The organism is Myroides sp. LJL116, from assembly GCF_054871685.1.
Genome location: NZ_JBTXLR010000001.1, coordinates 230685 through 288355 on the forward strand (window position 1 = coordinate 230685; position 57671 = coordinate 288355).

48 protein-coding genes and 3 tRNA genes (1 of these 51 only partly in view) are annotated in these 57671 nt (G+C 32.9%); 23 read left to right on the top strand and 28 right to left on the bottom strand.

Features of this window, described 5'->3' with window-relative positions; genetic code table 11:
- The 3 genes in view from ACYSNM_RS01095 to ACYSNM_RS01105 are tightly spaced (at most 8 nt apart) and all read right to left on the bottom strand, a layout consistent with a single transcriptional unit that may run on beyond the window.
- Positions 1-928: the 5' portion of a glutathionylspermidine synthase family protein gene (locus ACYSNM_RS01095; RefSeq protein WP_461755271.1), read on the bottom strand. It extends 212 nt beyond the left edge of the window; the window shows 928 of its 1140 coding nt (coding positions 1-928); the start codon lies at positions 926-928; its stop codon lies off the left edge, out of view.
- Positions 929-936: 8 nt separating this feature from the next.
- Positions 937-1314 (bottom strand): hypothetical protein, encoded by a 378-nt coding sequence (locus tag ACYSNM_RS01100; protein ID WP_461755272.1) that lies wholly within the window; start codon positions 1312-1314, stop codon positions 937-939.
- A 6-nt stretch (positions 1315-1320) separates the two neighbouring features.
- Positions 1321-1620 carry a hypothetical protein gene (locus tag ACYSNM_RS01105; protein WP_461755273.1) on the bottom strand — a complete coding sequence of 100 codons (300 nt, stop codon included), beginning with the start codon at positions 1618-1620 and terminating at the stop codon, positions 1321-1323.
- Between the two features lie 125 nt (positions 1621-1745).
- Here ACYSNM_RS01105 and ACYSNM_RS01110 point away from each other — a divergent pair, with 125 nt between their 5' ends.
- A complete protein-coding gene (locus ACYSNM_RS01110) occupies positions 1746-2621 on the top strand; it encodes a helix-turn-helix domain-containing protein (RefSeq protein ID WP_461755274.1) in 876 nt (291 codons plus the stop codon).
- A gap of 40 nt (positions 2622-2661) precedes the next feature.
- Here ACYSNM_RS01110 and ACYSNM_RS01115 read toward each other — a convergent pair.
- The 6 genes from ACYSNM_RS01115 to mce form a co-directional block, all read right to left on the bottom strand.
- A tRNA-Trp gene (locus tag ACYSNM_RS01115) sits at positions 2662-2732 on the bottom strand.
- A gap of 58 nt (positions 2733-2790) precedes the next feature.
- Positions 2791-3159: a DUF983 domain-containing protein gene (locus ACYSNM_RS01120; RefSeq protein WP_461755275.1), complete on the bottom strand. Its 369-nt coding sequence runs from the start codon at positions 3157-3159 to the stop codon at positions 2791-2793.
- A gap of 134 nt (positions 3160-3293) precedes the next feature.
- Positions 3294-4130: a hypothetical protein gene (locus tag ACYSNM_RS01125; protein ID WP_461755276.1), complete on the bottom strand. Its 837-nt coding sequence runs from the start codon at positions 4128-4130 to the stop codon at positions 3294-3296.
- A 579-nt stretch (positions 4131-4709) separates the two neighbouring features.
- Positions 4710-4783: transfer RNA gene (locus ACYSNM_RS01130), tRNA-Ile, on the bottom strand.
- Between the two features lie 23 nt (positions 4784-4806).
- Positions 4807-4883, bottom strand: a tRNA-Ile gene (locus ACYSNM_RS01135).
- 71 nt (positions 4884-4954) lie between these two features.
- Complete coding sequence (gene mce / locus ACYSNM_RS01140; RefSeq protein ID WP_461755432.1) at positions 4955-5356, bottom strand: methylmalonyl-CoA epimerase; 402 nt, start codon at positions 5354-5356, stop codon at positions 4955-4957.
- A 67-nt stretch (positions 5357-5423) separates the two neighbouring features.
- Here mce and rbfA point away from each other — a divergent pair, with 67 nt between their 5' ends.
- From rbfA to ACYSNM_RS01175, 7 genes are all read left to right on the top strand, one after another.
- Positions 5424-5816, top strand: a complete 393-nt coding sequence (rbfA, locus tag ACYSNM_RS01145; RefSeq protein WP_461755277.1) for a 30S ribosome-binding factor RbfA — start codon at positions 5424-5426, stop codon at positions 5814-5816.
- Complete coding sequence (locus ACYSNM_RS01150; protein WP_461755278.1) at positions 5817-7025, top strand: ABC transporter permease; 1209 nt, start codon at positions 5817-5819, stop codon at positions 7023-7025.
- 110 nt (positions 7026-7135) lie between these two features.
- On the top strand, positions 7136-9649 hold the full coding sequence (locus tag ACYSNM_RS01155) for a tetratricopeptide repeat protein (protein WP_461755279.1): 2514 nt from the start codon (positions 7136-7138) through the stop codon (positions 9647-9649).
- A 4-nt stretch (positions 9650-9653) separates the two neighbouring features.
- Positions 9654-11429, top strand: a complete 1776-nt coding sequence (locus ACYSNM_RS01160; RefSeq protein ID WP_461755280.1) for an HSP90 family protein — start codon at positions 9654-9656, stop codon at positions 11427-11429.
- Positions 11430-11435: 6 nt separating this feature from the next.
- The gene (locus tag ACYSNM_RS01165) at positions 11436-12503 is read left to right on the top strand and encodes a hypothetical protein (protein ID WP_461755281.1); all 1068 of its coding nucleotides are present in this window, start codon (positions 11436-11438) and stop codon (positions 12501-12503) included.
- A gap of 12 nt (positions 12504-12515) precedes the next feature.
- Positions 12516-13577: a hypothetical protein gene (locus ACYSNM_RS01170; RefSeq protein WP_461755282.1), complete on the top strand. Its 1062-nt coding sequence runs from the start codon at positions 12516-12518 to the stop codon at positions 13575-13577.
- A gap of 45 nt (positions 13578-13622) precedes the next feature.
- Entirely contained in the window at positions 13623-14690 is a 1068-nt protein-coding gene (locus ACYSNM_RS01175) for a hypothetical protein (protein WP_461755283.1), read from the top strand.
- On the opposite strand, the gene ACYSNM_RS01180 is transcribed toward ACYSNM_RS01175, so the two are convergent.
- Positions 14682-15752, bottom strand: a complete 1071-nt coding sequence (locus tag ACYSNM_RS01180) for a hypothetical protein (RefSeq protein WP_461755284.1) — start codon at positions 15750-15752, stop codon at positions 14682-14684. The two genes, ACYSNM_RS01175 and ACYSNM_RS01180, sit on opposite strands and share 9 nt — an antisense overlap.
- 1049 nt (positions 15753-16801) lie before the next feature.
- Between ACYSNM_RS01180 and ACYSNM_RS01185 the strand changes: the two genes are divergently transcribed.
- The gene (locus ACYSNM_RS01185) at positions 16802-17086 is read left to right on the top strand and encodes a helix-turn-helix domain-containing protein (protein ID WP_461755285.1); all 285 of its coding nucleotides are present in this window, start codon (positions 16802-16804) and stop codon (positions 17084-17086) included.
- Positions 17087-17257: 171 nt separating this feature from the next.
- Here ACYSNM_RS01185 and ACYSNM_RS01190 read toward each other — a convergent pair whose 3' ends face one another.
- From ACYSNM_RS01190 to ACYSNM_RS01200, 3 genes are all read right to left on the bottom strand, one after another.
- Positions 17258-18247 (bottom strand): beta-ketoacyl-ACP synthase III, encoded by a 990-nt coding sequence (locus ACYSNM_RS01190; protein ID WP_461755286.1) that lies wholly within the window; start codon positions 18245-18247, stop codon positions 17258-17260.
- A gap of 164 nt (positions 18248-18411) precedes the next feature.
- On the bottom strand, positions 18412-19245 hold the full coding sequence (locus tag ACYSNM_RS01195) for a helix-turn-helix domain-containing protein (RefSeq protein WP_461755287.1): 834 nt from the start codon (positions 19243-19245) through the stop codon (positions 18412-18414).
- Between the two features lie 142 nt (positions 19246-19387).
- Complete coding sequence (locus ACYSNM_RS01200; RefSeq protein WP_461755288.1) at positions 19388-19993, bottom strand: TetR/AcrR family transcriptional regulator; 606 nt, start codon at positions 19991-19993, stop codon at positions 19388-19390.
- Positions 19994-20192: 199 nt separating this feature from the next.
- On the opposite strand from ACYSNM_RS01200, the gene ACYSNM_RS01205 reads away from it, so the two are divergent.
- Positions 20193-21167, top strand: coding sequence for a polyprenyl synthetase family protein (locus ACYSNM_RS01205; protein WP_461755289.1), 975 nt, complete (start codon positions 20193-20195; stop codon positions 21165-21167).
- An 8-nt stretch (positions 21168-21175) separates the two neighbouring features.
- Entirely contained in the window at positions 21176-21523 is a 348-nt protein-coding gene (locus ACYSNM_RS01210) for a hypothetical protein (protein ID WP_461755290.1), read from the top strand.
- 106 nt (positions 21524-21629) lie between these two features.
- On the opposite strand, the gene ACYSNM_RS01215 is transcribed toward ACYSNM_RS01210, so the two are convergent.
- Positions 21630-22190, bottom strand: a complete 561-nt coding sequence (locus ACYSNM_RS01215) for a hypothetical protein (protein ID WP_461755291.1) — start codon at positions 22188-22190, stop codon at positions 21630-21632.
- Between the two features lie 129 nt (positions 22191-22319).
- On the opposite strand from ACYSNM_RS01215, the gene ACYSNM_RS01220 reads away from it, so the two are divergent.
- The 4 genes from ACYSNM_RS01220 to dgt all read left to right on the top strand — a co-directional run bounded on the left by ACYSNM_RS01220 (position 22320) and on the right by dgt (position 28946).
- Positions 22320-25091, top strand: a complete 2772-nt coding sequence (locus ACYSNM_RS01220) for a 2-oxoglutarate dehydrogenase E1 component (RefSeq protein WP_461755292.1) — start codon at positions 22320-22322, stop codon at positions 25089-25091.
- Between the two features lie 50 nt (positions 25092-25141).
- Positions 25142-26362: a 2-oxoglutarate dehydrogenase complex dihydrolipoyllysine-residue succinyltransferase gene (gene odhB, locus ACYSNM_RS01225; RefSeq protein WP_461755293.1), complete on the top strand. Its 1221-nt coding sequence runs from the start codon at positions 25142-25144 to the stop codon at positions 26360-26362.
- A gap of 510 nt (positions 26363-26872) precedes the next feature.
- Entirely contained in the window at positions 26873-27586 is a 714-nt protein-coding gene (locus tag ACYSNM_RS01230; RefSeq protein WP_461755294.1) for an AAA family ATPase, read from the top strand.
- A 16-nt stretch (positions 27587-27602) separates the two neighbouring features.
- Complete coding sequence (dgt, locus tag ACYSNM_RS01235; RefSeq protein ID WP_461755295.1) at positions 27603-28946, top strand: dGTP triphosphohydrolase; 1344 nt, start codon at positions 27603-27605, stop codon at positions 28944-28946.
- Between the two features lie 67 nt (positions 28947-29013).
- Here dgt and ACYSNM_RS01240 read toward each other — a convergent pair whose 3' ends face one another.
- The 3 genes from ACYSNM_RS01240 to rplU form a co-directional block, all read right to left on the bottom strand.
- Complete coding sequence (locus ACYSNM_RS01240) at positions 29014-29862, bottom strand: hypothetical protein (protein WP_461755296.1); 849 nt, start codon at positions 29860-29862, stop codon at positions 29014-29016.
- A gap of 187 nt (positions 29863-30049) precedes the next feature.
- A complete protein-coding gene (rpmA, locus tag ACYSNM_RS01245) occupies positions 30050-30310 on the bottom strand; it encodes a 50S ribosomal protein L27 (RefSeq protein ID WP_317631911.1) in 261 nt (86 codons plus the stop codon).
- 54 nt (positions 30311-30364) lie between these two features.
- On the bottom strand, positions 30365-30679 hold the full coding sequence (gene rplU / locus ACYSNM_RS01250) for a 50S ribosomal protein L21 (RefSeq protein ID WP_461752909.1): 315 nt from the start codon (positions 30677-30679) through the stop codon (positions 30365-30367).
- Positions 30680-31059: 380 nt separating this feature from the next.
- Here rplU and ACYSNM_RS01255 point away from each other — a divergent pair, with 380 nt between their 5' ends.
- The 3 genes from ACYSNM_RS01255 to ACYSNM_RS01265 all read left to right on the top strand — a co-directional run bounded on the left by ACYSNM_RS01255 (position 31060) and on the right by ACYSNM_RS01265 (position 34953).
- Positions 31060-32379, top strand: a complete 1320-nt coding sequence (locus ACYSNM_RS01255; RefSeq protein ID WP_461755297.1) for a M16 family metallopeptidase — start codon at positions 31060-31062, stop codon at positions 32377-32379.
- 21 nt (positions 32380-32400) lie between these two features.
- Positions 32401-34452, top strand: a complete 2052-nt coding sequence (locus ACYSNM_RS01260) for a M16 family metallopeptidase (protein WP_461755298.1) — start codon at positions 32401-32403, stop codon at positions 34450-34452.
- A 105-nt stretch (positions 34453-34557) separates the two neighbouring features.
- A complete protein-coding gene (locus tag ACYSNM_RS01265; RefSeq protein WP_461755299.1) occupies positions 34558-34953 on the top strand; it encodes a heavy-metal-associated domain-containing protein in 396 nt (131 codons plus the stop codon).
- Positions 34954-35012: 59 nt separating this feature from the next.
- On the opposite strand, the gene gldD is transcribed toward ACYSNM_RS01265, so the two are convergent.
- The 3 genes from gldD to mutY are packed head-to-tail and all read right to left on the bottom strand — an operon-like array spanning position 35013 to position 37090.
- Complete coding sequence (gene gldD, locus ACYSNM_RS01270) at positions 35013-35579, bottom strand: gliding motility lipoprotein GldD (RefSeq protein ID WP_461755300.1); 567 nt, start codon at positions 35577-35579, stop codon at positions 35013-35015.
- A gap of 17 nt (positions 35580-35596) precedes the next feature.
- Positions 35597-36040: a single-stranded DNA-binding protein gene (locus ACYSNM_RS01275; protein ID WP_461752914.1), complete on the bottom strand. Its 444-nt coding sequence runs from the start codon at positions 36038-36040 to the stop codon at positions 35597-35599.
- A 12-nt stretch (positions 36041-36052) separates the two neighbouring features.
- A complete protein-coding gene (gene mutY, locus ACYSNM_RS01280) occupies positions 36053-37090 on the bottom strand; it encodes an A/G-specific adenine glycosylase (RefSeq protein WP_461755301.1) in 1038 nt (345 codons plus the stop codon).
- A 138-nt stretch (positions 37091-37228) separates the two neighbouring features.
- On the opposite strand from mutY, the gene ACYSNM_RS01285 reads away from it, so the two are divergent.
- Both ACYSNM_RS01285 and ACYSNM_RS01290 read left to right on the top strand, forming a co-directional pair.
- On the top strand, positions 37229-37525 hold the full coding sequence (locus ACYSNM_RS01285) for an HU family DNA-binding protein (protein ID WP_155034606.1): 297 nt from the start codon (positions 37229-37231) through the stop codon (positions 37523-37525).
- 289 nt (positions 37526-37814) lie between these two features.
- Positions 37815-39371 carry an Rne/Rng family ribonuclease gene (locus tag ACYSNM_RS01290; protein WP_461755302.1) on the top strand — a complete coding sequence of 519 codons (1557 nt, stop codon included), beginning with the start codon at positions 37815-37817 and terminating at the stop codon, positions 39369-39371.
- Positions 39372-39407: 36 nt separating this feature from the next.
- Here the strand turns inward: ACYSNM_RS01290 and pbpC are convergent, their stop codons facing one another.
- Genes pbpC through ACYSNM_RS01305 form a run of 3 tightly spaced genes read right to left on the bottom strand, consistent with a single transcriptional unit; the run spans position 39408 to position 47856 of the window.
- Complete coding sequence (gene pbpC / locus ACYSNM_RS01295) at positions 39408-41771, bottom strand: penicillin-binding protein 1C (protein ID WP_461755303.1); 2364 nt, start codon at positions 41769-41771, stop codon at positions 39408-39410.
- A 48-nt stretch (positions 41772-41819) separates the two neighbouring features.
- Complete coding sequence (locus tag ACYSNM_RS01300; RefSeq protein ID WP_461755304.1) at positions 41820-47354, bottom strand: alpha-2-macroglobulin family protein; 5535 nt, start codon at positions 47352-47354, stop codon at positions 41820-41822.
- 58 nt (positions 47355-47412) lie between these two features.
- On the bottom strand, positions 47413-47856 hold the full coding sequence (locus ACYSNM_RS01305; RefSeq protein WP_461755305.1) for a nucleoside deaminase: 444 nt from the start codon (positions 47854-47856) through the stop codon (positions 47413-47415).
- Positions 47857-47930: 74 nt separating this feature from the next.
- On the opposite strand from ACYSNM_RS01305, the gene ACYSNM_RS01310 reads away from it, so the two are divergent.
- The 3 genes from ACYSNM_RS01310 to ACYSNM_RS01320 all read left to right on the top strand — a co-directional run bounded on the left by ACYSNM_RS01310 (position 47931) and on the right by ACYSNM_RS01320 (position 51633).
- The gene (locus ACYSNM_RS01310; RefSeq protein ID WP_461755306.1) at positions 47931-49706 is read left to right on the top strand and encodes a 1-deoxy-D-xylulose-5-phosphate synthase; all 1776 of its coding nucleotides are present in this window, start codon (positions 47931-47933) and stop codon (positions 49704-49706) included.
- Positions 49703-50917 carry a DUF3078 domain-containing protein gene (locus ACYSNM_RS01315; RefSeq protein WP_461755307.1) on the top strand — a complete coding sequence of 405 codons (1215 nt, stop codon included), beginning with the start codon at positions 49703-49705 and terminating at the stop codon, positions 50915-50917. The genes ACYSNM_RS01310 and ACYSNM_RS01315 overlap by 4 nt, the downstream gene beginning before the upstream one ends.
- Positions 50918-50982: 65 nt before the next feature.
- Positions 50983-51633 (top strand): porin family protein, encoded by a 651-nt coding sequence (locus ACYSNM_RS01320; protein ID WP_461755308.1) that lies wholly within the window; start codon positions 50983-50985, stop codon positions 51631-51633.
- 585 nt (positions 51634-52218) lie between these two features.
- On the opposite strand, the gene rpoN is transcribed toward ACYSNM_RS01320, so the two are convergent.
- The 5 genes from rpoN to ACYSNM_RS01345 all read right to left on the bottom strand — a co-directional run bounded on the left by rpoN (position 52219) and on the right by ACYSNM_RS01345 (position 57658).
- Complete coding sequence (gene rpoN, locus ACYSNM_RS01325; RefSeq protein ID WP_461755309.1) at positions 52219-53676, bottom strand: RNA polymerase factor sigma-54; 1458 nt, start codon at positions 53674-53676, stop codon at positions 52219-52221.
- A 106-nt stretch (positions 53677-53782) separates the two neighbouring features.
- Positions 53783-55216 carry an asparagine--tRNA ligase gene (gene asnS, locus ACYSNM_RS01330; protein WP_461755310.1) on the bottom strand — a complete coding sequence of 478 codons (1434 nt, stop codon included), beginning with the start codon at positions 55214-55216 and terminating at the stop codon, positions 53783-53785.
- A gap of 310 nt (positions 55217-55526) precedes the next feature.
- Positions 55527-56090: a ribosome recycling factor gene (gene frr / locus ACYSNM_RS01335; protein WP_461755311.1), complete on the bottom strand. Its 564-nt coding sequence runs from the start codon at positions 56088-56090 to the stop codon at positions 55527-55529.
- A 7-nt stretch (positions 56091-56097) separates the two neighbouring features.
- Positions 56098-56817 carry a UMP kinase gene (gene pyrH / locus ACYSNM_RS01340; protein WP_461752926.1) on the bottom strand — a complete coding sequence of 240 codons (720 nt, stop codon included), beginning with the start codon at positions 56815-56817 and terminating at the stop codon, positions 56098-56100.
- Between the two features lie 46 nt (positions 56818-56863).
- The gene (locus ACYSNM_RS01345) at positions 56864-57658 is read right to left on the bottom strand and encodes a patatin-like phospholipase family protein (RefSeq protein ID WP_461755312.1); all 795 of its coding nucleotides are present in this window, start codon (positions 57656-57658) and stop codon (positions 56864-56866) included.
- Between the last annotated feature and the right edge of the window lie 13 nt (positions 57659-57671).

Below are 57671 nucleotides of genomic sequence, written 5' to 3' on the forward strand. Positions count from 1 at the left end.
TATATATCGTTATATTGGCTCCTTCTCTCGATAGTAAAGGTTTTTTTACAAAATCTTTCATATGGGATTTGGGTTCAAAATATGCTTCAAGTAATAGAGGATGATTTGGAAATAATTTCCATAAAACAGGCAAAATAGCCTTGTTAGAAAGTATCATCTTCCACGAGGGTTCAATCCAATTTGCCTGTTGAGAGTCTGTTGGAATATGTACAGAGAAGGGCTCATACACTAACCATTCCCATGGGTAAAGTTTAAAAATGTCGGTGATGACTTGATCTTCCAAGTCTACGAAGTTTTCGCCATCCCATCCAATATCATCTACATAGATTAATTTGGTGTTTATTCCTGCTTGCATTGCACAATCTCTTAAATACTCTACATTAGTTAAATCCTCTAAGGTTTGTTTTAGACAACTAAAGTGTAGGGTATTTCCTTTAAGAAAGGGCTTGATCTGGCTCCATGTTTGGATTAATTGTTCGTGAACTGAATTGAATTGATCTACATCTTCTTTAAAGTATTTTTGCATCCAATGCCATTGTACTACAGCTGTTTCAAATAAAGATGTAGGTGTATCTGCATTGAATTCTAATACTTTTAATTCTTGGGTGCTTGGATCATATGCAAAGTCAAACCTTCCATAAATGCTAGGAGTTTCATTTTCCCAGCTTTGCTTTATATGATCTACTATATAACGTGGTATTTTAAAATCTTCAAATAGATTGTTGTCTATTACATATTGTACAGCTTCTAGACACATTTCCCATACTTGAGCAGTAGCCTGGTATACTTTATCAGCAAACTCCTCTTGTATGCTAAAATAGTAGTCCTCTACCCAATAGGTTAACTCGTTATCGGTGTGATAACCAAAACCTAATGTTTCTAGTTGGGTTTTCCACTGAGGATCTGGTGTAAGTTGTTTTATTTTCATAAGTGGTTTTAAGATGCCGCTGTTTTTTCATTAGCTGTATTACCAAAACCTCCACGTTGTACTGTCTTTGCAACTTGGCCTTTTTGGTTGTTATTTCCAATATTGCTTGCCGAAGATAATCCTGAGGATGTATATCCCATAGCTCGGCCTCCTTGAGACATCAAAGGGCGAAATGCCATATACCATAATAATGCGCTACCCATTGAACCTGTACCATAGGAACGTCCCTGTTGGTATTGCTCGGTTACTTCTTGATAAGGTGCACTTTGATCTGCGCGCATATAAACGCGTTGTACTTGGCTTTGTTCAGGTTCTTTTGTAGAACAAGAAGCTAAGGTGGCAGTAATTAAAATTAGAGATACAGTCTTACTACTTTTTCTTTTCATATTAGATTATTGCACGGTTACGAAAATTGGTAGGTTTACTAAAGAAGTAGGTTTATTAGCATTCCAATCTGATATTTCCTTTAATGTTTTTATAGTGTCTGATTTAGTCAAAATAACTTGGTCATTTGCCCAAATGGTTTGAGAAGTAATATGGTAGATACTATCTCCTTTAACCACTGTACTTAAACTAACCTCTCTTGCTGAGGTTTTATCCAAATGTGCTAAGTTATTTTGTTGTTTTGGATTACTACAAGCTCCTAATAGAGAGAAGGCACCTACTAGGAAAAAATATTTTAGTTTCATCATTTCTAATAAGAGATATTACATCTGTTAAAGGTACTACTTTTAATAATACGATGATAGTTTCTGTATTTGTAAAGTTTATTCGATTTTAAAGTTGCTATATTTACTCTCATAATTTTTATACACATATGGGGCATATTAAAGTTTTTAAATTAGATGACTTAGCGAAAAATTCCTTGGATCAAGGTTTTTATGTAGATACAATTGTCAACCATCTTGCTAATAACCATGCGCATCTGCAAAAGCCACATAGGCATAACTTTTATGTATGCTTGTTTTTTACCCAAGGCAGTGGAACCCATACTATAGATTTTACCACCTATGATATAACGCCAGGAAGTGTTTTTATGTTAGGTCCTGGTCAAATGCATAGTTGGGACTTATCTAAGGACATTGATGGATATGTTTTGTTTCATACCCAAGATTTCTTAGATGTGTATTTTGTTAGAAATAGCGTGAGAGAATATCCTGTTTTCAGTTCTTTATACTGTTCTTATGGATTTGTAAGTCAAGAAGAGCAAATGAAAGAGCTTAAAATGTTGTTTCAAAATATGATAAAAGAATTTTCTTTAGGTTTATGGAAGGACCATCTAATGCTTGTGAATTGGATCAGTATTTTTTACATCAGTTGTAATCGAACCATTTTGCAGGGGAAACAGTATAAGGAAAGTTCTAACAATGTATATTATACTCATTTTATAGAATTTGAAAATATGGTGGAAATTTATTTCCGTGAAGATAAGTTTGCCCAACAATATGCACAGCGATTAAATATGACTCAAAAACATTTGAATAGGATTTGCAGAACATTAATCAATAAGACTACTACTCAGATTATCTTAGAACGTTTAATATTAGAGGCAAAAAGAGAACTAATCTATAGTGAGAAAAGTTTAGCAACTATAGCTTTAGATTTGGGTTACGAAGATTATTCCTATTTCTCAAAAGTGTTTAAAAAACAAGAGGGAATAACACCTAGGGAATTTCAGAAAAAATACGAATAAAAAAAAAGGCTTTCCGATTTGGAAAGCCTTTTTTACTTTGCACGGGTGGAGGGATTCGAACCCCCATCAACGGTTTTGGAGACCGCTATTCTACCCTTGAACTACACCCGTATTCCGTTGTAATGCGGTGCAAATATAAAGAACTTTTATTTAATAAACCTAACAGAATCTATTCTTTTTTATAAAAAATATTTAACCATATTGTTCTTGAAATTCTATAGTTAAAAGTCCATAAAATAAACAAAACAGCTACGATTGCTATAAAGGCTTGAAGCATAGATATGTTAAGGTCGAAAAAATAATTTAAAAGGAACCTTAAAACCATAATTGCAACCATTTCTGCCACTGTAATGGCATAGCTCACATACATAGCTCCAAAGTAAAAACCAGTTTCTCTATGGAAATTGTATCCACAATTCTTACAGTTTTTAGTCATCTTTGGCATGCGGAAGGTGATAGGATTCCCTTTGTCGTAAAATAATTTCTCTTTTTGGCAATTAGGACAAGAGCCAGATAAAACTTGTTTTAAGAAAGACATAATGTTATAATTTGATGCAAATGTCGCTAAAATATTACTTTAATAATAGGGGTAATCTACTTGTTTTTTTGTCTTATTCGGACATTTTGCTCTTAAGTATATTTCTAGTGCTATAAGGACATAAAAAAAGGAGATTAAAAATCTCCTTCTTCATTGTATTGTTGGTTTCCTGGAATTTCATCCGGATAAACATCTAGATATTCTTCATTAGCTGGGTACTCTTCTTTTATTTCTAAAAAGTCTAATGGATTACTTTGTTTTTCTTGAGAGTAGTAATCATCATATGCTTTATAGATATTTGAGATTTCTTCTAAAGTCATTACGTAGTTGTCTTGTTCATCTCCTTGGTCTTTACCTAAGTTTTGGAAGAACTCTATAGTAGTTACTCTATTGAACTCGTGTCTTTTTTTAGCAAGGTTTCTTTGTGCATAATACACAGACTTGTTGCCTTTGTACTTTCGTTGGATTTCCTTTACTTCTTCTTTGTAGTTTTTGTCAATTTCACGTAATGCTACACGAAGACTGTTTTTATCATATTCAGGAGCAACAGCGTTTTCTGCTTGTAAGATTTTTAGCTCTTTTTGTTGGTCTGCTTTTAAAATCTTTTGAATGAATAGATCATAAGAGATAGATAAGTCTCTTAATATTATTTCTTTCTCACTTAAAGGCATTAAAGCATTTGCATTAAGTTTTTGCAAATCCCTTTTGATGTACTCATTTTTTATGTTTAAAGCAGAAACTTGGTAGCTAGTAAGTTTTAAGTTATTAGCATTGTCTAATATTTCCTGTATATTTAAATACTCTAGCTTTGGAGCAACTTTTTGTTTGTCTTGCTTAACTTTCTTTTCTTTCTTTTTTCCACCTTGCTCAACTTCCTGTAAGTCGTTGTTCTGGTCTATGCTATTTTGGTCTTGTGCTTTAGCAGTAACTACAGATGCTAACATCAAACACAACATTATAATTTTTTTCATTTCGATTTCTTTTAAATTCTTGTTTTATAGCTGCAAGTTCTAAGGAAGATTACACCTTTTGATTTCACGATAAATAGAAAATTATTTTAAGTGCAATAATCACTAGCAAAAATAGGTATATTTATCGTATTTATATCTACTTGTATAACGTTTTCTATATTTATTTAGTATGCAATTATTGAATTAAAATCAATTCAATAATACTAGAGTTTTTTATTCAATAGACCTGCCGATTGTTTTGAAGCTTTGTTTGCTGCAATATATGTGCCAAAGCTTGGAAAACAAAGGTATTTTCAAACTATTTCTTGATATAACTACAATGCAAAGCTTTTAAGTAAAAAAAAAGGGTAGTTTAAAAACTTTAGAGCAAAATAAAAGTAAATCTTATTTTCTAAAGTTAAGCTAGAAAAAGGAAAAAGAGTAAGTCTATATCGAAGAATAAAAGGAACAATTTCTTTATTAATAAGTATTCTAATATCGATATTGCCGATTGTACTTGATAGGAAGTAATTCTGTTTTTTGTCTTGAATAATAGTAAAAAAAAATCCCTCTAACACATCGTGTTGAGGGATTTACTAGTGGTCCAACCTGGGCTCGAACCAGGGACTTGCTGATTATGAGTCAGCTACTCTAACCAGCTGAGTTATTGGACCGGTCTTTATTGCATTTTGTGTTTTGGTGGTCTAACCTGGGCTCGAACCAGGGACTTGCTGATTATGAGTCAGCTACTCTAACCAGCTGAGTTATTAGACCCGCTATAAAGACGTTTTAACGAGTGCAATATTAGTGCCTTTAATCGGTTTATGCAAATGTTTTTATTAAAATTATTTAATTTCTTGACACAGTTCTATTAAAACTCCATTAGTGGTTTTAGGGTGTAAGAAAGCAACTAATTTATTATCAGCACCTTTTTGAGGGATTTCGTTTAAAATGGTAAAACCTTCAAGGGATAATCTTTTTATTTCTTTTTCAATATCCTCTACATCAAAAGCGATATGGTGGATTCCTTCTCCCTTTTTCTCAATAAATTTAGCAATTGGACTATCTGGATTTGTTGCTTGAAGCAATTCAATTTTATTAGGACCACTAAGGAAAAAAGAAGTTTCAACTCCTTGGGATTCTACTAATTCTTGTTTGTATGGTGCACAGTTTAATAATTTTTCAAATAATAAATTGGATTCTTGCAGGCTTTTTACCGCAATTCCAATATGTTCAATCTTTTTCATCATAATTTTTTAGTTAATCTCACAAATATAAAAAAGTTTAGTTGGTAAAAAATTGTATTTTTGCAATATGGAAACAAACAGACAAAAAAAAATGGGTGCACTTTTGCAAAATGATATCGTAGATATTTTGCAAGGTCAAGTGCGTGCAAACGGAATAACTAACCTAGTTATTTCAGTTTCTAAAGTTAGTGTGACTACGGATTTATCAATCTCTAAAGTATATTTAAGTATTTTTCCTGCAGAGAAAGGGCCTGAGCTTTTAAAAGCTATCCAATCTAATGCTCCTTTGATTAAACATGAATTAGCACAAAGAGTGAAACATCAATTAAGAAAAGTTCCAAACTTACATTTCTATATTGATGATAGCTTAGATTATATTGAAAAGATTGACAATGCCCTTAAAGGTCAGGAGAATCCAATCGAAAATCGTGATTTATTAGAAACTAGAAAGAATCAGTAATTGAATTTTCCATTTTATATAGCCAAACGCTATGCTTTTAGTAAAAGTAAAAGTAAAGCAATTAATGTTATTGCCAGTATTGCAGCTGTTGGTATAGTTGTTAGTGCAATGGCTATGTTCATTGTGTTGTCTGTATTTAGTGGATTGAGAACTTTTAGTCTTTCTTTTGTAAATGATTTAGATCCCGATTTAAAAGTATATAGCGAAAAGGGAAAAAGTTTTGAGGTACTACCAAGTGATATTGTAGCCTTAGAGCAAACTAATTTATTTGCTGCTATAGCCCCAGTGGTGGAAGATAGATTACTTTTTTCTTACAAAGAAAAACAAACAGTTGCTTTAATAAAGGGAGTTGATCCAAACTTCCATGCTGTAAGTGGATTTGATCAAAAAGTGGAATATGGTTATTGGTTTGAACCAGGTAGCCATGATGCAGTGGTAGGATTTGGAATTCCTGTACTGTTCTCTATGAGCCTTTTTGATACGGAGAATCCTTTTGAAGCAATCTCTATTAAACCTGGAGTCGGGGTGATAGAAAACCCTGAAAATGCCTTTGTAAGAAAAACTATTTTGCCAATAGGTGTTTACGTTACACAACATGAGGATATTGATAATAAGTATGTTTTTGTAGATATTGATCTTGCAAGAGAATTATTATCAATTCCTGAAAATCATGTGACTAATCTTGAATTTAGAACCAATCCAGGGGTTTCTAAAACTCAAGTAAATCAAGCTCTTAAAAGAATTTTCACTCAAGAGTTAGTTCTTAAAGATAAAGCTCAATTAAATGATGGTTTATACCGTATGCTAAATACAGAAAATTTGGTCGTATATCTGATTTTTGTTTTAGTAGTTATTATGGCTTTATTTACTCTTGTAGGAGCTCTAATTATGATTATCCTAGAAAAGCAACCTAATATAAAAACCCTGTATAACATTGGGGTTCCCGCAAAAGATTTAAAGAAAGTATTCTTATTTCAAGGGATGATAATAAGTAGTGTTGGTGGTTTAATAGGAGTTATTCTAGGAGTTGTTTTTGTTATTTTACAACAACATTTTTCCTTTATTATGATAAGACCTGACATGGCCTATCCGATAGAATTCGATTGGTTTAATCTTTTTATGGTTTTATTTTCTATATTTATCTTAGGATTTCTAGCTTCCTTTTTGGCTAGTTCTCGTGTGAATAAAGCTTATTTAACACGAAAATAATTCCGTTTTATCTCCTTAAATTGCTTTATTTAGAAAGGTTCAAGTAGTTGTTTTGTTGTGCATTGCTTACATTTGTAATCGTTAGTATTTATTAATATAGATGTAAGTATATGGAGACTTTTGCTAGTATGTATGAGCAAATACAAAAACAAATGGATTCAAGTCCATCAACTTTAAACGATTTAGCAACACAGCTTGTTAAACAAGATGATTTTTCTTTAAGTTCCAACTTATATCAGGCTTTAGCCATTTGTCAAAAGGCTACGTATATACAAGATAATTCATCTATTTATTTTGACCTTTTTTCAAAATTATTCCAAAATTCCAATTTAGCGAAAATTTCTATTTTACTACCCCAAGATCAGTATGTGCTTTGGTATGATATAATGGAAAGTTTAGGAAAGTTTTTCTGTGAAAGTGGATTTTCAGAGGCTAATTTTCTTTTATTTTTATTTTATCAAAGTGCTCGTGCAGATCAACAAGGGCAAAGTAAGTCTTTTGCATATTTAGAGAAAGCCTTTTTAGATGGACAAAATAACGCTATAGCTTTTTACGCAAGGGCTCTGTATCATGGTTATTATTCTTTAGAAATAGATAAAGAAAAAGCCATTGAATTACTAAATCAATGTGTACAAGAGAACAATAAATATGGTATTGCCTTTTTATGTGATATTCAAGTTTCAGCATGTACTTCTACAGAGCAAGTTTGGGAGGTTTTTCAAACCTTTGGACTAGCAACACTGGAGAATAACTCTTCCCTTTATTATGTTGGTGAGTACTATCTTCAGGTAAATGACTATCAAAAAGCAAAAGATATTTTGCAAGGTGGGCATTTAAAAGGAATTAGTAGCTGTAGTTATTTATTAGGAGTATTGTCTTGTAATGGACAATTGCAAGAGTTTGGTCTTACCCCACAAGATGGGATGGATTATTTAGAAACTGCTTTTAGTCAAGGAGAGATTGAAGCAGGATATTTCTTAGGGATGTACCTTTTAGACTCTAGTACACAGGATAAAGAGCAGTATCAAAGAGGAATTTACTTCTTAAAGCAAAGTAGTTTATATAATTTTCCAAAATCTTTAATTGCCTTAGCCATTGAACATATGGAACAAGAAGAGCATAGTTCTTTAGTCTTAGATTGGTTAGACAAGGCGATTGCCTTAGATGCTAGTGATGCTAAAGTACACAAGGCAATTTACCTTGTAAAGAAGCAAGCTGAGGATCAAAACATTGCCTTAGCTCAAGAGCTTTTGTTAAGTGCAATAGAGCAAGGTAATATTCAGGCGATTTACGAATTAGCTTTATTACATCATAATGGGGTTTTAAAAGAGCAATCTAATGCAGTTAAAGCTTTAGAGCTTTTTGAACAGGCTGCTTCTTCTAACCATCTTTATGCTATGGAATATGTAGGTCAATATTATTTAGAAGGTTTTGCTAGTGGAGTAGATCTGGAAAAAGCTAAATATTGGTTTGAATTGGCAATAGAGAAGTTTAATTCTGTTTTTGCCAAAGTAGAAATGGCTCATCTTTATTTAGATGGAATAGGGGTAGAGAAAGATCAAGAAAAAGCACTAGAACTATTGAAACAGGCAGTTGATCAGGATTATCCGTATGCTGCTTTTCGTCTAGGAGTTTTATATCAAAACCAAAGTTTAGGCTATGTGGATTATGAAAAAGCGAGGCACTATTTAGAAATCGCAGCTCAGTATAATTCTTCTGAAGCAGTTTACCTTTTGGCTTGTTTGAATTTTTACGAAGATCAAGATAACCTAAATCCACAATTGGCCGTACAGCAATTTGAACAAGCTTTAGAAATGGGGCTATTCAAAGCCAGCGTTGATATCGCTTTAGCTTATGAACAAGGATACGATTCGGTAGAACCTAATATGGATACGGCCTTTAAGTATATGCTAATAGGGGCTGAAAATGGCTTTGATTTCGCTCAATATAAAATAGGATACTATTTGCTATACGGTTATAATGAACAAGAGCCAGATATAGAGCAAGCAATTTTCTGGTTAGAAAAGGCAATTGAGCAAGGAAATGGCTATGCTATGTTGACCCTAGGGGATTATTACCTATATGGAGGACAAGATCAAGATTATACTAAGTCCTTTAACTATTACCATATGGCCGAACAAATAGACTATATCTCAGAGGGAATAGGAGTTTGTTATCAATTTGGTATAGGTTGTGAGAAGGATGAAAAACTTGCATTTAAATACTATGAAGTAGCAAGTGAAACACAAAATTTATCTGCTATTCAACGATTAGGACAAGCCTATTATTTTGGTATTGGTTGTGAGGTTGATAAACAGCAAGCTTTCCATTATTTAAAACTAGCAAGTGATATGGGAAGTCACGAAGCAATGGACTATATAGGTTTAATGCTAGTTAAAGGGGATGGATGTCAAAGTGATCCTGAGTTAGGGGTTAGTTATTTGCTGCAAGCCGCAGAGGTAGGTTATCATACAGCTCAATATGAATTAGCAAATTGTTATTTGCAAGGTCTAGGTGTAGAGCAAAGTGATGAAGTTGCATTACATTGGTATGGGCAGGCTGCCGAGAATGGAAACGAAGATGCACAGAAAATAGTTGGAGGACCACGTAAAAGAAGAAGATAATAGAATGGAAGATAATCAATTTCAATTTCAAGTAAATATAAAAGGTATGATAGAACTGTTGAGTGAACATATTTATAGTTCACCAACTGTTTTTATAAGAGAGCTTTTACAAAACTCTATGGATGCCGTTACCGTTAGAAAATCATTAGATCCTAGTTTTCAAGGATGTATTGATATTCATTTCGAAGAAGATACCTTAGTTTTCCAAGATAATGGGATAGGGCTTAGTGCTCAAGATGTGCATGAGTTTTTATCGGTAATAGGCCAAAGCTCTAAGCGAGGAGAGTTAGCTGAAAAAGATTTAATTGGTAAGTTTGGTATCGGACTACTTTCTTGTTTAGTAGTAAGTGAGTCTATTGTTGTGGAAACTAAATCTTTATTTACTAATGAATCAGTTCGTTGGACTGGTAAAGCAGATGGAACTTATACAGTTGAACCTACTCAAGATATTGGTCAAGTAGGTACAAAAGTGATTTTAAAAGCAAAAAAACGTTGGGAATCCTTATTTACTTTACAATCTGTTAAGCAAAATGTGCTTTTTTACGGAAGCGCTTTACCTATTAGAGTAAATCTAGTACAAAATGGGCAAAATGAGGTATGTCTAGATGGTAATCCAGTTTGGTTAGATGACAATAGCAGTAAAGAGCAGTTATTGCAATATGGTCAGGAAGTTTTTAAAACCAAATTCTTAGATGTATTTCGCTTGTACTCTGATATAGGAGAGTTACAAGGAGTAGCTTATATCTTACCTAATAAAGTAAATATTACATCTACCAAAGATCATAAAATCTTCGTCAAGAGAATGTACCTTTGTGACCAAGCGACTAATTTACTACCAGAATGGACTAGTTTTGTTCGTTGTATAATCAACACAAATGCTTTAGCACCTACAGCTTCAAGAGAATCTTTGGTGAATAATACTTTATTGCAGCAAACTAAGAAGCAATTAACGGATTGTTTTAAAGAGTATTTAAAAACTTTGGCTCTTATTGATCATATTACTTTAGAGCAAATTATTGGTATTCATCATATGTATATCAAAAGTTTAGCTGCAAGTGATTGGGAGATTTTAGAGCTATTTGAAGATTTTCTTCCTTTTGAGACAAATCATGGTATGTTGAGTTTCGCAGAAATTAAGTCACAATATAATTCTATTTATTATACTTGGTCTTTAGATGAGTTTAGACAAATTCGTCGAATTGCTGGGAGTCAAAATAAGTTAGTTATAAATGCAGCTTATAGTTATGAGGTGGATTTAATTGATAAGATTAAAATTAACAACCCAGACTTAAGTATCTCTTTAATCGACCCTAATGATTTATTACAAGAGTTTGCTCCAGCTATATCTAATAAGGTAGATACCCAGGATTTTATAGATAGAGCTAATAAGATATTAAAGGATCATTTTTGTGAAGCAAAAGTAAACCGTTTTGAACCTAAAGACACAACCGCAATTTATATTGTAAGCGAGCAAGCTTTATCAAGTAAAAATATTGCTAATCTTTCTAAAAGTAATAATCCTTTTGCTAGTACTTTGAATCATTTTTCTAAGCAAAAAGAAGTAATGCCTGTATTGTGTTTTAACCAGAGCAATGATTTGGTACAAAAGTTAATGGGTATAAGTGATCCAGAACTTTTTCAAGCTTTGGTAAATGTCTTATATGTTCAATCTTTAATGTTAGGAGGTTATACTATTAATAAGAGAGAAATGGATACTTTCAATGATGCATTATATCAGTTTATGATTTTAGGTATGTCTAATTTTTTACCAAAATTTTAAATAGGGATGTATCGATTAGAAATACAAAAGATTCTTCTAAAAATAGATCAAAATCATTCCGATGATGAATTCGTTATTGATCATCTAAAGGCTGCTATTAGTTTAGCAGATCGAAATCAAGACTTGCATTGGGCAATGGAATTGCGTTATGAATTAATTGAAGTAGAAAGGTCAACTTCAAGATGTGTGGAGAGTTTTTCTGCATTTGCTTGGATTTTACAGGTATGTGAAGAATTCCCATCTGAGTTTAATCAAGCAGATTATTTACTAGCATATCATTGGATGCTTTGTTCAGCTTATAGTAGTTCAGTTATGCCTTTGAAGAAGGTATTTGAAATAGCAAACGATCTTGAGAATAGGTTAAATCAATGTGGACTTAGTAAGAAAGGATTTTATTTTACCATGTGCCAGCTCTATCATACAATTGGAAATACTCCCAAAAGTATAGAGTTCTTAGAATTGGCTTTAGAGGAAGAATTTGATCAAGAGTACAAATTAGTAGATCAGTATGATTTTCGAGTAGAAAGCTTAGCAATTATTGCTGATTTTGATGGTGCGATTACTTTGTGTCAAGAGATGGAAGATTTAAAATTAAATGCATTTTGCCTTCCATTTGCTACCCATTGTGCTTTGGCGTATTACTTAGCTAGGGCAAAGGATAAAAGGAGTATAATTTATCTAGAGAAAGCAAAACAAGGACTATTAAATCACAAAGGATTAAATAGCTCTATGTTATACTCTTTAATGCGATTAATTTATACTATGTATTTATTAGAGGATGATTTACTCTGGCCAACCTATCAAAAGATTGCCTCTTGGCAAATTAATGCAGAGGATGATTTACAGTTATTATTTTATACTCATATGGCTAGTATTTGTCAGAAAAGTGAAAATGTAGAATTAGAACTATCTAGTAAATTACCTTTTTATAATCCATCAGGCGTTTATGCTACTAAGGAGTTATCTGCTTATTTCTTAAAACAGGCTTCCGATTTAGTAGTTGCTTTTGATAAGCGAAATAACAATGATCATTGTTCAAAGGAGTTTATGTCTTTGTTAAAAGACAAAAATTAATTTTTTTTAACTATGAATTATAATTTAGAAATTCAAAAAAATCTTCTCCGACTAGAGTCGGTGGAAAATTACCACGATAAAATTCAAATTTTAAAACAAGCTATTTTAATAGCAGATACTCATCAAGATATTGATTGGGGATTTGATTTAAGGCTAAATCTAATACATCAAGAGAGGAATACTTCTTGTTGTAATGAAAGTTTTGTTGCTTTCGCATGGATTTTGAATGCAAGTGATAGCAATGAAGGCTATTTTGATGAATCTGATTTTTTATGGGAATATAAATGGATGTTCAATTCTTCTTATCGCAATGCATCTATATCTATGCAGCAGATAAAAGAAATAGCAGAGGATTTAAAGCATAGGTTAGTTAAGAATGGTTATAGCTTAAGAGGCTTTTATAATGTGATGACTGGCTTATCCAGTCATTTAAGAGATTTTGATGAAGCTCAAAAGTATATAGACTTAGCAAAGCAAAGTGTAAGTGACGATATGACTAATTGTCAAGCATGTGAATTAGATACCGAAGTAGACAATTTACTGAGACTTGGTAAAATGGAACAAGCTATAGTAGCAGCAAAGAATATTTTTGACAGAAAAATAACCTGCTATTCTATGCCTTTTCAAACCTATTGTAATTTTGCTTATCGTTTACAACAATTAAATGATCCTTTAGCTGGGCAATACTTTGAGAAAGCTCTAGAGGAATATTATAATTTTGACCATTATGATAGTTCTATAGGTTTTTCAATGAATCAATTGGTTAGTTATATGCATAAAAGCAATCATAAGGATAAATGGTTGTTTTTTGAGAAAATTAGTGATTGGGAGTTAGATGCTGAAGATTTACATGTATTTAATTATGCTAAATCAATGATGTCTATTATGCAGCAAAATGGACAAGTAGAACTTTCCTTGTCTTGTAAGCTTCCTTATTATAAACAGGATGGAATTTATGCTATTGAAGATTTATATCTTTATTTTGAACAAAAGGCATTGTATTATGCAAATCTTTTTGACCAAAGGAATTCTAATACGAATTTTATAGAAGAAGTAAAAAAACTACAAAAATAGCCTAGAAATACCTTGTCCTTTACAAGGTAATATAATTACAATCATATGTTATATACCCTCGAAGTTCAGCGTCTTTTATTACAGCTTGAAGAAGTTTTAAAACCACAGGATAAAGTAAAGTTACTTTTAGAATGTATCTCTATTGTAGATAAAAATAAAGATATTGATTGGGGCTTTGATTTAAGAATTCGCTTGATTAATGAAGAGATTTTTACTGCAAGCTCTAAGCATAGTGTAATTGCTTTTAGTTGGATATTAGATGCTGTGGAACTTGGAGGTGGTAGTTTTCTAGTAGAAGACTACTTATATGAGTATAAATGGATGTTTGCTAGTTGTTTTGGCTCTACTCAAATTAGTAAAGAACAATTTCACGCTATAGGAGATGATTTTCACGATCGCTTACTAAGCAATGGCTATAGTAGTAGAGGTTATTACCATATTTTAGCTATTTGGTTTCAGCACTTGAGAGATTTTGAAAAGGCGCAGCAGATTATAGCCTTAATGTTAGAGTGTTCTGTTGACGACTTCTCAGATAATAAAGCATATGAGTTAACTCTTCAAACTTATAACGCATTGAAAATGGGGCAGATTGATAAGGCTTTATCTTTTGCTGCTCCATTATTTAGAAATGAATTCGAGGGAATAGAAACTTGTTTTGATACCTATAGTGTTTTTAGCTATGAGTTCTTTTTAATGGGGGATAAACGCGGCTTAGAGTTTTTTCGCTTAGCAGAAAAGAACCAGAAACAATATGCATCTTTAGATTATATAACGGATATTAGAAGTAGGGTTTTATTTCTGTTTTTACAGGATCAATTTACTTCAGATCCAGATTGGGTGTTTTTTGAAGGAATGTGTAATTGGGAAAAGGATGCGGAAGACTTTTATAGTTATTATTTTATAAAATACTCTTTACTTATGCTACGAAGGAATCAGGGATATAAAGAGTTTACTTTTCTAGCTAGTTTAGATTACTATCAACCTTCAGGCGTTTATTATATGCCGGATCTTTTCGCTACTTTTAAACAAAGAGCATACGATTATGCACAAAAATTCGACAACAGGAATGGGAGCAATTATTTTACTTTAGAATTAAATGATCTTTTAAAATAAACTTATTTGTCCAGGATTCTTGTCTTTGGCTTGTTTTTTCTTATTCTCTTTAGGTTTGTTTTTCTCTTTAGAATTATCTGTAGTTTCATTTTTAGTAGCAATAACTTGCTCAAAAGACTGAGGTAGTCCTTGTTTTTGTACGGCAAAGAACTCAGAGAAATCCTCTACTGCTGTTTCTTCTACTGCTGTTTCTTCTACTGCTGTTTCTTCTACTGCTGTTTCTTCTACTGCTGTTTCTTCTACTGCTGTTTCTTCTACTGCTGTTTCTTCTACTGCTGTTTCTTCTACTGCTGTTTCTTCTACTGCTGTTTCTTCTACTGCTGTTTCTTCTACTGCTGTTTCTTCTACTGCTGTTTCTTCTACTGCTATTTCTTCTACTGCTATTTCTTCTACTGCTATTTCTTCTACTGCTGTTTCTTCTACTGCTGTTTCTTCTACTGCTGTTTCTTCTACTGCTGTTTCTTCTACTGCTGTTTGTTGTTGTGTAAATAAGTCCTGTTCAAGTTGTTGTTCAAAGAGATCAAAACTCAAAGGCTTTACGTTGTCTTCTAGCTTATCGAAATGATCAGCTGTCAACGATATAAATGAAGTGGAGATTTCAGGTTGAGATAATTCACTTTCTACAAGGAGTTCGTCCATTTCAACAGGTTCAATAGCTTGAGCTTCGGGTTGTAAAGGTAGATCTGTTAGTTCCTCGGTTTTGTTGTCTTCTACCTTTTCTAATACCTCTAGTTTTACTTTATTACCTAAATCCGTTATAATACGATTGATTTTTTTATCCTTTTTCTCTGTCTCTTGGAAAGAAGACTCTAATAATTTCAATAAACTGTAACCTAGGTGGTATTTTAAGGTAATAGAATGTTTCTTATTATGGTCTAAGATTGAAACTTGTTTCTGAACGCTCTTTGCTTTATTGTTCAATAAAACAATTAGTTCCTCTTGACAACTAAGTACTAATGCATCTGTAATATTATTTACCAAAAATGTTTGGTTTTGTTCTAATAGGTTAATTACAGTAAGAAGAACATCATTATTTAGTTTAAGGGAAATTTTCGGGATCATTGGAAGCAGAGTAATGAAACTATTTTAGGTGAATAACAAGAATACAAAATAAGTGAAAAATATTGGTATTATCGTCATTTTATATAAAAATATTATATAGACTCTTTTCTAAATAACCATTTAATTATTAATGAGTTGTTATTAGAAAGCTCTAGTGTATAATTCTGATTTTAAACAGAAAATATATACAGCCAATAATAGGATTTAGTTGTTTGTTTTTTCTACATAATAAGTTTTGTTTTTTTACAATCTCTGGCATGCTAAGTATTTTTAATTGTGTCTAGCAGTATTCTTGTTCAAGTCAATCAATAGCCTCTTTTTATCCACTGTTAATAACTTATGAACATTACTAGAAAATCTGTTTATAAATAGACTATCTAGTCTGTAGTATTCAATTTTAAAAATGTAATAGACTGTATATTATATTTTTATGAATCGTTATTTTGTTTTTAATTGTTAATAAGTTATTCTTATTTATGTTTAATAAATAGCATTTTGGTTAAGTTATAAACATAGTTATCAACATTTCTTATAATGAGTTAACTAAGGTTGCGTTTTAGGGGTAATTTGAAAGCTATTTTACTTGATTTTTAAGTATTGTTGATAAAGTTATTAACATGTTTTATAGTTTTGTGTATAAAACTATAATAATACTTTTTAAGTGTCTGTTTATATACTTCTTTTATTGGATCTAGTTGATTGTTAAATGTTTTGTTTGTTTTTTATTTGTTGATAAGTTTAAGGTTATACCAGCTGTTATATGTATTTTACCCGACCATTTGTACACTTATACACATAGTTATTAACAATGTTTAAGGTTCTGTTGAACAGGCTTAGTTTTTGTTTAAAAATGTGCTAGTATTTTTTCTCCTACAGTAAAACTTTTGAGATAGAAACTGACTTTTGTTAGGTTTTTAGCTTTTTTTTCGCAGTAAGTTTGTAATGTCAAGTAAGAGCAATAAGGTGTAAAAAAAATATAATTATTACACCAAAGGTTACTGCTTGATTATAAGCACTGGGCAAATAGTGCTTTGTAAAAGATAAAGATTATGGAAGCACAAAAAATTAAAAGACGTAGAAAAGAATTAGGTTTGACACAAGAGAATATCGCTAAAGGTCTTGGGATTTCCCAAAAAGCTTACTGTGATATCGAAAACGGTAAAACTAAATTAAAGACGGATACTTTGGATCAAGTTTGTAAGTTATTGAGAATAACTCCCTTTTCAGTTTGTCCTATAGCATGTGAGTGTGCTTTAGATATTGAAAGTAAACACAATAAATTACTCTCTTTTTTAGAAACAAACAATATTGAGATTCCTGTAGAATTGTTGTAAAACAATGTTAATCAGAAGATAATATATAGCCCAGTAAGTATTTACTGGGTTTTTTTGTAATAATAATTTCCAGTAGGCTATACTTGAAAAAAATAAGCCCAACGCAAGGTTGGGCTTATTATGCTATAAAAAGTATTGAAACTATATTTTGTTATAACTACTGCTATAGAATTATATATTCCATCTTAGTAAACTAGCTCCCCATGAGAAACCAGCACCGAAAGCTGTTAGTAATAATAGATCTCCTTTTTTCAATCTTTCTTTGTTCTCCCAAATACACAATGGTATGGTAGCTGCAATAGTATTACCTAGATAGGCAATATTGTTTAGAGCTTTATCAGAATCAATACCTAAAGCGTTTCCAACAGCATCAATAATTCTTTTATTTGCTTGATGAGGTACAAGGTAATTAACATCCTTTACAGTTAGATGATTTCTACTAAGTATATCATCGCAAGCTTGTGCCATTGAAGTTACAGCTTGTTTGAACACTACTTTTCCATCTTGTTGTATATAAGGGTTTTGTTGATGTTGATCTTGAGTGGTATGTGGGTACAAAGATCCACCAGCTTGAATATTCAATGATTCTTGTCCTAGACCATTACTGTGAAGTAATGCGTCTACAACACCTTGGTCTTGAGATTCTTCTAACCAAACAGCACCGGCTCCATCTCCAAATAGAATATTAGTTGAGCGATCTTTAATATCAACGTAAGCGCTGATTTTATCGGCGCCAACTACTACTACATTCTTGTATCTTTTAGATTCTATTAATGAAGCTGCTAAGTCTAATGCATATAAAAAACCTGAACAAGCTGCATTAACATCAAAAGCCCATGGACCTACTAATCCTAGTTTTCCGCAAATGATATTTGCTGTACTTGGCATAGGCATATCCGGAGTGGAAGTAGCAACAATTAAAGCCTGAATATCCTTAATATCTTTATTATAAGACTCTGCTAAATTTTTAATAGCAGCAACAGCCATATCTGATGTTGCTAAGTTTTGATCTAGTATTCTACGCTCTTTAATTCCTGTTCGCTTTAAAATCCATTCATCTGTTGTATTTGAGATCTTTTCTAGATCACTATTGGTACGTTTGTTGGAAGGAACGTAACCCCCAATAGCGCTTATAGCGGCAAATGTATTTTTGGTACTCATTTATTTTAACAATTATTTAGGAGTCATAAAGGCAATAAATTAAGTAAGGAAAAATTTGCATTTCTCCCTATACCTAATCATAGGACAAATTTGCGGCTATTTGTTCTAATTATGGTAGTTAAATAAACGGCAATAGTTGTAAAAAAGACGCATTATTTAACAAATCAGTTTTCTGATTTGTACTCTCTAGGCGAAATACCTGTATTAGTTTTGAAGAACTTGCTAAAAACGGAATTATCAGCGAAGTTTAAGATGCTAACTACATCATTTATAGAGTTCTTAGGGTTCTTTAAAAGTACTTTCGCTTCTAGTAAGATTGTTTCTGTTATGATTTGTTTAGGTGTCTTTTTGAATACTTCTGAAATAATTTTAGTGAGGTGTTTTCGACTAATAAAAAGTTGTTGCGCATAAAAGTCAACTCTTCGTTCCTTTTTGAAGTGAATACCTACTAAATGAAGGAAATCGTTAGCAATAGATTCTTTTCTAAGCTGTTTTCTAGTAGAAGGAGATTGCAAAGTTTTGTTATAAAAGTCTGCAATCTCGTAAATTAATGTGGAAAAGTAGGTTAAGATGAGTTCTTTTCCAAATGTGTTTTTATTGAAATACGATAGTTGTGCTATCCTTTTTAAGTTGTATTTAAGTACTAAAGCAATAGATCTGTCTAATGAAATTACCTTGGCATGTGTAGAGGAGAAAAAACGAATTAGATTCGAAGATTTAATATGGAATCCTGCCTCTAAGAAAAGTGCCGAATCTACAAACATAGTCTTTACAGTAAAGTCATGTGTGAAGTCTTTTATCTCAAAAAATTGATTGGATAGTACTACAAGTAAATCGTCTTTTTTTACAACTAATGGCTCTAAATTAATGGTGATTTCGCATTTACCTGAGGTAATTAAAATTAAACCAAAGGTTGCAAATTGATAAGGACGATCCTTTACAAAATATTTTTGATGTGCTTTGTCTATATTCAAAACTGCAATACGGGGATCAGTCATCGTATTAATAAAACGATGAGTAATCTGTTGTAGGGTGTAGTTTTGTATGTAAGAATTTTTAGGCACTTGTTTTAAAAATATTAAGATTACTACTGTCTTCAGAAAAAACAGCTAACAAAGTTATCGTTATTTTGAATGAGTTTTATTCTAGTAATATATTTTTATAGTGAAAGTATTGCTCTAGTCCTTTTTCATTGCAAACGCTTCTCATATAGTACTCAATATGTTTGTCTCTTAAGTATTCATGAGAGAATTCAGATGGGGGGAAATAATCCTGGTCATCTCTAGTAAGATAAGATGCAAGGTGAAAACGCGCTATGTATTCTATATCAATATCTGGGCGATATACCTGTTCCTTTATTCCTCTATTTAGATTGTCAATAATCATTTTTAGGAACTTTTTCTTATAAACGTTTTTTTGCTTGAGAGCAATTTTAGGATAATACTTTTGTAGTTGATAATTAGAAACTGATGAGGCCATTTCAAAGGTGTCCTTTATATTGCTAACTGCATAAAGAATCTCTGGGATAGCTCCTGATTTTTTTGAATTTGCAATAACGACCTGTTCTAAATATTGTGTATTGGTAAATTGTAGACTTTTTTCAATTAATTGGGGTTTAGATGAAAAATAGACATAAATTGTTTTTTTGGAAATATTTAGCTCTGTGGCTATATCGTCCATCGTTACTGTTTTGTAACCATGTTCTAAGAATAGTCTAGTGGCTTTAGATATAATTTCATTTTCCATTTTTTAATTCTGTGGGTTAGTTTTGTTAATATAATATGCTTGTTGGGAAAAACAAAGTTAGGTAAGTTATTTTTTGTGGGGGAATTTAGCTAATATTTTTAAAAGGTTTTGCTATAAAAGTAAGATTTCGCCTTAAAGTTAAAAGCTAAAGAGCTCAAATGAAGAAAAAACACGTATTTTTACCTCAAAATATTTTTAAATGCAATCGATAGTTAAATATAAAGATCAAATTTCCGAATATATTAATTCTATTTCATTCAATAATGAACCAAAAGAGTTATATGCACCAATTAGTTATATTCTCTCTTTAGGAGGTAAACAAATTAGACCAGTTTTAACCCTTATGGCGGCTGATATTTTTGGTACAGATCCCAAAGAAGCTATTCACGCTGCGACTGCCATAGAGTTGTTTCATAATTTTTCCTTAATGCATGATGATATAATGGATCAGGCATCTTTAAGACGTGGACAACAAACAGTTCATAAGAAATGGGATACCAATACAGCAATTTTATCAGGTGATGCTATGCTAATCTTAGCATATCAATACTTCGAAAACTACGAACCTCTTGTTTTTAGAGATTTGGCTAAATTGTTCAGTAAAACAGCTATTGAAGTATGTGAGGGGCAACAATGGGATATTGAATTTGAAAATCAAAACCAAGTGCAAATTCCTCAGTATATTCAAATGATTAAGTTTAAAACTGCTGTTTTAGTTGCTGCAGCTTTAAAGATGGGAGCAATTGTAGCTAATGCAAGTGAGAAAAATGCTTTAGATATCTATGATTTTGGATTAAATTTAGGTCTAGCGTTTCAATTACAAGATGACTTTTTAGATGCTTTTGGAAATCAAGCAACTTTTGGAAAAACAATTGGGGGAGATATTCTTGAAAATAAAAAAACCTATTTGTATTTAAAGGCATTAGAGAACGCAGATGCCCAACAAAAAGAAGAATTAGTAGCTTTGTTTAATAATAAAACATTACAAGGTCAAGAAAAAATTGACAGAGTAAAAGAATTATTTGAGCAAACTAAATCCAAAGAAGATTCTTTGCTTTTGATAAAGCAATACACGGAAAAAGCCTTAAGTATTTTAGATGAAATGGATCTTGCACAAGATAAAAAACAACAATTGTTGGTTTTCAGTGAAGAGTTAATGGATCGTCAAGTATAGTTTTTACTATGGAAGTGATTGAATTTTTACAGACTAATGTAACATCAGATAAGTTATTTATGGATTTGGTAACTCAGGTTCAAAAAGATTTACAAATAACTGTTGATAGCGATATACATTTGCAATGCTCTACGGCTAATGAGCTTGTAGTAGAGTTGACTCAATATTTACATCAAGTATTAAACTCTACGAATGTTGCTCGTTTTTCGAGCTTTTTATATAGAGTAGATGTAAAGGAGAAGGATGTGAAAAGTATTCAAGCCACCGATATAGAGATGTATGTGGACAGAGTAGTTTATTTAGTTTTGAGGAGGGAGTTTCAAAAGGTTTATTTGAAAAACACTTTCAGTAAATAATACTTAAGTCTTTTTATAGCATTAATTTAATTGATATAGCTCCTTACAAAAGGAAGAAAATAAAAAAACAAAAGTCTTTTATCAGGAAATAAAAGACTTTTGTTTTTTAAAAATATACTCGAATAAACGGCATATAAGCGCTTGGATAGATCATGTCTTTTTCTTTGTAGAGTACATTATATCTCACCCCAATTGTTACTGGTCCACTAGTATATCCTATACCAGCAAATAATCCTGTGTTCCAGAAATTATCTTTTACTTTTTCCAAGTCTTTATAGGTATAAGTATTGTTTGCTCTAAGCTGTTCTAGTTCTAAAGATAACTGCAAATAAGGAAGTGGATTGGATAAAACAATCAAACTACCTCCATATAACCAGGAGTTATATTCTTTTACATAATCATAGTAATGAGAGCGATTTTTGCTATGGATATAGTTAGCTTGTAAAGAAATTCCAGCACTAAAATAGGGACTAAATTCTCTTATTGCGCTTGGAGCCACCATAATATCAGTATATCCACTACCGAAGCCTAAACCTAGTCCACCTCCAAATTTCCACTTTTTATTATATTCATAATTTCGAAGGTGATTTTGGCCTTGTTGTGCATTAATTAAAAAACAAGGCAATAAAAAAAAGGATAATAGCAAAAAAATCCTTGTTTTATTCATATTAAGGTGTTTCATTTTGTCAAAGTTAATTTTATTGGGTGATAAAAATAACTAAAAGTATATAGTAATGTCATAAAGAGTTGTATTTTTGTGAAAATATATTTAAACAAAAGGTCTTTAGACGAAATTATGGATAGATATTCCTTTTTAAATGCGGCACACACTGCATTTTTTGCAGAATTATATGATCAGTATCTAGAAAGCCCAGACAGCGTAGAGCCAAGCTGGAGAGCTTTCTTTCAGGGATTTGATTTTGCGAACGAATTCAGTGATGGGCCTGTAGAGCAATTATCACAAGCATATTCTCAAGGTAATAGTGCTAGTGGAAATAATGCAAGTCAAGTAGAGAAAGTTCAAAAAGAATTTTCGGTTTTACGTTTAATTGACGCATACAGAACTTATGGGCATTTACTTACTAAAACCAACCCATTAAGAGATCGAAAAGTTGAACATCCGGATTTGAGTTTAGAGAAGTTTGGTCTTTCTCAAGCTGATTTGAATGTTAGCTTCGAAGCTGCAAAAACAATACAACTACCAACATCAACTTTATCACAAATTCTTGCACAGTTAGAAAAAGTTTACTGTTCTACATTGGGTATTGAATATAAGTATATCGCCGACGAAAAGGCAGTAGCTTGGATTCAAGAACACTATGAAGCACCAGAAGCTAAATTTGACAGTGAAGAGAAAAAAGAGATCTTACACAAGTTGATTGAAGCTGTGTCTTTTGAAAACTTCTTAAACACAAAGTATGTTGGACAAAAGCGTTTCTCTTTAGAGGGATTAGAAGCTGCTATTCCAGCGATGGATTTCTTAATCGATTCAGCTGCCAGTAAAGGGGTAGAGGATATCGTTGTAGGTATGGCACACAGAGGACGTTTAAATGTATTGGCTAACGTTTTCAAAAAGCCAACGCAGGAAATATTCTCTGAATTTGATGGGAAAGATTATGATGAAGTGGAAGGATTTGACGGAGACGTTAAATACCACTTAGGATTAACATGTGATCGTCAAACACGTAGTGGTAAACAAGTTCATATGAACCTTACTCCAAACCCATCTCACTTAGAGACAGTTGGAGCGGTAATTGAAGGTATTGCAAGAGCAAAACAAGACACTAAATTTGCTAATGATCCAGCAAAAGTATTACCAATTGCTTTGCATGGTGATGCGGCTATTTCTGGGCAAGGTATCATGTATGAAATCATACAAATGGCTCAATTAAGAGGATACAAAACCCAAGGTACAATTCACATTGTATTAAATAACCAAGTTGGTTTTACTACAAACTATAGTGACGGACGTTCTTCGACTTATTCTACTGATATTGCAAAAGTAACAGCTTGTCCTGTTTTGCATGTTAATGCTGATGATACTGAGGCTGCAGTAAGAGCTTTCTTATTTGCCTTAGATTATCGAATGGAATTTGGACGTGATGTTTTCATTGACTTAGTAGGTTATAGAAAATATGGTCATAACGAAGGAGATGAGCCGAAATTCACTCAACCAATTTTATATAAACTAATTTCAAAGCACGCAAACTCTCGTAATATCTATACAGATAGATTATTAGCTGATAATGTTATTTCAGAAGATTTTGTAAGCTCATTGGAAAAACAATATAAAGATGTTTTAGAGATTGATTTGGAAACTTCTCGTAAAAACGAATACGCGAAAATCAGAACTTTCATGGAAGAGAACTGGAAAGATTTTGAGCGCGTAGAACGTGATTCGATGCTTGCAAATTACGACACTAAAGTATCTTTAGACACTTTAACTTCTATCGCAAATGTGATTACTGAATTACCTGGAGATAAGAAATATATCAGCAAGGTAAAAAGATTAATTGGGGATAGAAAGAAAATGTTCTTCGAAACAGATCGTTTGGATTGGGCAATGGGTGAGCTTTTAGCTTACGGATCATTACTAACACAAGGATATGATGTTCGTATGAGCGGGCAAGACGTAGAGCGTGGGACTTTCTCACACCGTCATGCAGTAGTTAAAACGGAAGACACAGAAGAACCAGTTATCTTATTAAATCAGTTAGAAAATCAAAAAGGAGAGTTCCGTATTTTCAACTCATTATTATCTGAATACGCTGTATTAGGATTTGAGTATGGATATGCATTAACTAATCCTAACACTTTGACAATTTGGGAGGCGCAATTTGGAGATTTCTCTAATGGTGCTCAGATTGTTTTAGACCAGTATATTTCTGCTGCTGAAGATAAATGGACTACTCAAAACGGAATTGTAATGTTATTACCTCACGGATACGAAAACCAAGGTGCTGAGCACTCTTCGGCTAGACTTGAGCGTTATTTACAATTATGTGCTGAAGATAATATGTACGTTGCAAACTGTACAACTCCAGCTAACTTCTTCCACATGATGCGTCGACAAATGATAACTAACTTTAGAAAACCTCTAATTGTTATGTCACCGAAGAGTTTACTTAGAAACCCTGCTGCAGTTTCAACAGTTAGCGATTTAACAGATGGACAATTCCAATATGTAATCGATGACGTGAATGTAGAGGCTTCAAAAGTAAAATCATTAGTTTTCGTAAGTGGTAAATTCTACTATGATTTAGTTGCTAAAAGAGAAGAATTAGGCAGAGACGATATTGCTTTTGTTCGTATCGAGCAATTATTCCCGTTACCAGTGGAACAAATGAAAGAAGTTATCGCTAAGTACCCTAATGTAGAAGATTATGTTTGGGCACAAGAAGAACCACGTAATATGGGTGCTTACACTTATATTGCTACAAACTTTGAAGAAAAACCTCTTCGCTATGCTGGAACAAAAGCTTATAGTGCACCTGCTTCAGGAAGTGCTGTACGTTCTAAAAAGCGTTTTGCGTATGCAGTTGAGAAAGTTTTCAACAAGGATTTATAATAAAAAAATCGTATTTTTACATAACAATATCTAATTAAAGAATATAAAAGATGAGCATCTTAGAAATGAAAGTTCCTTCGCCAGGTGAGTCAATTACTGAAGTTGAAATCGCTACATGGTTAGTTAAAGATGGAGATTACGTTGAAAAAGACCAAGCGATTGCTGAAGTAGATTCAGACAAAGCTACTTTAGAATTACCTGCAGAGGTAAGTGGAATCATCACTTTAAAAGCTGAAGAAGGTGATGCAGTTGCCGTTGGTCAGGTAGTGTGTTTAATTGACACTAGTGCTGAAAAGCCAGCTGGTGGTTCAAGTTCAGCTAAGGCTGAGCCTGCAAAAGAAGCTCCAAAAGCGGAAGCTGTTCAAGCTGCTCCGGTTGCTGCTGCTGCTACTTATGCTACTGGAAGTGCATCTCCAGCTGCAAAGAAAATTTTAGATGAGAAAAACATCGACGCTGGAAGTATCGTAGGTACAGGTAAAGATGGAAGAATAACAAAAGAAGACGCTATCAACGCAAAAGCTTCTATGGGAACTCCAACAGGTGCTCCAAGAAACGAAGAGCGTAAGAAAATGTCTATGTTACGTCGTAAAGTTGCAGAACGTTTAGTTGAGGCTAAAAATACTACAGCTATGTTAACTACATTCAATGAAGTTAACTTAACAAACGTAAACAAATTAAGAAGTGAATATAAAGATGCTTTCAAAAACAAACACAATGTTGGTTTAGGATTTATGTCTTTCTTCACTAAAGCAGTAACTCGTGCATTAGAATTATACCCAGATGTAAACTCAATGATCGATGGTCAAGAGCAAATCAAATTTGATTTTGCTGATATCTCAATCGCAGTTTCAGGTCCTAAAGGATTAATGGTTCCTGTAGTTAGAAATGCTGAATTATTGTCTTTCCGTGGAATTGAAACGGAAATCAAACGTTTAGCAATTAGAGCTCGTGATGGGCAAATTACAGTTGACGAGATGACAGGTGGTACTTTCACTATTACAAATGGTGGTGTATTCGGATCTATGTTATCTACGCCAATTATCAACCCTCCACAGTCTGCAATCTTAGGAATGCACAATATTATTGAGCGTCCTATCGCTGTTGATGGAAATGTTGTTATTGCACCAATGATGTATTTAGCTTTATCTTATGACCACCGTATTATTGATGGTCGTGAGTCAGTTGGATTCTTAGTAGCTATTAAAGAAGCTTTAGAAAACCCAATGGAGCTATTATGTGATAATAATCCTAAAAAAGCTTTCGAACTTTAGTAGAAGCTTTTACTAGTATAAAGCGGTAATGTGTAAAAACATTACCGCTTTTTTTTTTGGTTTTTTTGCCTTTTTTTACAAGTTAACAGATTATTCATAGCTTGGAGATACGGTGTGTTGTTAAGTGAATTAAAGGATATATAGCATATTATCCCAAGCTGTATAGTATTAATAGTCTAGTTTTTGATTATTTTAGTAGAAATTATACAGGAGTAAAGCACCATTTCTGTAAGTTACTAATACATTAAGGTTAGATGTAGCCTACTTGCTTGACTTAAGCTTTTATAAGTAGGGTTTAAAGCCGTAGAATCAGTTAGTCTTATCAATGCATAACTTTTGAATTAAGATGGCTCAAAGCTAGCTTAAATTGAACTTTGTTGTATTTCGATACTCTGGGTTATTAAGGCTCGGTTTTATCGCTTGGATAGGGCTAATAAATGATCAAAGAACAAAGGAAATAAGTGTTTAAACGGTATATTTGCTACATCTTTGAAAAATTAATATCAAATTATGAGTTCTTTATATTATATAGATAGAAGTGATGTGACTTTGGATCAAGTGATGTTTAATGAAGCAGTTGAAAAGCAGATTCAAGAGTTTTTGAAAGAATATAAGTACAGGGAAATATTGACTAAATATTCCTTACCAGTTAGTAATAAGCTTCTTTTACATGGTAAAAGTGGTTGTGGTAAAACCATGACAGCAAAAGCAATAGCTAAATACCTTAATAAGAAACTAATCATTGTTAATTTATCTTCTATTGTGTCTTCTAGATTGGGAGAAACAGCTAAGAATATCGAAAGTTTATTTAAAGAAATTCAATACGAAAGTGCTATTTTATTTTTTGATGAATTCGATACTTTGGGACAGATTAGAGATTATGATAATAAGGATAATAGTGAGATGAAAAGGGTAGTGAATGCTATTTTGCAGTTAATAGATAACTTTCCAGGTAAATCTATTTTAATGGCTGCTACCAATCAAATACATATGATAGATACTGCTTTGATAAGAAGGTTTGAAATTTTGCTGGAATATAGTAATCCAAGTAAACAAGCTTTAGATCAGTACTACCATACTATGCTAGAGGCTTATCCAGAGGAATTTCGAAAATTGGATAGAATTTATGATATTTCCTATGCCGAGGCTAAGAATCACATTTTTAAAACGGTCAAAAATAATATCATACAAAATGCAATAGCCTTGGAGAGTCCAGCTAAGTAAATTAATATACTACACTATGATGAAATGGGAAAAGCTTTTGTCTTTAAAAAAGCATGGAGATACATTTTTTAGAAATCGCTTAGACGAGCAAGAAACAAGAATAGGTTTCGAAGTAGATTACGATAGAATTATTTTCTCTTCTGCCTTTCGCAGTTTACAAGATAAGACCCAAGTAATTCCATTGTCGAAAACGGATTTTGTACACACTCGATTAACGCATTCACTAGAAGTTTCTGTAGTTGGACGTTCATTGGGACGTAATGTAGGAGAAAAGATTCTGAAAAAGTACCCTAATTTATCCGAACAATATGGGTATACTATCAATGATTTTGGTGCTATTGTAGCGGCGGCGGCTTTGGCTCATGATATTGGAAATCCACCATTTGGTCATTCAGGTGAAAAAGCTATATCTGATTTTTTTAGCAAGGGAAAAGGACAGAAGTACCAAGAACTGGTGAATGAAAAACAATGGGCTGACTTTACTAACTTTGAAGGTAATGCCAATGGTTTTAGTATACTTACAAAATCAAGACCTGGAGTTGAGGGAGGATTGCGTATTTCCTATGCTACTTTAGGTGCTTTTATGAAATACCCTAAAGAGTGTTTACCTATTAAACCAAGTAAAGGTATTTCCGATAAGAAATATGGTTTTTTCCAAGCAGATAAGGAAGCTTTTATAGATGTAGCTACAGAACTTGGTTTGACAATGAAACAAGATCGAAATGAGATTGGATTTTATCGTCATCCTTTAGCTTATTTAGTAGAGGCTGCAGATGATATTTGCTATACTATTATAGATTTTGAAGATGGAATTAATTTAGGATGGATCCCTGAGGAACATGCTTTAGAATTTTTGATTAAGATTGTTCAAAATAGTATTAATCCACAGACTTATTCTAAGTTGCGCAATACCCAAGATAGAGTTAGTTATCTTCGTGCCTTAGCTATTGGAAGTTTAATCCAAGATGTAACTAGGGTTTTTGTAGAAAATGAAGAGAAAATATTACGTGGAGAGTTTGACTTTTCTTTAACTGATAAATGTGCTTATATCGCACAGATGAAAGATATTTTATCTGTGAGCATTGCAAATGTTTACCAAAGTAAAGAGGTAGTTCAAAAGGAGATTGTTGGTTATAGAGTAATACATACTCTTTTAGAAAGCTTTTTAGGTTCAGTACATAATAAGTATTATCACCAAGATACTCATTATGATGGATTAGTTCTACAATTGCTTCCTGAGCGTTACCAGGGCATTATAGACTGTCCATATGAGAGAATGATGGATATATGTCATTTTGTATCCATGTTGACCGATGGTAAAGCTTTAGAGCTATATCATACTTTAAAGAAACAAGATTAAGTTGTAAGTAAACATAAAAAAACGCCCTTTTTTAGTTAAAGGGCGTTTTTTGTTTATAGCTATTATATTATTGTTTATCGTATTTTGTGAAGTTACTTTCTAAAGGTTCTTGACTTGCAAATTCTGTTTCAGCTAATTGTTGCGCGTTTTCATTTGCAAAAGTTTTTCTTGCTATCTCAACACTATTTTGCTCTATGTTTTTTAGTTGAATAACATAGTAAGAGTTTTGTACACTTGGTTCAATACCCTTTAAAAGAATTTTATTTGTCTTGTTGTTATACGCTAAGATCTCCATGGAATAACTACCATTGAAGTTTACTTTTTGGTTGTCAAATTCATAGTAGTAAGTAAAACCTTGGGCAGAGAATAGGTATTTTCCTTCTACAGGTAACTCTATCTTATTATTAGATTGTTCTGCTTTTACAAGCGGTAACCATCCAAAAATTTGTTTGCCGTGGTTTACTTCAATATTTACAGTAGGGTCAGGGTATTTACTTTTAATTGCTCTATCTACTTGATCAAAATGATAAGTAGCATCCATATTAAATAAGAAGCCATTTTCTGTTTTGTTTGCAATAAAAAAGGCTTTAAATGTTTTGTCTTCTGGGTTTTGAGTAATCACCTTCTGTACCTTTGTTACTGTGTTTTCATAAATGGAAACAATAGTGTATAGCTCATCCTTTTGACCACTTCCTGTCATATCGCCCATATCAATGCTAATTGTACTTGGTGTGAAAGTAAAAGGAATAGGATTTCCAGCGTGGATAAAGTTGAACTCTCCTTCAAAGTCTAAGCGAGGGGATAATTCTTTTTGATCTTTGGTATCCGTATAGATATTACCATTATCGTCGCTATTGCAACTTGTTGTGATTGCCGCTAAAAGGAATAGGCAAAAAAATAGTTTGATTGATTTCATTTTGTATATAGTTTTAATTTAGACCAAAACTAAATAAAGAAAATAAAATACGCAACAATAATTTAAAATAATTCTAAATAATTTACATCTGGCTTTTAACCAGGGAGTAAATAAAAAAAGGCACCTATATTTATATAGGTGCCTTCTCTTATTTTGTCATTTGTCTTAGAGGACAAATAGTGAATTCTTAAGCTTCAAATGGTAAAATAGAAACGTAAGACTTGTTGTCTTTTTTCTTTTGGAATTTAACAACTCCGTCAACTTTTGCATGTAAAGTATGATCTTTTCCCATGTAAACGTTTTCACCAGGATTGTGCTTAGAACCTCTTTGTCTTACGATGATGTTACCTGCAATAGCAGCTTGTCCACCGTAAATCTTAACGCCTAAACGTTTCGATTCTGATTCTCTACCGTTCTTAGAACTACCTACACCTTTTTTATGTGCCATGACGTTTTAAATTTAGATTGTTAATACTCAGCTTTCGCTGTTTTTGTTATTTAACTATTTTGCATTGATTCCCTCAATAACAATTTGAGTTAAAGATTGTCTGTGACCATTTTTCTTTTTGTAACCTTTTCTTCTTTTTTTCTTGAAAACGATTACTTTGTCACCTTTAAGGTGTTGTAAAACTTTAGCTTCTACAGAAGCACCTTCTATAGCTGGGGCGCCTAAAGTGATGTTATCGTTTTCTTCAATTAAAAGAACTTTGTCAAAAGTAACAGTTGTTCCTTCTTCTGAAGCTAAACGGTGAACATAAACCTTTTGGTCTTTGCTAACTTTGAATTGTTGCCCTGCTATCTCTACGATTGCGTACATAACAATATAATTAAATGTTTAATAAGGGTGCAAATATAAACTTATTTTTTTATATACAAAAGAATATTCGTGAGTAAAAAATTGTTTTTTACAGGTATAAAATGTTACTACTGAGACTATTGGTCTTTAAGTGGGCTTGAAATGGGATTGGATTCTTTGTAGTTTTAGCAAAGTTTTATTAATTGAGGTAAATGTTTTAAAAATATTAATAATTTATTTTGTTGAAAATAACTGTGTTTAAAGGACTTTAGAACAATTACACTTGGTTTTTATACTTATTTTAACTCTTAAGTTTTAATTATCAATCTATTAACTGTAACAAAGTAGTATTGTTTGCGTCTTATATTACCATTAACTAACTTAATTTAATCTATCGCTTAATGAAAAGAATATTTTTTGTCGTGGGTACCTTTCTATGTACTTTAGGAGGTTACGCACAAAAGGTCGACTTTCAGGAGTATACCCTGGACAATGGATTACATGTGATTTTACACGAAGATAAAACTGCACCTGTAGTAGTGACTTCTGTGATGTATCATGTAGGAGCCAAAGACGAACAACCAGATAGAACTGGTTTCGCGCATTTTTTTGAACATTTACTTTTTGAAGGAACTCAAAATATCCCAAGGGGAGACTGGTTTAAGATTGTAACTAGTAATGGAGGGAAAAATAATGCTAATACTTCCGATGATAGAACCTATTATTATGAGATATTCCCTTCCAATAATTTAGAGCTTGCTCTTTGGATGGAGAGTGAACGTTTAATGCACCCTGTAATTAATCAAATTGGAGTAGATACTCAAAATGAAGTTGTAAAGGAAGAAAAGAGGCTTCGCGTAGATAATCAGCCGTATGGACAGATTTTTACCGAGGTTAAAAAGAACCTTTTTACTAATCACCCTTATCGTTGGGCTCCAATTGGATCTATGGAGCATTTAGATGCAGCTACACTTGAGGAATTTTTAGCTTTTAATAAAAAATTCTATATCCCTAATAATGCCGTTTTAGTTGTTGCAGGTGATTTTGATGAGAAACAAGCTAAAAAATGGATACAGCAGTATTTCGGAAGTATTCAAAAAGCAGAGCCAATTCAAAGAGCCTCTTTTGTAGAAACGCCAATCACTCAGCAGATAAATGCTGTTTTTGAAGATCCAAATGTTCAGCTTCCAATGGTATTACAAGCTTACCGTACACCATCTATGAAGGATAGAGATGCAAGAGTGCTAGATATGATATCTGTTTTATTATCTCAGGGAAAAAGTTCGAGATTATATAAAAAGGTAATTGATCAAAAGAAAATGGCTTTAGAAATAGCTTCTTTCGATATAAGTCAAGAAGATTATGGTATGTATTTTATTTATGCCATCCCAATGCAAGGATATACCTCTGAACAAATAGTGAACGAAATAGATCAAGAGATTGACTTTTTACAAACTAATTTAATATCCGATAAAGATTTTCAAAAATTACAAAACGTGATCGAAAATCGCTATGTAAATGAGAATGCTTCTCTAGAAGGTTTAGCGGAAAACTTAGCTTCTTACTATTTATTATATGGAGATGTGAATTTAATTAATTCTAATATTGATATATATAGAAGTATCACAAAGGAAGAAATTCGTGAAGTTGCAAAAAAATACTTGAACAAGAATCAACGTTTAATTTTGGACTATGTTCCTGTGAAAGAAGCTAATAATTAAAATTTTGTAAAGAATAATCAGATGAAAAAAATATATTTATTTATTGCAGCTGCTTTTTTAGTTATAGCCCCAAGTAGCATGCAAGGACAAGATCGTAAGCAACCCAATCCAGGGCCAGCTCCAACGGTACACATTACCAAACCAAAAACTTTTGTGATGGCTAATGGTTTAACGGTAATGTTAGTGCAAAATGATAAATTACCTCGAGTGTCTTATAGTTTAACTATTGATAATCCATTAGTTTACCAAGGAGATAAGACAGGAGTTTCGAATCTATTATCTGCTATGTTAGGAGGTAATACTAAAACAATGGACAAAGAGAAGTACAATGAAGAAATTGACTTTTTAGGTGTGTCTATGCGATTTAGCTCAACAGGTGGTTCTGCTTCTGGACTATCTAAATACAATGAGCAGATCATATCCTTATTAAGCCAAGGAACTTTAGAGCCAGTTTTTACTCAATTAGAGTTTGATAAGGTAAAAGCTCAAGAAATTGAGGGAGTAAAAAGTATGGATAAAAGTGTTTCTGCTATTTCAAATAGAGTGAATCAAGCCCTTTTATATGGTAAGGATACTCCAGTGGGGGAGTTTGAGACAGAAAAGACCTTATCTAATATTCAATTAGTAGATGTACAGGATTATTACAAAAAGTACTTTATTCCAAATAAAGCTTATTTAGTAGTAGTAGGAGATATTGATGTAAAACAAACCGAAGCTTTAATTCGCAAACACTTTGGTAAATGGAATAAAGAAAGTACTACTTTTCCTACCTATAACTTAGCTAAAAATGTAAAGGCTCCACAAATTGATTTCGTAGACATGTCTAATGCGGTTCAGAGTGAAATAGCTTTAGTTAACCAAGTAGAATTAAAGATGAATGATAAAGATTACTTTGCTGCTTTGCTAGCCAACCAAGTACTTGGAGGTGGTGGAGAGGGTAGATTGTTTCTGAATCTAAGAGAAGCTCATGGATGGACCTATGGAGCTTATTCTTCTTTAAGCCCTACTCGTAATTATCCAGGAATGTTCTTAGCAACTGCCTCTGTTCGTAATGTAGTAACAGATAGTGCTGTTACAGAATTTATGAAGGAAATTGACCTAATGAGAAATACTCTTGTAAGTGAAGAAGAATTAGCCATGGCTAAAAGCAAATACATAGGTAACTTTGTAATGGAAATTCAAAAGCCAGCCACTATAGCTAGATATGCTTTGTTTAGCGCCTTGTATAATTTACCAAATGATTTTTATGAAAACTATATTAAAAATATCCAAAGTGTCACTGCCCAAGATATTCAAAAGGCAGCACAGAAATATTTTTTAAGTGAGAATATGCGAATTATTATTGTTGGTAAAGCAAGTGAGGTATTACAAGGGTTAGAATCTTTACAGATTCCGATTAACTATTATAATACACAAGCAGATCCAACTGAAAAACCTTCTGTGGATGTATCAGCGCCAGTTGGAACAACTGTAAATAGTGTGGTTAATAAATACCTTAATGCCATTGGAGGTGTAAATAAATTAAAAGAAGTAAAGAGTGTATTTACACAAGCCAGTGCTAGTGTACAAGGAATGGAAATTGAATTTGATTCTAAAATAATGACTCCAGGGTATAGTTTAGTTACACAAAGTATGGGAGGTACTCTACTTTCTAAAGTGGTAATTACCCCACAAAGTGGATATACATTTAATCAAGGAGTGAAAACAGAATTAACTCCAGAGCAACTTTTAAAGGCTCAAAAAGAAGCATATCCTTTCGTTGAGTTAAATTGGATAGATAATCCTGATGTTACTTTAGGTCAACTTAAAATGGTGGATTCAAAAAAATGTGTAGGTCTAAAAGTTGGAAATAGTGTACATTATTATGATTTGGAATCAGGTTTAAAATATGGTATCGACTCTACAAGTGAACAGGATCCTAATGTAGTAAGTTCGGTAGAATTAAGTGATTACAAGCAAACACAAGGAATTTGGTTCCCGATGACTCAAACCATAAATATGGGTATTGAAATTCAAATTAAAACAAAAGATATTAAAGTGAATCAAAATGTTTCTTTAGAAGACTTTAACTAGTTGATATACATTTATTTGGTTTTTAAAAAAGCAGCTAACTTTTTGTTAGTTGCTTTTTTTAATTCGTATCTTTATACCCCCAATTAAGAATTAATATATTGAGATATGAAAGTAATCAAATTTTTTGCTCTAGTTGCTTTTGCTAGTTTTATAACAACTAGTTGTCAGCAAGGTTCTACTGCTTCTGACCAAAATGAACAAGTGGAACAAATACAAGAAGTTGCTCCTAAATCTAATGAAAACCAAGTGGCTGAGTTACAACAAGCTACTTTTCATGTAGAAGGAATGACATGTGAAGTTGGTTGTGCTAGTTTTATACAGAAAAAACTATCTGATTTACCAGGAGTTACACAAGCTACTGTTGATTTTGATACTAAAACAGCTACTGTAGTGTATCAACAGAATCAACAAACTCCAGAGGTTTTAACTCAAACAGTTGAGAAAATTGCCAATGGATTATACCAAGTAAGCGATATGCAGACGGTAAGTTACACGAATTAGTAATAAAAAGGTATGAAATAAGAAAGGTCAAAATATATTATATTTTGACCTTTTTTATTTTAGTTATTCCATTGTAAAGATTCTAGGATATTTACCATGTCATTATGTAAGTATTCCTTTGCAGGATAAATGGAGTCGAAGTTTGGTTTGGCATAAAAGTACAAAGAGGCAACTAAAAAGTTTTTCTGACTATCTGTTGCATAGAACTGTACATTAGTTGCGGCATTTCCTTCAATTTGATATAATATTCCAGAGAGGTTGTTTTCTGGAATTTCAAAGGGATGCTCTATGATTTGATCTGCCTTAATAAAATGTTCGTAGGTTAGTTTTTGAGCATCTTTTAAGAGAAAATCTAAATTATTGTTTACAGGCTTATAATTTAGAAATATTGTAGCCTTCATTTGTGGATAATGAACCTCTAATGAATTAGGATATGGTTTTTTAATTAGAGCTAAATCATTTTTTTGAAAACTAAATCCATTAATACTATCTTTAAAACCATGATAGGTTGCCTTGGGGTAATCTAAGGCTAAATAAGCCTGAGGCTTTGGTAGTACTTCTTTTTTACATGAGCTTAGGCTAAGTAGTAAAATACTAAGTAATGGTAATAGGATGGTTTTATACATTATAAAAGTGTCTTTTTTTAAAAGGGTAGGGTATCATTGTTTTCAATAGGAGGAACCTTAAAATTGTCAATATTTTGCTGGTTTATTTGTTGAAAGGTAGGTGTAGATTCTGTATTGTCTTGTTGTTTTACACGTAAGAATTTAATCTCTTTGACAATCACTTCATAAATCATTTGTTGTACCCCTTGTTCATTAGTCCATTGAGTAGTTTTAACCTTTCCTTCCACATAGATTCTATCTCCGGTAGTTAAATACTTCTCACACAGTTCGGCCTGTTTGTTTTTTACAACTATATTATGCCATTGGGTAGTGGTAACTCTTTGTTGAGTAGATTTAGAAATATAGGATTCATTAGTTGCAAGAGGAAAGCGAGCTATACAGTTACCATCTTCGAAGTAATGTATTTTAACTTGGTCCCCTAGTTGACCAATCAACATGATTTTGTTTAAATTACTATGCATAATATTGGGAATTTATTCTTCACTAAGAGTGCCAATAAAGTTATGAATTACTATAGGAAAACCAAAATTATTTAATTCTTTCCATGGGGTTGATTCTTTAAGAGGCTCCTTTGTTTGAACAATCCAAAAATTCACTTGTAATTTTTGATGAGATAAAATATGGGTTATAGGAGTTGTATTCATTAAGGTGATTTGACAGGCTTCTACAGTTGGAAAATCACTCTTTAACACCTGTTTAATATCGATGGGTGTATCTTCAAAACGATCTATACACGGAAATTGATAGAGTTTTTGCCAAATATCTTTTTTTGTTCTTTGCTCTATCAGTGTATTTTTTTGCTCATCTTGAAAAATAATATAGTCAATATACCTATTTCTAACTTTAGTTTTCTTAAGTTTGACAGGTAATATACTTACCATATTAGTTTGTAAAGCTACACAGGTAGTATTAAAAACGCAACTTTGACATAACGGAAGTTTAGGAGTACATTGCATCGCGCCAAAATCCATTATTGCTTGGTTGAAGATTGCAGGTTGTTCTTTAGGTAATAAGCTTTGTGCTAGATCTTGAAATTCCTTTTTTGCAGCACTACTAGAGATATCTGTAGTGATGCCAAAAACTCGGGATAAAACTCTATAAACATTGCCGTCCAAAACAGCCACATTTTCATTAAATGCAATCGAAGCGATAGCGGCTGCGGTATAAGGCCCTACTCCTTTTAAAGCTAAAAGGTCTTTGTAATTATTGGGGAATACTCCCTTATAATCATAGGCTATAATTTTTGCAGAAGCATGTAAGTTACGTGCTCTACTATAATATCCAAGTCCTTGCCATAATCTTAGAACTTGGTCCTCTTCAGCATTAGCTAGATCAAAAACGGTTGGAAAAGTTTCTAAAAAAGACAAATAATACGGTAATCCTTGGGCAACTTTTGTCTGTTGAAGGATTATTTCTGATAGCCAAATGGCATATGGATTGTTTGTTTCACGCCATGGTAAACTACGTTTGTTTTGTAAATACCAAGCAGTGAGTTTGTTAGAAAATATCATAGTAAAAAGTATAGATTGCAAACTTAAAACTTTATATATTTAAATTTTAATCGATTAAGGTTGAATTATTGGATTATAAATTAATATATTTGCACACTCTAAAAATTTCGACAACAACAAAATAATTTATATCTAAAAATGACGAAAGCAGACATTGTAGCAAAAATTTCGGAGAAATTAGGGCTTGAGAAAGGTGACGTACAGGCGACAGTTGAATCTTTTATGGATGAAGTAAAAGCCTCATTAGAATCTGGAGAAAATGTTTATTTAAGAGGTTTTGGAAGTTTTATCATCAAAACTAGAGCTGAAAAAACTGGAAGAAACATTTCTAAAAATACGACTATTAGAATTCCAGCTCATAATATCCCAGCTTTCAAACCTGCTAAGGTGTTTGTAGAAGGCGTTAAGTCAAACACAGAAGTAAAAGTAAAATAATTTATTAATCTCTAAATTACACACATTATGCCAAGTGGTAAAAAAAGAAAAAGACATAAGGTAGCGACGCACAAACGTAAAAAAAGAGCTAGAGCTAACCGTCACAAGAAGAAGAAGTAGTTTTAAACTACTTTTTTCTTTTAAGAGGAAAACTAAAAGACTTATCTTTAGGGATAAGTCTTTCAGGTTATATACCTGTTTTGATTAATGTTTAATCCATCTATACAATCTTGTTTTTCAAGGAGTTAAGTGCTTTGATAATGAATGAGTATGGATAAAAATGTACAGTGTGAATAAAGAGCTAATTATTAGATCGAGTTCTGAAACAGTAGATTTTGCCTTATTAAAAGATGGAAAACTAATTGAACTTCATAAAGAAAGAGAGGACAACCAAGAAGCGGGATTTCAAGTTGGGGATATTTTTATCGCTAAAATTAGAAAACCTGTCGCTGGTCTAAATGCAGCATTTGTGCATGTAGGATTCGAGAAGGATGCGTTTTTGCATTATCACGATTTAGGTCCAAACTTAAAGACTTTATTGAAATTCAGTAAACTTGTAAGCGGAGGAAAATTAAAGGACTATTCTTTAAAAAATTTCGCTTTTGAAGAAGAAATAGATAAAGATGGTGTAGTAACAGATGTTCTAAGTGCCAATCAATCTTTATTAGTTCAAATTGTAAAAGAACCTATTTCAACTAAAGGGCCTAGAATAAGTTCAGAATTATCTATTGCTGGACGTTATGTTGTTTTAGTTCCTTTCTCAAATAGAGTATCTATCTCTCAGAAAATTGAGTCAAAAGAGGAAAAGGATCGTTTAAAAAAATTAGTACAGTCCATCAAACCTAAAGGTTTTGGTGTAATTGTACGTACCGTTGCAGAGGGCATGAAAGTTAGTGATATCGAAAGAGATCTAGATAACTTAATGTCTAAATGGAATGCAATGTGTAAAAAATTAGCAACTGCTCATCATCCTTCCAAAGTATTAGGAGAAGTTAATAAAGCCTCTTCTATACTAAGAGATGTTTTTAATGATACGTTCACTGGTATTATTACTGATGATGAAGATATGTTCTATCAAACGAAGGACTATTTGCAAGAAATTGCTCCTTCAAAAGTTTCTATTGTAAAGCATTACCAATCCAAAGAAGTACCAATTTTCGAAAAGTACAATATTGAACGTCAAATTAAGACGTCTTTTGGAAAAACGGTTTCAATGAGTAAAGGAGCTTACTTAATCATTGAGCATACCGAGGCACTTCATGTTATTGATGTGAATAGTGGAAACAGGTCTAACAAGGCTCAAAGTCAAGAAGACACCGCTTTAGAAGTTAACTTAATTGCAGCTGGTGAAATAGCAAGGCAATTGCGTTTAAGGGATATGGGGGGAATTATTGTTGTGGACTTTATTGATATGGGTAATCCAGAGAATAGAAAAACACTTTATGACTTTTTGAAAGAAGAGATGAGTGATGACAAAGCAAAACACAAAATCTTGCCACCTAGTAAGTTTGGATTAATTCAAATTACAAGGCAAAGGGTTCGTCCTGAGGTTAATATTGAAACAAGAGAAGAAGATCCAAACGAACATGGTGAAATTGAAGCTCCTATTCTTGTAATTGACAAAATAAAGGCCGACCTTGAAAGTATTATCACAAAAGATAAATCTGCAAAGATTATCTTAAATGCGCATCCGTTCGTAGCCGCGTATTTAAAACAAGGATTTCCATCTACCCAACATAAGTGGTTTTTGGAGTTCAAAAAGTGGATAAAAATTGTTCCTCGTGACGCTTACACGTACCTAGAGTACCATTTCTTTAATGATAAAGGAAATGAATTTTCAGAATAATAGAAAACCGTTTACTATAGTAGTAAGCGGTTTTTTTTATGGATTCCCTATTTGGATATTAATCGCTTTACTATCTCCGTTTTGGTTGACAATCCTAAGGGTATACTTACCTGGGTCAGCTAAAATATTTTTGTTGTGTTTTAAAACACTATTGCCTAAATATTTCTGATCAAGATACCAATAGAGGGTATCTGTTGTTTTACTTGTTGCTGCTGAGGCAGTAAAAGGTTGTACTTGGGTGCTAAAACCCCTTGTTAAGTGTAATATGTCATTATGTTTAGGGTAGATAAAGTCAACAGTGTTTTTTTGATTATCTCCTATACAATCTTCTCTCCAAGGAGGGAGTTCTTTATAGTGATTATTTTGTTGTCTATAGTAGTATGCCATTGTAGGGGGTAGCACAAACCAAGGTGTACTCACGATATGTTGTATATCCTGGCAAGTAGTATTGACTTGATAACGCATAGATTCCTCTAGGTGTACTAATTGATGATAGGGGCAAAGCCCAGTTTTTTTGGCTCTAATGGGAATTAGTTGGGTGGTTGAATCACAAAGTTCAGATGCAATATATCCGCTAAGGGTACAAACTTGTACTTGTTCTAAGTCATCAAATGGTGTCTCAAACCATTGATTTTTCGGCATTAGATTAAATAAATCAAATAATATTGGACCAGCTAGTCGCACCCCACTTAGAGATGGTCTACCTTCTCCAGTGGAATTTCCTACCCATACACTAATAACATAGTTTTTATCTATACCTACTGCCCATGCATCTCTTGCACCAAAGCTTGTTCCTGTCTTCCAAGCTATTTTCTTTGCGGAATTAAAATACTGCCAACCTAACTGATCTTCAGGTCTGTTTACTTTGGTTAAAGCTGTAAAAGTCTGGTAAATTGGGCCTGCTCCAAAGACAGCTGGTTCTTTTGAAGGTACACTGTTTTTTATTGCTTTATCTTTTTGCCAAACTAAATCATCTAGGGAGTTGATAGGATAACTTCCTTTAGACTCATTATAATAATTTAAAGTGTAGGCTAAGTTAGTATACGCCCTTGTAATTTGCCATAAGCTAGATTCTGCACCACCTAAAATAAGGGATAACCCATAATGATTAGGATGCTTATTTATACTTGTGAAGCCAAGATTTTGTAAATAATGGTAGAAACGGGCTACACCGAAATCTTGTAGCATTAGTACAAAGGGAATATTAAGAGAGCGGGACAAAGCCTGGGAATGCGGTACCGCACCATTATAAGAGCTTGAAAAGTTAAGCGGCTTATAACCTGAAATAACTATTGGAATATCTTTTACTAAGGTATGAGGTAATATTTCACCTTGATCAAGTTGGGCCATACTTAAAAAAGGTTTTAAGGTACTTCCTGTTGATCGAAGTGATAAAATATTATCTACATCTTTTTGGTGCTCTTTATCTGTAGGAGAATTTCCAACATAGGCTAGGATGGCGTTTGTTTTTATATCCGTTATTAAAACGGAAATATTGTGTATTTGGGATTCTTTATACTCTTTGTAATATTTGGCTACGATTTCATTAGCCCTCATTTGTAAGGGATAATCTATTGTAGTAGTAATGGTTTGTTGAGGTTGTTTTTTATGTATTAGTTCTAAAAGATGTGGTGATGTATTAGGTAAGTTATGTGGCTTTTCAACTAAATTTTCCTCTATAGCTAATACATAAGTTATGGAGTCAATTATTTTATTCTTGAGTAGCTTTTCAAGTAATATATTTCTCTTTTTCAAAAGAAGTTGGCGGTTTTTTCCTGGATTTATTAAAGAAGGAGCGTTTGGTAGCACAGCAAGTGTTGCTGCTTGCGACCAAGACAGTTGGTCAGGGGTAATACCATAATATCGCCATGCAGCCATATCTAGCCCAACCACATTACCTCCAAAGGGGGCATGGGAAGAATATAAATTAAGTATCTCTTTTTTGGAATAGGTAAACTCTAGCCTTGTTGCTTGTATGGTTTCTTTTATCTTTTGCCAATAAGTTCGTTTTTGATTGCCATGGTGTAGACGTATGGTTTGTTGGGTAAGAGTGCTGGCTCCAAAGCGATTTTGTTTAGCTTGTAAATTTTTTATAAAAGCTTTACTTATTGCCAATGGATTAATACCCCAATGCAAATAAAAATATTGGTCTTCATATAGTCTTAGCGCTGTCTCGAATTTATAAGGAGTGTTTTGAGTTGGCGCGAATCGCCACTGACCATCATTAGCAATTTTAGCTCCTAATAAATGGCCGTCCTTACTAAGGATAACGCTAGAATAGGGTTGGTTAAATAATTGGTTCGGTAAACAAAAAGCATAAAGTAACCCAAGGATAATTCCAATAATAAAAAAGGCTTTTTTCTTTGGGCTACTCCATACTATTTTAAAAAAGTACTTCATTACATCTAGTGGTACAGGATTGCTTTTTTCAAATAAAACGCCTGTGTTTTATGGTATTACATTAATCCAGTTTCCTTTTGTTCTTGCGTAATAATTAGGGGCATACATCGCATTGATATATACACCAGGTAGATAATAATGACCTAAATAGGAGGCAATTAATTCGATTGTAAAGCTCTGGCTACTTTGAGCATTCAAATCAAAATAGAAATTAACTCTATCATCTTGTATGTCGACATGAGTAGAGTTTGATGTCGTATTACTTTGCTCTGGTAAGGCATATCTAAAGTTGACAATTTCCCAACCTGAGGGTATGATATTAGTAAGGGCAAGATTGTTTACTTTTGAAAAACTAGTGTTTTTAATCGTTAATTCCGCTGTAAATTGAGTGGATTGTTTCAGGTTTTGTACCGGAATTACCTGATTATTTTGGTCTTTATATACAATATTAATCGATAAGTTCTTTTGCTCTTCCAACTCTTTTCCTAATGCTAAAACTCCTTGCTTAGATAAATTTATGTATAAATCACCTTGCGATTTATTTTGTATTTCTAAAGTATTGTTGTCAGATAAGGGATCTAAAATAGTATTGTAGATATTATCATTAGATTCTACTTGGTTTACTTTATTGTTAAAGGAGTACTCTGCTTTGATAGTTGTGCTTTTTGGATGAGTTGTAAAATAATTAGCTATTGCATTTAATGCAAAAGCAGTCGTTTGTGTACTCATCCAGGTATTACTTCCTAGTTCTTTGGCAATTTGTATTGCAAGCTGACTTGTTTTATTACTCTTTGGCTCAAGGGCAATGTAGGTTTGTAATGCCATTGCTTTATTTCTTGTATCTGAACCGTAGGAATAAGCATCTTGTTTATCACTTGCGATAGGTAAATTAACTAGAAGTTCCATTGCTACTTTATCTTGGGCTAAAAGGGCATATGCAGCCGCAAGTCTTAAGCGACTTTGGGCAGTTATTTTAGTATTTTCTCTTAAGCGATTCATAGCTGCTAAGTCGGGTTGTTTTGCCAAGGCAAGAGCATAGAGTCTATAAGCCTGTTCAAAATCATTTTGTATGCTAGGTTCATAAATCCAATTTCTGCTTTGGTTCTTTTCAAATGCAATCCAGTTTGCCTTAGTATTTAAACCTAATGCATAACCTTTTTTCTCGGCCTCTAGTAAGAAATGTCCAACATAGGTTGTAGTCCATAATTGTGCACTAGTTGAGCTATCCCAATACTTAAATCCACCACTAACCATTTGTCTTTGGCTAAGTCGGGAAATTGCATTGGTTACATTATTTTGTATTTGTGTTTTTTGTTTTTGTTGTAATGGGATTAAATCATCCAAATATAATTGTGCAAATGCACCAGAGGTAATTTGCTCGCTACATCCATGGGGATAGCTAATAAGGTAATCTAATCGTGAGTTTAAATTAATTGAAGGGAAATTAGATAGTTCTAACCATGCTTTATTGGAGTTTAGAATACCAAAGGTTTCCCAAGTTGTTTGTACTTTCTCTCCTGGTGATAATACAATATCTTGATTTATTGTAGTAAGTGGATTGGGATTTAAGACATCAAGCTCAATATCATAAGAAGCTTTGTGTTTATTGGTTTTAGCCAAAATGGCAATAGAAGCTACCCCAAGAATATCTTTTACTTTTAAATCAAAGTAAACTACCTTCTCTGTTGAATCTCCCATTTCTACTGTTTTGGTACTTGGACCAATTAATTCAAATCGCTTATCCGTTTTTACTTCTACTTGTACTTTTTCATTGGGATTTTGGGTAAAAATAGTAACAGGTAAAGTGATTTGCTCTGTTGTTAGGGCGCGTCTAGGTAAAGTCCCTAAAATCATTAAAGGACTTCTTACTAGGGTAGTTTGCTCACCAGAACCATATGCATCTTGTTTTGCATTAGAAGCTACAATCATGGTCTTAACTGATCCAATATACTTAGGTAGTTTAAAAGTATGGGAAGCAGTTTTACCTGCCTCTAAAGTAAAGGGACCCTCCCAAATAACCACAGGGGCAAATCGGTTGGCTTTTTTTACCGAACCAATAGCTAAATCTTCATCACCACCTATACTGAAAATTTGATTAATATTTCCTCCATATGCTCCAATTACCTGGTCGAAAATATCCCAAGTACGAACTCCTAATGAAGTTTTACTATAGAAAGTATTCCAAGGGTTTGGAGTTTTAAAAGAAGTTAGGTCTAATAGGCCTTCCTCTACTATAGCTATAGTATAGGTCATAGCTTGTTTATTGTTTTCACTGACTTTGACCGTAAAGCTTTGTTCACTCTCAATTTCTTTAGGCATCTGAATAACCGGTTCTAATTTTGTCTTAGGGTCGTAAACCTCAATTGGTACAATTCCATAAAGACGAATAGGGGAGTTATTTAAAGTAAAGGCATGAGGCTGTATTAATGTGACATGGACATATACATTAGGAGCCATCTTTGGTGTGATTTCAAAATCAATGCTGGTTTCATTGTCCTTGGTGTCTACCCAAAAGCTCTGAAGAACTTGGGTTCCATTTTCTATAGATATTAAGGCTTTAGATCCTTGAGTAGAAGTAAAGCTCACTGTAGCCTTTTCTTTTGTTACATAGGTTTTTTTATTGGTTACTACTTTAAGAGCAGTGGCTTCTTTTTGCTGGTTTTGTTCATCAAAATTCCACCAAGATGGATATTGTACATATAGGCTACTTGAAGCGATATGTCCGCTAATACTGTCTATTGCCACTATTTCATAAGAACCCCAGTCTTGTGAATCCACTTGCCAAGTAAAGGAAGCCATACCTTTTGAATCGGTAGTTAAGTATTGCTCGCTTACTAAGATAAAGTCACTTGAATTACTGAAGCTTGAAATTCCTTGTGTATTTTGACTCCACCACCAGTTATTTGTTTTTTTATAAAGATATACAGTTAACGCGCCTTGTTTTGGCTTTTGGTCTTGATCTAAAATAATAAAGGAAAAATCCAATGGTTTTTGTGTTTGGTAACTGCCATACTTATCTGCTTTAGGAAGTTTGATACCTACGTAACTACTAAAAGGTGAAACCTCTATGGAAGAGACATCGATAGACATATCACCAGCGTTTTCAAATACTTTGGTAGTTAATATTGCTTTTAGTTTTCCTGCATTTTTTGGCGCTAGATTACTATCTAATACAAATTGGAATCTTCCATTTTGATCTGTTGTGCCTTGAAAAACATTTTGAGGTGTAGTTGCAGGCTTGCTTAGGGTATTGGTGAATATGTAATCGGCATAGTTTTTAAAACTTGTATCCCCATAATAATATTTAAGATCTACCACCGCCTTTAGATTTGAACCAATACTACCTTGTAACCAGTTTACTTGAAAGTCTATTACCTGTTTTGAATTTGCGTTAAAAGTGGTGTTTTCCTGATTGTTAATTATTTTTAATCGATTAGGCTTTATGGTTTCTACACTGATGGACTTATAGAATTTTACACCACCTACATTAATTACTACTTGGTAGTTTCCAGTAATTGACTGCTGCTCTGTTTTTAGCAGGAAGGAATATTGATTGTTTTGGTTTTTCTTTTTAGTTTGTTGTTCGATTACTCTACCTAGTGGGTCACTTAGGGTTATACTAATTGGATGATTATTTGGTAGAGGATTGGCCTGGTCGTTTAATATAAATCCAATAGGAATAGTATTTCCAGGTCTGAATACTCCCCTTTGACTATAAATATACCCTTGAATTCCATGTTGTAAAACACTACCGTCTACATCATAATTACTTACAGATAAGGCGTTGGCATTATCCACTTTTACATAGGTACTAGAATTATTATCTTTTACGACAATGAAATAGGGAACCTTATCTTCTATCTTTACTTCTAACATACCGTTAAGGTCTGTTTTAGCACTAGTAATTAACTGTTGTTGGTAATCATAAAATTCTACAAGTGCAGCCTTTAGTGGTTCTGCAGTTAGTAAAGAAGTTGCTACCACTAAGAAAGTATCGTTGTTTCCTCTCTTTACAATTGCTCCTATATCTGATGCAAGTACATTTGTAGTAGGGCTGTTGGCATAGTAATAATAAGCGGGATCACAAGGATTCTCGCTTTGTGACCAATCATAGTATCTGTAGCTATAATAGTCATAGGAATCAAAGTCAGGTGAAAAAACGCCTTGGGAGTTTTTAGTATAATAATCATTATTGGTATCTTGACTTTGTTGCTCTGATTTTGGTTGATCACAAGGATATAAAGAATACTGCTCTTGCATGGAGAATTTCACATGGTAAATGGCTCCGGGTTCAGGGCTTATCAATGCAGATAAATCCACTGCGTAAGCATTCCATTGCAAAAGTGCTTTAGCCGAAGGATTTGTTAGTTCTAATTTTTGCTTTGCAATAGGCTGAGCAACTTGCATCAAGTTATAGCTTCCATCCAAAGAGTTGTCTTGTAAAAACTGCAATATATTATTTTGATAAATTCTGTAGACCTCTATATCCACAGCACTTAATGTAGTAGCTTGAAAGTTTATTTTTAAATTAGAAGAGGAAGGTAAAATAGTCCCACTTTGCAGTAGTTTTATTTCTGGAGAAGCAACTTTGTAGTTTACCATTAGTTTGGTTTTTTCTAATAGTTTATCTCCATATGTATTGGTAATACCTGGGTAAAGTTGTATTGCTAAATCTTGGTTAAAGGAAGTAGAACTGGATATTTTTACCACATTTGCAGAGATAGTATAACGTAAATCTCCTTGGTTAGGTTCGATAGAAATTAGACCTTGAAGATCTTGGTTACTTGCAATAGGGTCTGAAAAGTTTAAAAATATACTTTGATTATCATCATCTAATCTTGGATTATCTAAGACTCTAAACTCTCCTAAAGCAGGAATATCCACATTTCGGCTTATGTCTTGGGAAGAGCCTATAGCTTTATTAAAGAGCTGGATTTCTAATGTAGATGACTGGTTTTGTCTTAGAACATCTTGTATGATTATATTATACTCTTTAGCTAATTCTTTGGAGTTATCTAAGATTAGAATTTGCTTTTTATCCTTGCCTTGCATAGCTGAGATCAATTTGTCTACTTGATCTTTTGCAATAACATCAGAAAAAAACAATTTAGCATTTATTGCATAATTACTTGGAGTAATGGATTGGAAATCTATTACTTCAAGATGCATATTTTGAGATTTTGTAGTAACTATGAAATTAAAAACCAATGGTGTAGATTCCTTTGTGTCTATAATTTGACCTAAATCTACACTAATATAGTAGGTTTGATCCTGCTTCAAAAGCTCTTTTGGACGAAATTGTATTACTCCATTGTCCTGATAAATCAGTTCTCCTTGTACCTGCGGGGTTATTTGCCACATTTTCAAAGGTAGGGTTTCCGATTTATTTTTGTCTTCTAAGGGCTGGTTTAACACTACTTGAATTGGGTCAGCTACAGAAATAATTCCTGTAGTAAAAGAACGAATGTACTCCTGGAAGTTAGTAGGGTTAGAAACCTTAAAATCACTAGGAACATCTTTAGAACATGCACTAAAAAGTAATGTAATGCACAAAGTCAAGAATAAAAGAGGATTTGCTTTCATAATAGCTATTTTTTCATTTTTCACAAAATCAAAGTATAGCTAAGTTACTATTAAAAAGCTATTTATTTCTCTTTCGTTTGAAGAATTCCTGAATAATTTGTGAAGATTCTTGCTCTAAAAGTCCGAATGATATTTGGGTTTTTGGATGAAGCTGTGCACCCATTGCTCTATATCCTCTTTGTGGATCCTCACTAGAGCATACTATTTTTGAAATTTGACTCCAATATAAAGCTCCTGCACACATTTGACATGGTTCTAAGGTTATATAAAGTGTACAGTTTTTTAAATATTTAGCCCCAAGGTAATTTGCAGCAGAACTTATAGCTTGCATTTCTGCATGAGCAGTAACATCATGTAGTAATTCCGTTAAATTATGGGTCTTAGCTATAATCTGATTATTTGCTACAATTACTGCTCCAACTGGAATTTCTCCTTGTTCTGCAGCAATTTTAGCTTGATTTATAGCAATTTGCATATAGTATTGGTCGTTTAAGATATCCATAATGATTGGTTTATATTATTATAGGTTCAAAAGTAAAAACAAAATTGTAATTTTGTTTTAATATATAGCAAACAATGTCCCAAATTATGTTAGAACAGATAAATGACCCAAGTGATTTGAAACAGCTTTCTTTTGAGCAGTTACAAGAGGTAGCTCAGCAAATAAGAAGATTCATCATTGATATAGTTGCAACTAAAGAAGGTCATTTAGGCGCAAGTTTAGGAGTAGTAGAGCTGACAATTGCTTTACATTATGTTTTCAATACTCCAGAAGATATATTGATTTGGGATGTAGGTCACCAGGCCTATGGCCATAAATTGCTAACAGGTAGAAGAAACGTTTTCCATACCAATAGACAAAAAGATGGGATTAGCGGTTTTCCTAAACCTAGTGAAAGTATTTATGATGGGTTTGGCGTTGGCCATTCCTCGACTTCTATATCTGCTGCCCTTGGGATGGCAATTGCCTCTAATTTAAAAGGAGAAATAAACAAAGAACATATCGCTATTATAGGTGATGCTTCTATTGCATCTGGCATGGCTTTTGAAGGCCTGAATCACGCTGGAGTAAGCAATGCTAATATATTGGTTATTCTCAATGATAATGCAATTGGTATAGACCCAAGTGTTGGAGCATTAAAGGATTATTTAACTAAAGTCAAGCTAGGGGAGAATCCAAAGGTGAACAATATGATTAAGAGTTTAAACTTTGATTATAGCGGACCAATAGATGGGCACGATTTACCTAAAGTAATTAGTGAATTAGAGAGGTTAAAGAAAAAGAAAGGGCCGAGGTTCTTGCACTTAGTAACCACTAAGGGAAAAGGTTTAAAACAAGCCGAACTAGATCAAGTTAAATACCATGCTCCAGGTAAGTTTGATAGCCAAACAGGAGAGTTAATTGTAAAAAAAGAAAAGGAGTTTCCTGCAAAATACCAAGATGTTTTTGGCCATACATTAGTTGAATTAGCTAAGATAAATCCAAACATTGTAGGTATTACAGCAGCAATGCCGACTGGGAGTTCTATGAAATTCCTTATGGATGCTATACCTGAGAGGGGAATTGATGTAGGTATTGCAGAACAGCATGCTGTTACCTTAGCTGCTGGAATGGCTACCCAGGGAATGATTCCTTTTGTAGCTATTTATTCTACTTTTTTACAAAGAGCTTATGATCAGGTTATACACGATGTTGCTATACAAAACTTACCAGTTGTGTTTTGTTTAGATCGCGCCGGTTTGGTAGGAGAAGATGGACCGACACATCATGGAGTGTTTGATATTGCTTATTTAAATTGTATACCCAATATGAGTATAGCTGCTCCATTAAATGAATTAGAATTAAGAAATTTAATTTTTTATGCACAAAGTGGAATTAGTGGTCCTTTAGCAATTCGTTATCCAAGAGGTAAGGGAGTAATGGAGCAAGATTGGCAGAGAGAATTTCAGTCAATAACGCCGGGGCAAGTAGCACAGTTAGAGAAAGGTAGTGACTTTGCTATATTGAGTACAGGTAGTATTGGTAACAATGTAATAGAGGCATTTAAGCAAAAAAACAATAATATGTGGTCTCATTATCATTTTATGTTTATAAAGCCTTTAAATGTTGAAAAATTACATTTAATTTGCCAAACTTATTCAGAGCTTGTTACTTTTGAAGATGGCTGTGAGATTGGTGGGTTCGGAAGCAGTATTGCTAGTTTTGTAGCCCAGCATTATCCACACATAAGCATGCGAATTATAGGAATAAAGGATGAATTCATTGAACATGCAACCGTTTTAGAACAACAAAAGCATTGTAAAATAGATATACAAAGTATTGTGTCATTAATTAATTTAGAAGAGAATTGAAAAGGTTTATTATTTTTACATTAAATATTTCCACCTGTTTATTCGGAGTTTGTGCTTTTGCTCAAAATTCTGTTTCTAACAAAACACCCTTGCAGCAAGTTAGCCAAGATTCTTTGGCTCAACGTCCAATCGCAGATCAACAAGGTACTCAGGTAAATCCATTTAACTCTTTAATGCGTTTTACTCCCCCTAAAGATTATAGCCCAGGTTTAGGTGCTAATAATTCTAGTGATGTGGATGCGCCTTACTTTAAGCCAGAGATTTTTGTAAAACAAAGTAAACCTAAGTTTTCTAAGATTGAAATAAAGTACGATCCGACTAAAAATTTACATGTGTTACCTCTAAATAATGAAATAGTTGGTTATTGGGAAGGTAAGAATTTGATTGGTTTAGATTTCAATCAGATTGCTTTTGTGAATTGGAGTTCAGGAGGGGATAACTCTATTTCAGGACTTTTAAAGGCAGATTTAAGTCGTAAATATATCAAAGGTAGATTAATATGGGATAATCGCTTAAATGTGCGATATGGAGTAAATAAGCAAAGTGATAGAGAGCTTCGTAAGAGTGAGGATGTATTTGAATTCAACTCTACTTTTGGATATAAAAGTACTGTGGTTTCTGATTGGTATTATGTTGCTAAGCTAAATTTCAAAACGCAGTTAACAGACGGGTTCAATTATCCAAATACCGATGAGCCAGTTTCTAGATGGTTTGCACCAGCATATTTATTTGTCGGGATTGGAGCCGAGTACATAGCACCAAAGAGTGGTATGAAGTTTTATTTATCACCAATTACCTACAAGGCTACTTTTGTGAGTGATCAACGACTTGCTGATCAAGGATCTTTTGGTGTGGATAAAGCTGTCTTAGATGAATTTGGAAATATTATCAAGCACGGTCAAAGATATAGAGCAGAACTAGGTTTTTTATTAAGTACAGAATGGAGAAAAGAGATTCTTAAGAATATTGTTTTCGAAAATAAATTAAGTCTTTATAGCGATTATGTGAACCGATTTGGAAATGTAGATGTTGCTTGGGAGATGAAACTTGATTTAAAAGTTAATAATTATGTTCGTGCAAACATTGGTACCAACTTAGTATATGACGATAGTATAAAAACCAATGTAGATGTGGATGGTGAACAGGTAATGAAAGGACCAAGAGTACAGTTTAAACAAGTTTTAGGTGTAGGTTTAGTATATACTTTTTAATGATCTAATAGATGGTATTTAAAATTAAAATGGCGTTTTTGTTGTGTTGTTTAAGCTTTGTATCCATGCAGGCCAAACAGTATAATTTGTTACCTGTGGATCCCAGTACAGCAGATAGCCTTACTATAGATACTAAATATAGAGAAGATCAATTTTACTTTGGTCTTACTCACACCCTAATGCAAAGTAAACCGGATGGATTTTCTCCATATTCTTTTTCTTTAGGAATGAATGTTGGTTTTTTAAGGGATATGCCTATTAATAAGGATAGAACACTGTCTATAGCTCCAGGTTTTGGTTTTTCCTATAATAACCTAAGGAGTAATCTAGGATTGAGTCCCCAGAAAGAACATATTATATTAGATAAGTATAAAAAGAATTCCCTTTCCCTTCATTATTTAGATTTTCCTATTGAATTTCGATGGAGAAACTCCACAGCTGAAAGTCATAAATTCTGGCGTGTATATCTAGGTTTTAAAGCTAGCTACTTACTTAGTAATAGAAGTAAAACCAGTACAGATGATTACTCTGTTATTCTAAGAAATGATCCAAATATTAGAAAATGGCAATTTGGACTATATGGTTCAATGGGCTTTAATACATGGAATTTTTATGTGTATTATGGCCTTAATGAAATTTATAAAAAGGATGTTTTAGTAGACGATCCTCAAAGAATGCGCGTATTGAATCTAGGTTTGATGTTTTATATTTTATAATATAAAGCTTACTATTCCTATAAAATAAGCCAATAAAATACTATAAGCATTGTCTGTTTTTTCTAGTAGACTTTTACAGGCCAAGAGGCTTGTTAAGAGAATAAAGAAGATAAACAACATGAGTAAAGGTTGGTAAAATTGTAAACTAATATAGAATACATATCCTATAAGATTAGCGCCCAAACAAATGCCTAAATGTACTTTTTGTCCACTTATAAAAAAGGCCATTACTAAGATGTAAGTATATAATAATGCTTTAAAATAGACTAATAGGGCATGAGGGTAAGTTGGATTGAAAATCCAAAAGTACGCCCAAAGTAAAGCCAAAGTCGATAAGAAATAGTACAAAAATGTCCTTGAGCTTTGTTTAAGCTTTCTGTTTTTATAGCGAATATTAGTAATAAGTAATCGCATTAAAAAGGGCAATACTAGGGTAGTTAAAACCACCTGAAGTAGATGAATCCCTATTTCAAGATCTTGAAAATATCCCCTAGCACAATAGAAATAGATTAAAGTAGCGTAAAAGGGTTGTAATAATGGATGGTAAAGGCCATGTATTAGTGCCAGAAATCGCTGCATAACCTATTAAATACGTTTACGCATTCTCGCCACTGGAATATCTAATTGCTCTCTATATTTAGCTATAGTTCTACGAGCAATAGGGTATCCTTTTTCTTTTAATATCTCCGCTAACTTATCATCCGGGTAAGGTTTGCTTTTATCCTCTTCTTGAATAATATTTTCTAAGATATTTTTTATTTCAATAGTAGAAACCTCTTCCCCTTGGTCGTTTATCATCGCTTCAGAAAAGAAATTTTTAATCAGTTTGGTACCATAAGGTGTTTCAACATATTTACTATTTGCAACCCTAGAAATAGTCGATATATCTAAGGATATAATATCGGCAATGTCCTTTAGAATCATTGGCCTTAATTTTGTTTCATCTCCTGTTAAGAAATAATCCTTTTGATAATCCATTATGGCGTGCATAGTATAGTACAAGGTGTCTTGACGCTGTTTAATAGCATCAATGAACCATTTAGCCCCATCTAGTTTTTGTTTGATGAATTGTACTGCATTCTTCTGGTCATTTGAAGCTAGGTTACTCTCTTTATAGGATTGTAACATTTCTTGGTACTCTTTGGAAACGTGAAGTTCTGGTGCATTTCGTCCATTTAAACTTAATTCCAATTCATTCTCGACTATTTTGATGGTAAAATCAGGAACGATATGTTCTATGATTTTAGTGTTTTCACTATAAGCACTACCTGGTTTAGGATTCAATTTTTCGATTTCATCAATACTACTTCTTAGCTGTTCCTTGCTTATAGAATATTTTTGCAATAATTTATCGTAATGCTTTTTAGTAAAAGCATCAAATGAATTTTCTATAATATCTATAGCTAGAGTAATAGCATCAGTAGGAGTTTTATTTACTAGTTGTAATAAAAGACATTCTTGTAAATCTCTTGCGCCTACTCCAAATGGCTCCAATTGATGTATGATAGTTAAGATACGAGAAACAGTTTGCTCATCGGTGTAGATACCTTGAGTAAAAGCCAAATCATCTACTATATCTTGAATGTCTCTTCTTAAATAGCCCATGTCATCTATACTACCAACTAAAAACTGTGCAATAAGCCTGTCTTGTTCACTTAAAGTAAAAGTATTAAGCTGGTTGGATAAATCCTGATGGAAACTATCAAAAGCGATTATTGGAGCTTGGTACTCCTCGTCATCTTTACTATAGTTATTGGCTTGAAGCTTGTAATCTGGAGTCTCATCATCGCTTAAATATTCATCGATATTGATATCATCTGCTTGAATATGCTCATTATCATACTGATCGTAGTCTTCTAAATAATCCTCCTCTGTAGTAGTTTGTTCCGACTCCTTGCCTGTTTCCAAGGCAGGATTTTCAATCAATTCTTCTTTAAGCCTTTGTTCAAATGCCAAGGTAGGCAATTGAATAAGTTTCATCAATTGGATTTGTTGAGGTGATAGTTTCTGGGATAATTTAAGTTGGAGACTCTGTTTAAGCATGGAATAAGTTTTGGCGAAAAAAAAATGTTTACTTTAAAACATTTCTCTTTCCAAAATTAAGAAAAAAATGTGATAAAGTAAACATTTAATATCTGCTCAGTATTGTTTAGAACTCCGCATTATTTGGGGTTCTAGGAAATGGTATAACATCTCTGATGTTTGTCATCCCAGTAACAAATAATACTAGTCTTTCAAAACCTAATCCGAAACCACTATGAGGTGCTGTTCCGAATTTACGAGTATCTAAATACCAAGAAAGTTCTTTTTTGTCAATTCCCATTTTCTCGATTTTCTCTAATAGAACATCGTATCTTTCTTCTCTCTCAGAACCTCCTACAATTTCACCAATTCCAGGGAAAAGTACATCCATTGCTCTTACTGTTTTACCATCGTCATTTAATCTCATGTAAAATGCTTTGATATCTGCAGGGTAATCAAAAAGAATTACTGGACATTTGAAGTGTTTTTCTACTAAGAATCTCTCATGCTCACTTTGAAGGTCAATTCCCCATTCATCTACAGGGTATTTGAATTTCTTATTCTTATTAGGCTTAGAGTTCTTTAAAATATCGATTGCCTCTGTATAGCTAACACGTTTAAAGTTATTTTCTACAACAAAGTTTAATTTTTCTAGTAAAGACATGTCGCTTCGTTGAGCTTGTGGCTTACTTTTCTCTTCGTCTTTTAAACGTTGCTCTAAGAACTGTAAGTCATCTTGACATTTGTCTAATGTATAACTAATCACATATTTAATAAAGTCTTCTGCAAGATCCATGTCTTCATCTAACTTAATAAAAGCTACTTCTGGTTCAATCATCCAGAATTCAGCTAAGTGACGAGATGTATTTGAGTTTTCTGCACGGAAAGTAGGACCAAAAGTATATACTGAACCTAAAGCCATTGCATATGTTTCTGCTTCTAATTGTCCTGAAACAGTTAAGTTAGTTGTTTTTCCGAAGAAATCTTGTGAATAATCTACTTTACCTTGTTCGTCTTTAGGTAAGTTATTCATATCTAAGTTAGTAACACGAAACATTTCTCCTGCTCCTTCTGCATCTGAACCAGTAATAATTGGGGCATTAAAGTAGAAGAAACCATTCTCTTGGAAGTATTTATGTACAGCAAAAGAAAGGGTACTACGCACACGCATAATAGCACCGAAAACATTCGTTCTAATCCTTAAATGAGCATTATCACGTAAAAATTCTAAAGAGTGTTTTTTAGGTTGAATTGGGTACTCCTCTGGATTAGCCTCTCCATACACTTTTAATTTATTTACTTGTATTTCAACATTTTGTCCTGCTCCTTGGCTTTCAACTAATGTACCAGTGATGGATAATGCTGCTCCTGTATGAATTTTTTTCAATAAATCAGCTGGAAATTTATCTAAATCAAGTACACATTGTATATTTTTAATTGTAGATCCATCATTCAAGGCAATAAATTGATTGTTTCTAAAGGTTTTTACCCATCCTTTAGCTTTGACTTCATGCAATAGGTTTTTACCTGTTAGAAGATCGATAATTTTCGTGTGTTTCATTGTGAATTATAATTTAGTCTGTGTATCTATGCGTTTAAAAAAACAAAATACACGCAAATTTAATAAAAATCTCTTGATATAAGAAAAGTATTGTTTCCTTGCGATAAAGATTGTGTAATAAAAAAGCTAACTTTTTTAGCCTAAGGGTAAAGATAAATACTTCCTTAGGTGAATATTATAAAGTTTAGCATGGATTCTTTGTTAGAGGATTTTTATTTTATGGCTTTTCTAGGCCTATTTATTTGTGTAGTCCTTTTGGATAATGGCAAAAATTAAAACATAAAAAAATCCGCTTTAAAGCGGATTTTAATTAAACCTTCATAATCTCTGCATCTTTAACAGAGAAGATTTCGTCTATCTTTTTTACATAAGCGTCTGTAAGTTTTTGAATTCTTTCTTCAGCTAATTTGCAAATATCTTCAGAAGTACCATTTTTTTCTTCTTTTTTGATATCATTATTTGCATCCTTACGAGCGTTACGAATAACAATTTTAGCATCGTCTGCTTCCGTTTTAGCTTGTTTAGAAAGCTCTTTACGTCTCTCTTCTGTCAATGCTGGGATGTTTATAATGATATTATCTCCATTGTTCATAGGGTTTAAACCTAAGTTTGCAATTAAGATTGCTTTTTCAATTGGTTGTAACATCGCTTTCTCCCATGGAGTAACAGATAAAGTCCTTGCATCTGCAGCGTTTACGTTAGCTACTTGAGAAAGTGGTGTTTGAGAACCGTAATAATCTACAAAAACAGAACCTAGCATTTGTGGTGATGCTTTTCCTGCACGAATGTTTAAAAGTGTTCTTTCTAAATGTGCAATTCCATTATCCATCGATTCTTTTGCACTGTCGATAATAAGCTCTAGTTCTTCTGTCATAGTGTTATTAATTAATGTTTACAGATACAGTTGTACCAACGTTATCATGTCCTTGGCAAACTTTTAATAAATTCTCTTCTTTGTTCATATCAAATACAACAATTGGTAAGTCATTTTCTCTACTTAGAGTAAATGCTGTTGTATCCATTACGTTTAACCCTTTTGTTAATACATCTGCGAAAGAAATTTTTTCATATTTGATTGCAGTAGGATCTTTTTCAGGATCTGCTGAATAAACACCGTCTACTCTTGTACCTTTTAAGATAACATCAGCGTTAATCTCAACTCCTCTTAAAACAGCTGCAGTATCTGTAGTAAAGTATGGGTTTCCTGTTCCTGCTCCAAAAATTACAATACGTCCTTTTTCTAAGTGACGAACTGCTCTTCTTTTGATGTAAGGTTCAGCTACTGCTTCGATTTTTAAAGCAGTTTGTAATCTAGTTTGCATTCCAGCTGCTTCAAGAGCTCCTTGTAATGCCATACCATTAATTACCGTTGCTAACATTCCCATATAATCACCTTGTACACGGTCCATTCCTACGTTAGCACCTGCTACACCTCTAAAAATATTTCCACCTCCAATTACAATGGCAATTTCAACGCCTAAGTCGTGAATTTTTTTAACGTCTTGTGCATAGCTAGCCAATTTTTTTGGATCTATACCATATTGTTGATCACCCATTAGAGCTTCTCCACTCAATTTTAGTAGAATTCTTTTGTATTTCATCGAGATTATATTTTAAAAGTTTTGCAAATATAGATATAATAAAGTACTATGAAATAGCTTTTAGCAATTTATCTTTATTTGTTAGGTAACTCTCCTTGGTATGGGTATAGCCTAGTTCATAGATTTGTTCCATTTTTAATTTACTGGTTTCAAAAGTAGTAAAGTTAGAAAGTTCCTGTGGTTCGATTAGCCAATTACATAGAACAGCTTGTTGGTCGTAATTGGCTCTACTCATTAATTCAAAGGCTCTTAGGGTTACTTCCTTAATGTTTTTTAATTCTTTGGTCAGTTCCTTTTGAAAAGGGCAAGCATTGACGCCAATTAAATAATCACAATCGTGTTTAATAATGTCGGTGGGAAAGTTATTTAAAATTCCTCCATCACTATAGAGATTTTGTCCAATATTTATTGGAGAGAAAATTCCTGGAAAAGCGCAAGAGGCCAATATTGCTTGGGTAATTTTGGTTTGGGGTTCAAATATGTGTAAAGTTCCTTTGTTTATATCCGTAGCTGTGATGTAAGTAGGGATAGGAAGATCACTTAATGTTTTATTTTTAAAAATATGATAGAGGTATTTTTCAAAAGCATAAGCATCCATTAAGCCTGGTTTACTAAAGGTAAAATGAGACCAATTGAAGATATTTATCGATTGGAAAAAGCTTAGTATTTCTTGGGATGGCATACCAATAGAGTATAAGCAGCCAATCATAGCTCCTGCACTTGTACCAGAGATCACTTCTGGTTTTATTTGTAGTTCTTCAAAAAATTTTAATACGCCTGCATGAGCTAATCCTTTATGGCCCCCTCCTGAAAGCGCAAGTCCAATGCTTTTGTTTTTCATTTTAAACTAAGTT

Excerpts from the sequence above, each read along its gene's own strand:
- ACYSNM_RS01100 (WP_461755272.1), bottom strand. The coding sequence starts at position 1,314 with ATGAAAAGAAAAAGTAGTAAGACTGTATCTCTAATTTTAATTACTGCC.
- ACYSNM_RS01105 (WP_461755273.1), bottom strand. The coding sequence starts at position 1,620 with ATGATGAAACTAAAATATTTTTTCCTAGTAGGTGCCTTCTCTCTATTA.
- ACYSNM_RS01110 (WP_461755274.1), top strand. The coding sequence starts at position 1,746 with ATGGGGCATATTAAAGTTTTTAAATTAGATGACTTAGCGAAAAATTCC.
- ACYSNM_RS01120 (WP_461755275.1), bottom strand. The coding sequence starts at position 3,159 with ATGTCTTTCTTAAAACAAGTTTTATCTGGCTCTTGTCCTAATTGCCAA.
- ACYSNM_RS01125 (WP_461755276.1), bottom strand. The coding sequence starts at position 4,130 with ATGAAAAAAATTATAATGTTGTGTTTGATGTTAGCATCTGTAGTTACT.
- mce (WP_461755432.1), bottom strand. The coding sequence starts at position 5,356 with ATGAAAAAGATTGAACATATTGGAATTGCGGTAAAAAGCCTGCAAGAA.
- rbfA (WP_461755277.1), top strand. The coding sequence starts at position 5,424 with ATGGAAACAAACAGACAAAAAAAAATGGGTGCACTTTTGCAAAATGAT.
- ACYSNM_RS01155 (WP_461755279.1), top strand. The coding sequence starts at position 7,136 with ATGGAGACTTTTGCTAGTATGTATGAGCAAATACAAAAACAAATGGAT.
- ACYSNM_RS01160 (WP_461755280.1), top strand. The coding sequence starts at position 9,654 with ATGGAAGATAATCAATTTCAATTTCAAGTAAATATAAAAGGTATGATA.
- ACYSNM_RS01165 (WP_461755281.1), top strand. The coding sequence starts at position 11,436 with ATGTATCGATTAGAAATACAAAAGATTCTTCTAAAAATAGATCAAAAT.
- ACYSNM_RS01170 (WP_461755282.1), top strand. The coding sequence starts at position 12,516 with ATGAATTATAATTTAGAAATTCAAAAAAATCTTCTCCGACTAGAGTCG.
- ACYSNM_RS01175 (WP_461755283.1), top strand. The coding sequence starts at position 13,623 with ATGTTATATACCCTCGAAGTTCAGCGTCTTTTATTACAGCTTGAAGAA.
- ACYSNM_RS01180 (WP_461755284.1), bottom strand. The coding sequence starts at position 15,752 with ATGATCCCGAAAATTTCCCTTAAACTAAATAATGATGTTCTTCTTACT.
- ACYSNM_RS01185 (WP_461755285.1), top strand. The coding sequence starts at position 16,802 with ATGGAAGCACAAAAAATTAAAAGACGTAGAAAAGAATTAGGTTTGACA.
- ACYSNM_RS01190 (WP_461755286.1), bottom strand. The coding sequence starts at position 18,247 with ATGAGTACCAAAAATACATTTGCCGCTATAAGCGCTATTGGGGGTTAC.
- ACYSNM_RS01195 (WP_461755287.1), bottom strand. The coding sequence starts at position 19,245 with ATGACTGATCCCCGTATTGCAGTTTTGAATATAGACAAAGCACATCAA.
- ACYSNM_RS01200 (WP_461755288.1), bottom strand. The coding sequence starts at position 19,993 with ATGGAAAATGAAATTATATCTAAAGCCACTAGACTATTCTTAGAACAT.
- ACYSNM_RS01205 (WP_461755289.1), top strand. The coding sequence starts at position 20,193 with ATGCAATCGATAGTTAAATATAAAGATCAAATTTCCGAATATATTAAT.
- ACYSNM_RS01210 (WP_461755290.1), top strand. The coding sequence starts at position 21,176 with ATGGAAGTGATTGAATTTTTACAGACTAATGTAACATCAGATAAGTTA.
- ACYSNM_RS01215 (WP_461755291.1), bottom strand. The coding sequence starts at position 22,190 with ATGAATAAAACAAGGATTTTTTTGCTATTATCCTTTTTTTTATTGCCT.
- ACYSNM_RS01220 (WP_461755292.1), top strand. The coding sequence starts at position 22,320 with ATGGATAGATATTCCTTTTTAAATGCGGCACACACTGCATTTTTTGCA.
- odhB (WP_461755293.1), top strand. The coding sequence starts at position 25,142 with ATGAGCATCTTAGAAATGAAAGTTCCTTCGCCAGGTGAGTCAATTACT.
- ACYSNM_RS01230 (WP_461755294.1), top strand. The coding sequence starts at position 26,873 with ATGAGTTCTTTATATTATATAGATAGAAGTGATGTGACTTTGGATCAA.
- dgt (WP_461755295.1), top strand. The coding sequence starts at position 27,603 with ATGATGAAATGGGAAAAGCTTTTGTCTTTAAAAAAGCATGGAGATACA.
- ACYSNM_RS01240 (WP_461755296.1), bottom strand. The coding sequence starts at position 29,862 with ATGAAATCAATCAAACTATTTTTTTGCCTATTCCTTTTAGCGGCAATC.
- rpmA (WP_317631911.1), bottom strand. The coding sequence starts at position 30,310 with ATGGCACATAAAAAAGGTGTAGGTAGTTCTAAGAACGGTAGAGAATCA.
- rplU (WP_461752909.1), bottom strand. The coding sequence starts at position 30,679 with ATGTACGCAATCGTAGAGATAGCAGGGCAACAATTCAAAGTTAGCAAA.
- ACYSNM_RS01255 (WP_461755297.1), top strand. The coding sequence starts at position 31,060 with ATGAAAAGAATATTTTTTGTCGTGGGTACCTTTCTATGTACTTTAGGA.
- ACYSNM_RS01260 (WP_461755298.1), top strand. The coding sequence starts at position 32,401 with ATGAAAAAAATATATTTATTTATTGCAGCTGCTTTTTTAGTTATAGCC.
- ACYSNM_RS01265 (WP_461755299.1), top strand. The coding sequence starts at position 34,558 with ATGAAAGTAATCAAATTTTTTGCTCTAGTTGCTTTTGCTAGTTTTATA.
- gldD (WP_461755300.1), bottom strand. The coding sequence starts at position 35,579 with ATGTATAAAACCATCCTATTACCATTACTTAGTATTTTACTACTTAGC.
- ACYSNM_RS01275 (WP_461752914.1), bottom strand. The coding sequence starts at position 36,040 with ATGCATAGTAATTTAAACAAAATCATGTTGATTGGTCAACTAGGGGAC.
- mutY (WP_461755301.1), bottom strand. The coding sequence starts at position 37,090 with ATGATATTTTCTAACAAACTCACTGCTTGGTATTTACAAAACAAACGT.
- ACYSNM_RS01285 (WP_155034606.1), top strand. The coding sequence starts at position 37,229 with ATGACGAAAGCAGACATTGTAGCAAAAATTTCGGAGAAATTAGGGCTT.
- pbpC (WP_461755303.1), bottom strand. The coding sequence starts at position 41,771 with ATGAAGTACTTTTTTAAAATAGTATGGAGTAGCCCAAAGAAAAAAGCC.
- ACYSNM_RS01300 (WP_461755304.1), bottom strand. The coding sequence starts at position 47,354 with ATGAAAGCAAATCCTCTTTTATTCTTGACTTTGTGCATTACATTACTT.
- ACYSNM_RS01305 (WP_461755305.1), bottom strand. The coding sequence starts at position 47,856 with ATGGATATCTTAAACGACCAATACTATATGCAAATTGCTATAAATCAA.
- ACYSNM_RS01310 (WP_461755306.1), top strand. The coding sequence starts at position 47,931 with ATGTCCCAAATTATGTTAGAACAGATAAATGACCCAAGTGATTTGAAA.
- ACYSNM_RS01320 (WP_461755308.1), top strand. The coding sequence starts at position 50,983 with ATGCAGGCCAAACAGTATAATTTGTTACCTGTGGATCCCAGTACAGCA.
- rpoN (WP_461755309.1), bottom strand. The coding sequence starts at position 53,676 with ATGCTTAAACAGAGTCTCCAACTTAAATTATCCCAGAAACTATCACCT.
- asnS (WP_461755310.1), bottom strand. The coding sequence starts at position 55,216 with ATGAAACACACGAAAATTATCGATCTTCTAACAGGTAAAAACCTATTG.
- frr (WP_461755311.1), bottom strand. The coding sequence starts at position 56,090 with ATGACAGAAGAACTAGAGCTTATTATCGACAGTGCAAAAGAATCGATG.
- pyrH (WP_461752926.1), bottom strand. The coding sequence starts at position 56,817 with ATGAAATACAAAAGAATTCTACTAAAATTGAGTGGAGAAGCTCTAATG.
- ACYSNM_RS01345 (WP_461755312.1), bottom strand. The coding sequence starts at position 57,658 with ATGAAAAACAAAAGCATTGGACTTGCGCTTTCAGGAGGGGGCCATAAA.